This window comes from Streptomyces sp. TSRI0281 (assembly GCF_001905125.1).
In the GTDB taxonomy this organism is placed as follows: Bacteria; Actinomycetota; Actinomycetes; order Streptomycetales; family Streptomycetaceae; genus Streptomyces.
Map to the genome: position 1 here is coordinate 1 of NZ_LWLE01000008.1, position 57,552 is coordinate 57,552.

The 57,552-nt window shown below is 69.7% G+C and carries 46 protein-coding genes and 6 pseudogenes (1 of these 52 only partly in view); 27 read left to right on the top strand and 25 right to left on the bottom strand.

The window, feature by feature from the left end; all coding sequences use genetic code 11:
• Positions 1-311: pseudogene (locus A6A29_RS14810) on the bottom strand (histidine kinase); the annotation flags it as partial.
• Between the two features lie 41 nt (positions 312-352).
• Positions 353-1,036, bottom strand: a complete 684-nt coding sequence (locus A6A29_RS14815) for a response regulator (RefSeq protein ID WP_073720551.1) — start codon at positions 1,034-1,036, stop codon at positions 353-355.
• A gap of 405 nt (positions 1,037-1,441) precedes the next feature.
• On the opposite strand from A6A29_RS14815, the gene A6A29_RS14820 reads away from it, so the two are divergent.
• The 6 genes from A6A29_RS14820 to A6A29_RS14845 all read left to right on the top strand — a co-directional run bounded on the left by A6A29_RS14820 (position 1,442) and on the right by A6A29_RS14845 (position 8,482).
• Positions 1,442-2,764: a sensor histidine kinase gene (locus tag A6A29_RS14820; RefSeq protein WP_079182758.1), complete on the top strand. Its 1,323-nt coding sequence runs from the start codon at positions 1,442-1,444 to the stop codon at positions 2,762-2,764.
• Positions 2,757-3,476, top strand: coding sequence for a response regulator (locus A6A29_RS14825; RefSeq protein WP_073720552.1), 720 nt, complete (start codon positions 2,757-2,759; stop codon positions 3,474-3,476). The genes A6A29_RS14820 and A6A29_RS14825 overlap by 8 nt, the downstream gene beginning before the upstream one ends.
• A gap of 167 nt (positions 3,477-3,643) precedes the next feature.
• Positions 3,644-4,435 (top strand): class I SAM-dependent methyltransferase, encoded by a 792-nt coding sequence (locus tag A6A29_RS14830; RefSeq protein WP_073720682.1) that lies wholly within the window; start codon positions 3,644-3,646, stop codon positions 4,433-4,435.
• Between the two features lie 164 nt (positions 4,436-4,599).
• Entirely contained in the window at positions 4,600-5,565 is a 966-nt protein-coding gene (locus A6A29_RS14835) for an aldo/keto reductase (RefSeq protein WP_073720683.1), read from the top strand.
• Positions 5,566-5,851: 286 nt separating this feature from the next.
• A complete protein-coding gene (locus tag A6A29_RS14840) occupies positions 5,852-7,054 on the top strand; it encodes a hypothetical protein (protein ID WP_241838472.1) in 1,203 nt (400 codons plus the stop codon).
• 153 nt (positions 7,055-7,207) lie between these two features.
• Positions 7,208-8,482 (top strand): alpha/beta hydrolase, encoded by a 1,275-nt coding sequence (locus A6A29_RS14845; protein ID WP_073720553.1) that lies wholly within the window; start codon positions 7,208-7,210, stop codon positions 8,480-8,482.
• A gap of 97 nt (positions 8,483-8,579) precedes the next feature.
• Here the strand turns inward: A6A29_RS14845 and A6A29_RS14850 are convergent, their stop codons facing one another.
• Complete coding sequence (locus tag A6A29_RS14850; protein WP_073720554.1) at positions 8,580-9,008, bottom strand: pyridoxamine 5'-phosphate oxidase family protein; 429 nt, start codon at positions 9,006-9,008, stop codon at positions 8,580-8,582.
• 88 nt (positions 9,009-9,096) lie between these two features.
• On the opposite strand from A6A29_RS14850, the pseudogene A6A29_RS14855 reads away from it, so the two are divergent.
• Positions 9,097-9,452: pseudogene (locus tag A6A29_RS14855) on the top strand (nitroreductase/quinone reductase family protein).
• Between the two features lie 81 nt (positions 9,453-9,533).
• Here A6A29_RS14855 and A6A29_RS14860 read toward each other — a convergent pair.
• The 8 genes from A6A29_RS14860 to A6A29_RS14895 all read right to left on the bottom strand — a co-directional run bounded on the left by A6A29_RS14860 (position 9,534) and on the right by A6A29_RS14895 (position 18,842).
• Positions 9,534-10,187: an SGNH/GDSL hydrolase family protein gene (locus tag A6A29_RS14860; RefSeq protein ID WP_073720555.1), complete on the bottom strand. Its 654-nt coding sequence runs from the start codon at positions 10,185-10,187 to the stop codon at positions 9,534-9,536.
• A 41-nt stretch (positions 10,188-10,228) separates the two neighbouring features.
• Positions 10,229-10,975: a sugar phosphate isomerase/epimerase family protein gene (locus tag A6A29_RS14865; protein ID WP_073720556.1), complete on the bottom strand. Its 747-nt coding sequence runs from the start codon at positions 10,973-10,975 to the stop codon at positions 10,229-10,231.
• Between the two features lie 171 nt (positions 10,976-11,146).
• Positions 11,147-12,571 carry a polysaccharide lyase 6 family protein gene (locus A6A29_RS14870; RefSeq protein WP_073720557.1) on the bottom strand — a complete coding sequence of 475 codons (1,425 nt, stop codon included), beginning with the start codon at positions 12,569-12,571 and terminating at the stop codon, positions 11,147-11,149.
• A gap of 128 nt (positions 12,572-12,699) precedes the next feature.
• On the bottom strand, positions 12,700-14,133 hold the full coding sequence (locus tag A6A29_RS14875; RefSeq protein ID WP_073720558.1) for a polysaccharide lyase 6 family protein: 1,434 nt from the start codon (positions 14,131-14,133) through the stop codon (positions 12,700-12,702).
• A gap of 43 nt (positions 14,134-14,176) precedes the next feature.
• A complete protein-coding gene (locus A6A29_RS14880; protein ID WP_073720559.1) occupies positions 14,177-15,523 on the bottom strand; it encodes an alpha-L-fucosidase in 1,347 nt (448 codons plus the stop codon).
• A 156-nt stretch (positions 15,524-15,679) separates the two neighbouring features.
• Positions 15,680-16,546, bottom strand: a complete 867-nt coding sequence (locus tag A6A29_RS14885) for a carbohydrate ABC transporter permease (RefSeq protein ID WP_073720560.1) — start codon at positions 16,544-16,546, stop codon at positions 15,680-15,682.
• Complete coding sequence (locus tag A6A29_RS14890) at positions 16,543-17,517, bottom strand: carbohydrate ABC transporter permease (RefSeq protein ID WP_073720561.1); 975 nt, start codon at positions 17,515-17,517, stop codon at positions 16,543-16,545. The genes A6A29_RS14885 and A6A29_RS14890 overlap by 4 nt, the downstream gene beginning before the upstream one ends.
• Positions 17,514-18,842: a sugar ABC transporter substrate-binding protein gene (locus A6A29_RS14895; RefSeq protein WP_073720562.1), complete on the bottom strand. Its 1,329-nt coding sequence runs from the start codon at positions 18,840-18,842 to the stop codon at positions 17,514-17,516. The genes A6A29_RS14890 and A6A29_RS14895 overlap by 4 nt, the downstream gene beginning before the upstream one ends.
• Positions 18,843-19,328: 486 nt before the next feature.
• Here A6A29_RS14895 and A6A29_RS14900 point away from each other — a divergent pair, with 486 nt between their 5' ends.
• The 3 genes from A6A29_RS14900 (at position 19,329) to A6A29_RS14910 (ending at position 22,768) form a co-directional block, all read left to right on the top strand.
• The gene (locus tag A6A29_RS14900; RefSeq protein WP_073720563.1) at positions 19,329-20,339 is read left to right on the top strand and encodes a hydroxyacid dehydrogenase; all 1,011 of its coding nucleotides are present in this window, start codon (positions 19,329-19,331) and stop codon (positions 20,337-20,339) included.
• Positions 20,340-20,572: 233 nt separating this feature from the next.
• Positions 20,573-21,847, top strand: a complete 1,275-nt coding sequence (locus A6A29_RS14905) for a YhgE/Pip domain-containing protein (protein ID WP_073720564.1) — start codon at positions 20,573-20,575, stop codon at positions 21,845-21,847.
• A 93-nt stretch (positions 21,848-21,940) separates the two neighbouring features.
• Positions 21,941-22,768: a M55 family metallopeptidase gene (locus tag A6A29_RS14910; RefSeq protein ID WP_073720565.1), complete on the top strand. Its 828-nt coding sequence runs from the start codon at positions 21,941-21,943 to the stop codon at positions 22,766-22,768.
• Between the two features lie 122 nt (positions 22,769-22,890).
• On the opposite strand, the gene A6A29_RS14915 is transcribed toward A6A29_RS14910, so the two are convergent.
• The 9 genes from A6A29_RS14915 to A6A29_RS14955 all read right to left on the bottom strand — a co-directional run bounded on the left by A6A29_RS14915 (position 22,891) and on the right by A6A29_RS14955 (position 36,297).
• Positions 22,891-23,793, bottom strand: a complete 903-nt coding sequence (locus tag A6A29_RS14915) for a JmjC domain-containing protein (RefSeq protein WP_073720566.1) — start codon at positions 23,791-23,793, stop codon at positions 22,891-22,893.
• A 34-nt stretch (positions 23,794-23,827) separates the two neighbouring features.
• Positions 23,828-24,697, bottom strand: coding sequence for a JmjC domain-containing protein (locus A6A29_RS14920; RefSeq protein ID WP_073720567.1), 870 nt, complete (start codon positions 24,695-24,697; stop codon positions 23,828-23,830).
• A 92-nt stretch (positions 24,698-24,789) separates the two neighbouring features.
• Complete coding sequence (locus tag A6A29_RS14925) at positions 24,790-24,981, bottom strand: hypothetical protein (protein ID WP_073720568.1); 192 nt, start codon at positions 24,979-24,981, stop codon at positions 24,790-24,792.
• 569 nt (positions 24,982-25,550) lie between these two features.
• Entirely contained in the window at positions 25,551-27,155 is a 1,605-nt protein-coding gene (locus A6A29_RS14930) for a glycoside hydrolase family 13 protein (protein WP_073720569.1), read from the bottom strand.
• Positions 27,156-27,298: 143 nt separating this feature from the next.
• Positions 27,299-28,174 carry a carbohydrate ABC transporter permease gene (locus A6A29_RS14935; RefSeq protein WP_073720570.1) on the bottom strand — a complete coding sequence of 292 codons (876 nt, stop codon included), beginning with the start codon at positions 28,172-28,174 and terminating at the stop codon, positions 27,299-27,301.
• An 18-nt stretch (positions 28,175-28,192) separates the two neighbouring features.
• Positions 28,193-29,152 carry a carbohydrate ABC transporter permease gene (locus A6A29_RS14940; protein WP_073720571.1) on the bottom strand — a complete coding sequence of 320 codons (960 nt, stop codon included), beginning with the start codon at positions 29,150-29,152 and terminating at the stop codon, positions 28,193-28,195.
• 86 nt (positions 29,153-29,238) lie between these two features.
• A complete protein-coding gene (locus A6A29_RS14945; RefSeq protein ID WP_073720572.1) occupies positions 29,239-30,654 on the bottom strand; it encodes an extracellular solute-binding protein in 1,416 nt (471 codons plus the stop codon).
• 268 nt (positions 30,655-30,922) lie between these two features.
• Positions 30,923-31,930 carry a LacI family DNA-binding transcriptional regulator gene (locus A6A29_RS14950; RefSeq protein WP_073720573.1) on the bottom strand — a complete coding sequence of 336 codons (1,008 nt, stop codon included), beginning with the start codon at positions 31,928-31,930 and terminating at the stop codon, positions 30,923-30,925.
• A gap of 77 nt (positions 31,931-32,007) precedes the next feature.
• The gene (locus tag A6A29_RS14955) at positions 32,008-36,297 is read right to left on the bottom strand and encodes a discoidin domain-containing protein (protein WP_073720574.1); all 4,290 of its coding nucleotides are present in this window, start codon (positions 36,295-36,297) and stop codon (positions 32,008-32,010) included.
• Between the two features lie 398 nt (positions 36,298-36,695).
• On the opposite strand from A6A29_RS14955, the gene A6A29_RS14960 reads away from it, so the two are divergent.
• Positions 36,696-37,328, top strand: coding sequence for a Tn3 family transposase (locus A6A29_RS14960; RefSeq protein ID WP_073720575.1), 633 nt, complete (start codon positions 36,696-36,698; stop codon positions 37,326-37,328).
• Between the two features lie 67 nt (positions 37,329-37,395).
• Here the strand turns inward: A6A29_RS14960 and A6A29_RS14965 are convergent, their stop codons facing one another.
• Positions 37,396-38,004: a TetR/AcrR family transcriptional regulator gene (locus tag A6A29_RS14965; RefSeq protein ID WP_073720576.1), complete on the bottom strand. Its 609-nt coding sequence runs from the start codon at positions 38,002-38,004 to the stop codon at positions 37,396-37,398.
• Between the two features lie 94 nt (positions 38,005-38,098).
• Between A6A29_RS14965 and A6A29_RS14970 the strand changes: the two genes are divergently transcribed.
• On the top strand, positions 38,099-39,139 hold the full coding sequence (locus A6A29_RS14970) for an NAD(P)-dependent alcohol dehydrogenase (protein ID WP_073720577.1): 1,041 nt from the start codon (positions 38,099-38,101) through the stop codon (positions 39,137-39,139).
• Between the two features lie 213 nt (positions 39,140-39,352).
• Positions 39,353-40,330: a recombinase family protein gene (locus A6A29_RS14975; protein WP_073720578.1), complete on the top strand. Its 978-nt coding sequence runs from the start codon at positions 39,353-39,355 to the stop codon at positions 40,328-40,330.
• Between the two features lie 46 nt (positions 40,331-40,376).
• On the opposite strand, the pseudogene A6A29_RS14980 reads toward A6A29_RS14975, so the two are convergent.
• A pseudogene (locus A6A29_RS14980) lies at positions 40,377-40,586 on the bottom strand (MFS transporter); the annotation flags it as partial.
• Positions 40,587-40,648: 62 nt separating this feature from the next.
• Between A6A29_RS14980 and A6A29_RS14985 the strand changes: the two are divergent.
• From A6A29_RS14985 to A6A29_RS15010, 6 genes are all read left to right on the top strand, one after another.
• The gene (locus A6A29_RS14985; protein ID WP_073720579.1) at positions 40,649-41,227 is read left to right on the top strand and encodes a sugar O-acetyltransferase; all 579 of its coding nucleotides are present in this window, start codon (positions 40,649-40,651) and stop codon (positions 41,225-41,227) included.
• A gap of 14 nt (positions 41,228-41,241) precedes the next feature.
• Entirely contained in the window at positions 41,242-41,799 is a 558-nt protein-coding gene (locus A6A29_RS14990; protein WP_073720580.1) for a TetR/AcrR family transcriptional regulator, read from the top strand.
• Between the two features lie 423 nt (positions 41,800-42,222).
• The gene (locus A6A29_RS14995) at positions 42,223-42,771 is read left to right on the top strand and encodes an HAD-IA family hydrolase (protein ID WP_107468221.1); all 549 of its coding nucleotides are present in this window, start codon (positions 42,223-42,225) and stop codon (positions 42,769-42,771) included.
• Between the two features lie 264 nt (positions 42,772-43,035).
• Positions 43,036-43,467, top strand: a complete 432-nt coding sequence (locus A6A29_RS15000) for a hypothetical protein (RefSeq protein ID WP_073720686.1) — start codon at positions 43,036-43,038, stop codon at positions 43,465-43,467.
• Positions 43,468-43,669: 202 nt separating this feature from the next.
• Entirely contained in the window at positions 43,670-44,230 is a 561-nt protein-coding gene (locus A6A29_RS15005) for a hypothetical protein (RefSeq protein ID WP_241838474.1), read from the top strand.
• Positions 44,231-44,673: 443 nt separating this feature from the next.
• Positions 44,674-45,714 carry a TSUP family transporter gene (locus tag A6A29_RS15010; protein WP_198953076.1) on the top strand — a complete coding sequence of 347 codons (1,041 nt, stop codon included), beginning with the start codon at positions 44,674-44,676 and terminating at the stop codon, positions 45,712-45,714.
• 100 nt (positions 45,715-45,814) lie between these two features.
• On the opposite strand, the gene A6A29_RS15015 is transcribed toward A6A29_RS15010, so the two are convergent.
• From A6A29_RS15015 to A6A29_RS48020, 3 genes and pseudogenes are all read right to left on the bottom strand, one after another.
• The gene (locus tag A6A29_RS15015) at positions 45,815-46,012 is read right to left on the bottom strand and encodes a hypothetical protein (RefSeq protein ID WP_073720583.1); all 198 of its coding nucleotides are present in this window, start codon (positions 46,010-46,012) and stop codon (positions 45,815-45,817) included.
• 180 nt (positions 46,013-46,192) lie between these two features.
• Positions 46,193-47,142: pseudogene (locus A6A29_RS15020) on the bottom strand (carboxylesterase family protein); the annotation flags it as partial.
• 29 nt (positions 47,143-47,171) lie between these two features.
• Positions 47,172-47,354, bottom strand: a pseudogene (locus A6A29_RS48020) (MBL fold metallo-hydrolase); the annotation flags it as partial.
• A 305-nt stretch (positions 47,355-47,659) separates the two neighbouring features.
• On the opposite strand from A6A29_RS48020, the pseudogene A6A29_RS15030 reads away from it, so the two are divergent.
• The 8 genes and pseudogenes from A6A29_RS15030 to A6A29_RS15065 form a co-directional block, all read left to right on the top strand.
• Positions 47,660-48,566: pseudogene (locus tag A6A29_RS15030) on the top strand (helix-turn-helix domain-containing protein).
• A gap of 295 nt (positions 48,567-48,861) precedes the next feature.
• A complete protein-coding gene (locus A6A29_RS15035; protein ID WP_241838475.1) occupies positions 48,862-50,274 on the top strand; it encodes a serine hydrolase domain-containing protein in 1,413 nt (470 codons plus the stop codon).
• Entirely contained in the window at positions 50,271-51,308 is a 1,038-nt protein-coding gene (locus A6A29_RS15040; protein ID WP_073720585.1) for a dipeptidase, read from the top strand. Before A6A29_RS15035 ends, A6A29_RS15040 begins: the two co-directional genes overlap by 4 nt.
• Before the next feature lie 108 nt (positions 51,309-51,416).
• The gene (locus A6A29_RS15045) at positions 51,417-53,543 is read left to right on the top strand and encodes a dipeptide ABC transporter ATP-binding protein (protein WP_241838476.1); all 2,127 of its coding nucleotides are present in this window, start codon (positions 51,417-51,419) and stop codon (positions 53,541-53,543) included.
• Between the two features lie 67 nt (positions 53,544-53,610).
• Positions 53,611-54,561 carry an ABC transporter permease gene (locus tag A6A29_RS15050; protein WP_073720586.1) on the top strand — a complete coding sequence of 317 codons (951 nt, stop codon included), beginning with the start codon at positions 53,611-53,613 and terminating at the stop codon, positions 54,559-54,561.
• Entirely contained in the window at positions 54,558-55,493 is a 936-nt protein-coding gene (locus A6A29_RS15055) for an ABC transporter permease (RefSeq protein WP_079182762.1), read from the top strand. The genes A6A29_RS15050 and A6A29_RS15055 overlap by 4 nt, the downstream gene beginning before the upstream one ends.
• A 62-nt stretch (positions 55,494-55,555) precedes the next feature.
• Positions 55,556-57,415 carry an ABC transporter substrate-binding protein gene (locus A6A29_RS15060; RefSeq protein ID WP_073720587.1) on the top strand — a complete coding sequence of 620 codons (1,860 nt, stop codon included), beginning with the start codon at positions 55,556-55,558 and terminating at the stop codon, positions 57,413-57,415.
• Positions 57,416-57,443: 28 nt separating this feature from the next.
• On the top strand, positions 57,444-57,552 hold the beginning of the coding sequence (locus A6A29_RS15065) for an erythromycin esterase family protein (RefSeq protein ID WP_073720588.1). It continues 1,181 nt past the right edge of the window; the window shows 109 of its 1,290 coding nt (coding positions 1-109); the start codon lies at positions 57,444-57,446; its stop codon lies off the right edge, out of view.

Sequence of the window (57,552 nt, forward strand, 5' to 3'; positions counted from 1 at the left end):
TTCGCATGACGCGAACCCGGCACATTCGTATGCGCCAGCTCATCCACCAACGCCACCACCGGAGCCCGCTCCAGCACCGCATCGACATCCATCTCGGTGAAAACCGCCGAACGGTACTCGATCTCACTGCGCCGCACCTGCTCCAGACCGTGCAGCATCACCTCCGTACGCGGCCGCCCATGATGCTCCACGAACGCCACCACACAGTCCGTACCCCGCTCCACCCGACGATGCGCCTCCGACAACATCGCGTACGTCTTACCGACACCGGGTGCCGCACCCAGATAGATCCGAAGCTTGCCGCGCGCCATGGTTCTCGGTTCTCTTCCGGTCGGGACAGTGGGGGGAGGCATCACTTCTCGAAGCGGTATCCCATGCCGGGCTCGGTGATGAGATGCCGGGGGTGCGCCGGGTTCGCTTCGAGTTTGCGCCGTAACTGGGCCATGTAGACGCGGAGGTAATTGGTCTGGGTCCGGTAGGACGGGCCCCAGACTTCCTGGAGCAGCTGAACCTGGCTGACGAGCCGGCCGGGGTTGCGGATCAGTACGTCCAGCAGATGCCATTCCGTCGGGGTGAGCCGGATGTCGTGGCCGCCCCGGTGCACCTTCTTCGCGGCGAGGTCGACGGTGAACTCGTCGGTCGTGACGATCACCTCCTCCTCGGCCGTCGTGACGGTCACCGCGCGACGGATCGCGGCCCTCAGCCTGGCAAGAAGTTCGTCGATGGCGAAGGGCTTGGTGACATAGTCGTCGGCCCCCGCGTCCAGCGCCTCGATCTTCTCGTCGGAAGCCTGGCGGGCGGAGACCACGAGGACCGGCACCCGGGTCCAACGGCGAAGGTTCCTCAGTACGTCGAGTCCGTCCATGTCGGGCAGACCGAGGTCCAGCAGGATCGCGTCCGGGTGGTGGGCGGCGGCCAGCCGGAGCGCCGTGGCCCCGTCGGGCGCCGTGTCCACCTCGTACCTGCGCGCCTTCAGGTTGATCTCCAGGGCCCGGACCAGTTGTGGCTCGTCCTCCACCACGAGCACCCGGGTCATCGGCGTGCCGCCTTCCTGTCATCGAGGTGCTGAGCCAGCCCCGGCGCGACGGCCTGCCCTCGCACGTTCCTGAGCGGAGGAGGGGCTGAACGGACTCCCTGAGGAAACCCCCTCACCCGGCGAACCCGCCCCGCGTTGACGCCTCCCTGACGTACACCGGTGCTCCTTTGACGCCTCTCTTACGCCCGCGCCGTCCGACGCCTCTCTTACGCCCGGGCCGTCCGGCCCCGCTCTTACGCCCGGGCCGTCGGCGTACGTCGCCGGAGCCGGTACCGAGGTGCCGTCCGCGTAGGTCGTGAGTATGAGATCGGGCAACGGGACCTACGACTGATGCCCCGGCCACCAGCATCTTTTAGCGTCTTCCTTGTGAAACCCGATCAACTCGACCCCCCTCGGACGGCGGACATGGTGCGCGATACACCCAGCGGTACGAAGCGTGGTGCGCGCGGCAGCCTCGCACCGGCGTTCGCCGCGCTGCGCGACGACCTCTGCCGTCACGCGTTCGCTGTCCGTCCCCTCCCCCCGCTGAGCGAGTCACCCGCTCTGACCCGGGCCCGCGCGCTGCTGCCGTCCGGGCTGGAGAACTCCGCCCGGTGGGCCCCGCACCTTGCGGTCTGCGCGCTCGCCCTGGTGGCCGTACTGGTGTCGTCGCGGTTCGTGAGCCCGGCGGAGGGTATGCCGGGCCTCCTCCTGGTCGGCGGGCCCGTCCTGCTGACCCTGCTGATGCCGGTGACGGCCTGGTTGCTGACGCTGCTCGCGCTCGTCGTGGGTTCGTTCGACCTCGCGGGCCTCGGCGGCTCGGGTTTCCTCCTCATCCACGTCACCTGCCCGCTGGTCCTCGTCGTCGCCACGATGCGGCTGCGTCCCGGGGGTGCCGCCTGGATGTGGCTGATCACCGGTGCCGTCGTTCTCGGGGGCGAGGGGAGTCTGGCCGTCCCCGCCCCCGTATCACTCCTCGTCCTCGCTCTCGCCGCGGTCGTCACCGTGCTGCTGAGCGGCTGGCTGCGCGCGGGACGACGTGCCGCCGAGCAGACCTCGGCCGCCCAGGACGAGCGCGACCGGCGGGCCGGGCTGGAGGAACGCACCGCCATCGCCCGTGAACTCCACGATGTCGTCGCGCACCATATGTCGGTCGTCGCGATTCAGGCGGAGGCCGCGCAGTACCGTGTGAAGAACCCCCCGCCCGAGCTGACGGAAACCTTCGCCACCCTGCGCGAGAACGCCGTCCTCGCACTCGCCGAGATGCGCCGGATCCTGGGCGTCATCAGGGCGGACTCGGAACCCGCGACCGGTACCAGGACCAGGGCGCCCCAGCCCACCCTCGCCCGCCTCGACACGGTGATCGCCGGAGTGCGTACGTCGGGGTCCGCGGTGACCAGGACCGTGACCGGAAAAGTGCGTGTACTGGCCCCGGGCGTCGAACTGTCCGCCTACCGGATCGTGCAGGAAGCACTCAGCAACGTCCTGCGGCACGCGCCCGGCGCATCGGTGGACGTCGAACTCTCCTACGTGACGACCGGCCTGGGCCTGCGGGTGGTCAACGGTCCCGCACGCCGCCCGGCAAGCGCCCCGCCGGGCGCCGGACACGGCCTCGTGGGGATGCGCGAGCGCGTCTCCATGCTCGAAGGACGGCTCACCGCGCAGCCGACCGCCGAGGGCGGTTTCGAGGTCACCGCATTCCTGCCCGACGTGTCGCGCACCGACGAGGAGGACATCAAGAATGCCTGAGCAGCCGCCGGTGAGAGTCCTGATCGCGGACGATCAGGCGATGGTCCGTGAGGGGTTCGCCGTACTCCTGGCGTCCCAGCCCGGGATCGAGATCGCGGGCACCGCGGCGGACGGCCTCGAAGCCCTCGTCAAGGTGGCCGAGCTGCGCCCGGACGTCGTGCTCATGGACGTACGGATGCCGGAGATGGACGGTCTGGAGGCCACCGCGCAGATCGTCGCGAGCACCCCGGACACGAAGGTGCTCATCCTCACCACGTATGACCTGGACGAGTACGTGTATCAGGCGCTGTGCGCCGGGGCGAGCGGCTTCCTGCTCAAGGACGCCTCGGCACGGCAGCTGGCGGAAGGTGTGCGGATCGTCGCCGCGGGCGAATCCCTGCTGGCCCCGTCCGCCACCCGCCGGCTGATCACCGAGTTCACACGGCTCGCCGGGACCGGGGCCGTGGCCGGGAACGACAGCGGTCCCCACCGCGGGCCGCGGCCACCGGCGAGAACCAGCCTTCCCGAGCTGACCGAACGGGAGACGGGCGTGCTGGCCCTGATCGCGCAGGGCCTGTCCAACACCGAGATCGGCAGCCATCTCTTCGTCACCGAGTCCACCGTCAAGACGCATGTCAGCAAGGTGCTCGTGAAGCTCGGGCTCCGTGACCGTACCCAGGCCGCCATCTACGCCTACGAGAACGGAGTGGTGGTCATCGGCGGCACGGACTGATCCCGGCCCGCCCCCGACCCGCACACCGCCCGCTCCCGTCCCCGGCTTCTCCTCCCTCTCCTTCCCTCCGCACTCCACCACTCCCCCGTTTCCCCCTTCCCCGGAGCCCCAGGGCGCCGTCTCCCTACCCCGCCATGCCCATTTCGCCCGACGCCGAAAGTCGCATCATGCCGAAGAAGACCCCCGCATCCCTGTCCGTGAACCGTTCCGCCCTGACCCACCGGATCGGCTACGCACTGCGCAACCCCGCCCGCATCGCTCCCTATGTGCGCCGCTCCGTGCGCGACACCTGGCTGAGCGCCAAGCACCCGGACCACGTCGACTACTACCGCGCGGTGATGGCGTCGGACACCAGCCGCAACCCAGAGGCGGCCGTCGGCAGCCAGACCCATGAGCGCTGGCTCGCGCTCGGCGCGATGCAGTTCGACTACCTGGCGGAGCACCATCTGAAGCCCGGCCACCGGATGCTCGACATCGGCTGTGGCAACCTGCGGGCCGGCTGGCGCTTCATCGACTACCTCGATGCCGGGAACTACTACGGGATCGACATCTCGCCGGACATCCTCATCTCCGCCAAGCGCACCGTCAGCACGTACCACTTGCAGGACAAGCTCCCGCATCTCACGATCACCCATGACCTGACCCTCGACTTCCTTCCTCAGGGCCATTTCGACGTGGTTCACGCGCACAGCGTGTTCTCGCACTCGCCGATCGAGGTCATCGGGGAGTGCCTGGCCCACGTCGGCCGCATCCTCGCGCCCGGGGGCTTCTTCGACTTCACCTTCGACCGCACCGACGGCGTCGAACACGCGGTGCTGCGGGAGGACTTCTACTACCGCACCGAGACCCTGATCGCCCTCGCCGCCGAACACGGACTCGTCGCCCGGTTCATGGAGGACTGGGAGGAGCGGCCGCACGGCCAGTCGAAGATCCGCGTCCACGCCCCCGAGAACGGCTGACGGCTCCACCACCCGTACGGGCACGGGCGGGAGCAGGGGCTGTCATCAGGACAACGGCCCCGAAACCCGCCTGACCGAGCGGCCCGGGTCACCTATCGTCAACGTGATTCCTGGCGCGGGCCCCGGCCCGCGCCAGGGCAAGGACCATGACGTGGAGGATGATTGTGCGCTACCGCGAGCTGGGACGCAGCGGTTTGTCCGTATCCGAGATCGGCTACGGCGCGTGGGGCATCGGTGAGTCCGGCTGGGTGGGTGCCACGGAGGACGAATCCGTACGCGCCCTGCACCGCGCCATCGACCTCGGGGTGAACTTCATCGACACCGCCCGTGGCTACGGCGAGAGCGAGCGGATCGTCGGACGGGTCGTCCGTGAGCGGGCCGGTGACGGGGTACGCGTCGCGACGAAGGTGCCGCCGAAGAACGCCGTATGGCCCGCACCGGACGGCCTGGACCCAGCGGCCGCCTTCCCCGGCGAGCACATCCGCGAGAGCCTGGAGACCAGCCTGCGCGCCGCCGGCCTGGATCACTTCGATGTCCTTCAGTTCCATGTCTGGAACGACGAGTGGGTCGGCCGCGGGGACTGGCTGGAGACGATCACCGAACTGAAACAGGAAGGAAAGATCGGACTGTTCGGCGTCTCCATCAACGACCACAGGCCCGACAGCGCACTCGCACTCGTACGCAGCGGCTCCGTGGACAGCCTGCAGATCATCTACAACATCTTCGACCAGTCCCCCGCCGACGAGCTGCTGCCGCTCTGCGCGGAACACGGCGTCGGTGTCATCGTGCGCGTGGCACTGGACGAGGGCGGTCTCACCGGCCGGATCACCGCCGGTACGACGTTCCCCGAGGGCGACTGGCGCAACCGCTACTTCCGCGGTGACCGCCCGGCACAGATCGAACAGCGGGTGTCCGCGATCGTCGCCGACCTCGGTATCGCCCCCGACGAGATCGCGGAGAACGCGCTGCGGTTCGTCCTGAGTTCGCCGGCGGTCTCCACCGTCATCCCCGGAATGCGCACCCCGCGCAACGTCGAGCGCAACACGGCGGTGAGCGACGGACGCCCGCTCACCGCCGACCAGCTCGCCGTGCTGGCCAAGCACCGGTGGGAGCGCAACTTCTACAGCTGATCCGCCGGGGCGCCCGACGGCACCGCCGTCGGGCCATCGGCCCCCGCCCGTGTTCGGCGAGACCCCCTCCGTACCTGCGGAGGGGGTCTCTCTGTCGGGGCGCCGACGTGAGAGCCGCGGCCCGCGGTTTCCAGGTCGTTGAGTACCGTGTACCCCGAACACGTCACCGGGATCATCGTTCCACCGTACGGAAAATTCGCCTCGATGCCGCGCTCTCCCTTGCTCTCCTGAGATCAGGTACGGCTCTTTCCTGAGATCAGGAAAGAGCCTTACGCGTCATTTTCCCATGAACCACTCTTACCGGGGGTTGGCAATCCAAGCGCAGTCGATCGGCACATCAAGACCCCGCCGGCCCTCCGTAGAAGTCAAGAGCAATCGCCTCGACAGCGCCCTTGCGGCCGTATCCCTCTATGCGGCGATCAAAATCATCGGCCTCATCGGCTTGTTCACCTGGTCCGCCTTCCATCAGAAGAGCGCCCATGAGCTGTTGGGCCGGCGCTGGGACTCGCTCTGGTACACGCGCGTCGCCGAAAGCGGCTACTCGTTCACGGTCCAGGCCCCCGACGGGCGGAATCTCTCCAGCATGGCCTTCTTCCCGCTCCTTCCCTGGCTGGAGGAGGCGGGAGCCCGCATCGGCCCCTGGAACGCGTCCGACACCGGGCTGGCCATCAGCACGGTGTCCTCGCTGGCCGCCGCCCTGGGACTTTTCCACCTGGGACGCCACGTCCACAGTTCACGCGCCGGAGTCATCCTGGCCTGTCTGTGGGGCGCCCTGCCGGTCGGCATCGTTCAGTCCATGGCCTACAGCGAATCACTTTTCGTCGCACTGGCGGTCTGGGCGCTGCTCGCCCTGTTGCGCGATCAGTGGATGACGGCAAGCGTTCTCTCGCTCCTCGCCGGGCTGACGAGACCTGTCGGGATCGCGATCAGTGCGGCCATCGTCGTCACCGCGGCAGTCGTGCTCGCGACCAAGAGGTCCGAGCTCAGCAGAAAGAAGCAGATCAGCGTCATCGCGAGCTGTATCGTCTCCCCGCTCGGCGCGGCCGGCTACATTTTGTGGGTCGGACAGCAGAGACAGAAATTCCTCGGCTATCTGGACGTGCAGGCGGAGTGGGGAAACGGATTCGACGGCGGAATCGCCTTCGCGAAATTCCTGGCCGCCTCCCTGGGGAATTCCGGAATACTCTCCGCGGGAATCCTTCTGGCACTCGTCCTTCTCTGTGTGTGGCCGCACCGCATCGCCTGGAAGCAACAGCAGCCGATCGCGCTTGTGGTCTACTCCGCCATCATCACGATCATGGCGGTCGGAGCATCGGGATATTTCGGATCGAAACCCCGTCTGCTGATCCCCGCCTTTCCCCTGCTGCTGGTGCCGGCGATCAGGATGGCCCGTGCGCGCCCCGCCCGGACCGTGGTGGTGCTCTCGGCGATGACCGTCGTGAGTTCGGTGTACGGAGCGTTCTGGCTGAACGGCTCCGGCCCTCCGTGACATAGCGCGCCCACGGGCCCCTCCGCCAGTGACAGATATCAGCGAAAGCCATGAGAGATCCCAACGGATCGCGGGCCCGACGGCACTTAGCGTTCGAGGGAGCGGGCACCCCCGGTGACCGCACACCGCTCGTACGAACGCCAAGGAGACATCATGTCGAGCCCGGCCCCGACTCCGCACCGGCTCAGCAGGAGGCACGTGGTGAGCACGGGCGCGGCCCTCGCCGCCGGTCTCACCGCCGGCCTCGCCGTGACCGCGGCGCCCGCCGCCGCGGCGTCCGGAGGCGCACCGGGTGCCGTGCGGCCCACCCGCACCGAACCGCCCGTGCGGCTCGTCCTGCCCCGCCCGACCGGCCGCCACCCCATCGGCACCGTGGCCCTGCACCTCAGCGACCGCAGCCGCCGCGATCCGTGGGTGACCACCCAGCCGGTGCGGGAACTGATGGTCCAGTTCTGGTACCCCGCCCGCGAAGACGCCGTCCCGAGCCGGCCGGGCCACCCCAGGGCTCCGTGGATGACCGCGGAGGCCGCCAAGGTCTTCCAGAAGACGGGGCTCCTGCCCGACGGCTACGTCACGCTGCCGGTCACCCACGGCCGTACCGGCGCCCCGGCCGACACCCGTGCGGGCCGGCGCCCGGTGATCCTCTACTCGCACGGACACGGTCAGCACCGCGCGTCCAGCATGACCCTGGTCGAGGACCTCGTCAGTCATGGATACGTCGTCGTGACGATCGACCACACCTACGACGCCGGGCAGGTCGAGTTCCCCGGCGGCCGGGTCGCGTCCTACGCGATGCCGCCCCTCGGCGAGGAGGACGACGACCCGGTCATCCTGAAAGCGGTCGACGTACGGGTCGCCGACACCCGGTTCGTCGTGGAGGAGCTGTCCCGGATCGTACGGTTCCGGCGCTCCGGCGCCGGACCGCTCCCGCGCGGTCTCGCCGACCTTCTCGACCTGTCCGCGCTCGCGATGTTCGGCCACTCGCTCGGCGGCGCGACCGCGGCCTCGGCGATCGCGTCGGGGGTGCCGCTCCGCGCGGGCGTGGACCTCGACGGCTCCCTCTTCGGCCCCGTGGTGAAATCGGGGCTGCGCAGGCCGTTCCTCCTGATGAGCGAGGACGCGGACACCGACCCGAGCTGGGTGGAGGTATGGCCCCATCTGCGGGGCTGGCGTCGCCGGCTCCGGATGACCGGGACGCGGCACTTCTCGTACACGGACTACGAGAGCTTCCTGCCCCAGGCCGCCGCGCGCCTCGGGGCGACCGACGAGCAGGTCGCCGAGTTCATCGGCCCGCTCGACAGCACACGGTCGATCGACATCCAGCGGCGCTTCCTGCGCGCCTTCTTCGACCTCCATCTGCGCGACCGGCCGGCCCGCATCCTCGAAGGTCCGTCCGCCCGCTATCCGGAGGTGCGCTTCATCGGCTGACGGGGGACGGCCGCCGCGTGCTCACCCGGGCGAAGCCGCCGAGGTGAGCGCGCGGCGGCCTTCGCGGTGCGCCGGCCGGCCCGCCCCGGGCGCGGAGTCAGACCTGGCCGAGATCCGAACTGACCCAACGCTGGGGCCGCATCCGGATCACCACCTGCTCGCCGTGGTTCTCCGAGGCGAAATCGACATAGCCGGCGACCTTGTCCGCCGCGAGGTAGCGCGCCGAGACCTCTTCCAGGTCACCGCGCGTCGCGGGACGGGTCTCGACGACGGGGCCCTCGACGGACACGTAGCGGATCGTCGGCTCCACCCGGTCCACCAGGATCGTGAACCGGCCTGCGGCACCGATGAGTTCGGCCTTGCGCGAGGTGCGACCCGTCAGGATCCTGAGGTCGCCGCCCGGAGTGTACTGGTACCAGATGGGCACGCTGAGCGGCGCCCTGTCCCCGTCCCCGGCCGCCACCGCCAACGCGGCGATGTGAGGCTCGGCAAGGAACTGTTCACGCTCTTCGCGGGTGAGTGCCACGGCAGACTCCATTCGTACGTGGACCGGGCCACCCAGTGTGCCCGCGGCCACCCGCCGCCGCCCCGACCGTCCCGCCCCTGGCGGTGGCGTGTCGTCGGTACGGGGGAATCGGACGCGCCGGCGGTGCCACCGCCCTCCGGGGCAGATGCTGGTGGAGACCCTGGGGCGCACCTCCGGACGGCCCCGGCGTACGCCGGCCGGCGGACCGGGCATGCGTTCTGGTTCGTCTCGGAGTTCGGGGAGAAGTCCCCGTACGTACGCAATATTCAGGCCCACCCGCAGGTCCGGGTCCGGATCAAGGGGCGCCGGCACCACGGCACGGCGCACCTGGTCCCGGACGACGACGCGCGCGCCCGGCTGAGGGAGCTGCCGCGCTTCAACGGTGCGGCGGTCCGCGCCTTCGGTACCGACCTGCTGACCGTACGGGTGGACCTCACCGACTGACGCCGCGCGGCCGTTCGCCGGTGGCTTCGGTTCCGACGCCGACCCACAGGTCACCGCGGACCCACAGGTCCACCGCGCCCCTCACGAGCGCGGGGAGCTGTCCTCGCGGTCTCGGCCGTCCTCGTTCAGCCAGGCATCGGCGATGAGCCGGTGACCGAGAGGGCTGGGATGGACCCCGTCCGGGGCCAGCTCCGCCGCCTCCCTGTCCTTAGCCGCGCGGAGCAGGGCGAGGTCGGCACGTACCACCTGGGCCCCGTTGGCCGTCGCGGCACGCAGGACGGCGTCGGTGCGGGGCGACAGGTCCTCGAACCAGCCTTCCTGGTCCGAGGTGACCGGAAGCAGGAACGGAGTGATGACGACCAGTCGCGCGGACAGTTCCCGCGCGGTGTCGGCGAGGAGGCGCGCGAGGCATGCCTCGAACTCGTCGACCGGGCTGAGGAGTCCCCGGTCGTAGCGCCGCCAGGTGTCATTGATACCGATCTTGACCGTGACCACGGTGGGCCGGTGGCCGATGACGTCGGCGGCCCAGCGGGATGCGAGGTCGTACACGCGATTGCCGTTGAGGCCCTTGTTGATGACGGTGGGGCCGGGTCCGGCGCTCTGCCCGGCGCGCAGTGTCCGCGCGATCTCGTGGACGTAGCCGTCGCCGAGCGATGCGATGTCCGAGCGGTCGCGGCCCGCGTCGGTGATCGAGTCACCGATGAACAGGAGCCTGTCGCCTTGCCCGATGTGCATGTCTGCCGTCCTGGCGTCGGGGGTGGAGGGGGTGGAGCCGCTCATCGGGCCGCCGCGCGCCGCAAGGTGGCGGCCTCGCGGGCCAGCACGGCGGGATCGTCGCCGGGCACGAACTCCAGGAGCGCCTCCAGCCGGGCGGGCCGCCGCTCCAGGAGGTCGAAGACCCCGGACCACAGGGCCTCGCGGTCCGCCAGCGGCAGTCGGCGGTTGCCCGGCCACCACGAGAAGACATGCACCGCGCCGACCCGGTCGCCGAGCTCCGCGAGCCCGGCCAGCGCCTCGTCGTCGGGAGCGTCGAGCGGTGGCTGCCAGTAGGTGCGGAGGTTGTCCGCGTCCACCTCGTCCAGCAGCCGGACGGTTGAGGCGACGGTGTCGGTGAGCGTCTTCGAGTGGAACTCCAGCGCGATCTCCAGGCCGTGGTCCGCGGCGATCCGGGCCGCTTCCCGCAGACAGGCCACGGTCCCGCGCCGCTCCTGCGGCGTGGCGGCCGACGATCCGGCTCCGCCCGCCCAGACCCGCACCCGCGGCGCCCCCAGGAGCACCGCGGCTCGGGCGATCGCCGGGAAATCGGCGGCCTCACCCGGCGTGGCGCGGAAGTACGAACCGTACGAGCAGGAGGTGAGCCCGTACCGGTCGGAAGCGTCACGGGCCGCGCGGACGGCGCCGGGGTCGTCCGGCGGCGCGTGCACGTCAGCACCCCACTCGACCACATCGAGGCCCGCCTGCGCGGCGTGGCGTGCGACGTCGGCGGCGGGCAGCCCCCGGAAGGTGACCGAACACAGTCCCATCCTGGTCACGGCATCCCTTTCTCCCTGCGGTCGCCTCTCGGCGGCTCTTCCGTCGGTCTGCTGCTGGTCTTCCGCGGTGCTTCCCCGGGGCCCTTCGGCGGCTACGGGGAAGCGGCCCGCCCGGGGCGAACGGGCGGACCGTCTCACCGGCGCCCCGTCACCGGTGACGGGTCACGCGGCGTTCGGGCCCACGTCCGCGGTCGTGAGCGGGCGGCGGGCCGGGGGCACCGTGGCGTACTCGTCGGCGCCGATGTCACGGGCGCTGCCGCGTGCGTCGCCGTCGATGTCGTCGGTCACCGCCGGGCTGCCCAGCGTGGCCGCGCCGATCGCCGGGCTGCCCGCCGACAGCCGGGCGATGCCGTCCGCCGCTGTCACCAGCTTCGGGTCCACGCGGGTGTAACCGCCGGAGGGCGCGTTGCCGTTGGACGCGGCGCCCCACAGGATGTTGCTCTGCCAGGTGAAGGCGGTGGTCGTCCCCATCGCGACGAGGCTGCCCGCGCTGCCCACGAGCAGGTTGTCGGCGATGACGACGTTGCGGGGCTCGAACGCCCGTGTCTCGCCGGACAGGGTGCTGGAGTTGTTGAGCAGCGTGTTGTGCACGATCACCGCACGGTCGCAGGCGTCGTTGCCCCGCCGCTCCTCGGTCGTCTCACCCGAGTTGTGGTCGCGGGTGGTGCCGCTGCCCACCACCAGAGCCCGGCCCGACAGCCCGCCGAGGTAGTTGTTGAGGATGAGGTGGTCGTTACCGTAGAGGCGCAGGCCGTCCGTGCCACCGAGCAGGTAATTGCCCTCCACCCTGGAACGGTTGCCGTGCCGCAGCACGATTCCGCCGACGCTGTCGCGGATGGTGTTGTACCGGATGATGTTGTCGGAGGACTTCACCGAGATGGTCTCGGGGTCGCCGTCGCACCGCTCGAACAGGTTGTACTCCACCACCGCGTTGGCGCCGGACAGCGCCCGGCCGCTGACGCCGAGACGGATCGGCTCGCCGCCGTTGGCCCCGCCGAAGCTGTGGTCGGAGAAGTGGTTCCGGAAGATGTGCAGACGCTGGGCCATGGCGGTCGAGCCGGGGCCGTCGACCACGATGAAGATGCCCGCGGTGGTCTTGTCGTGGAAGTGATTCCGGTCGATCTTCGCGTCGTCCGCGCGCACGACGACCCAGTAGAGCCCTTCGATGTCCGCGAACCGGAAGTCGTTGCGGGTCAGCCGGATGCGCGAGCAGTTCGCCGGGAGCTCCAGCGAGGTGCTCTGGCGGAAGGCGAAGCCACTGACGGTGACGTTGCTGGAGTTGCTGAAGACGAAACTGCGCTCGCCCTGGAGCACCGCGCCGCCGCGGGTTTCCGAGACGATGGTGATCGGTGCGTCGGTGGTGCCGTTCCTGCCCGACACGCTGATGCCGCCCGACGGGACGGTGTAGGTGCCGTCCGCCAGAACGATCCGGTCGCCCGGTGCGGCGGCGTTGATCGCGGTCTGGAGGGCGGCCAGGGAAGCGACCGGCGGTGCGGCCTCCGCCGCGCCCGCCGACGGCAGGTGGGTGAGCGGCACGGCGGCCAGCGCTGCCACGGCGGTACCTCTGAGGAACGTGCGTCGTTGCATGATGCCTCCATGTAGGGACAAGAAGGTGCCGGGCCGCTCCGTGCAGCCCCCGCGGCTGGACGTGCTGCGACCGGCGGAGGGGGCAGCCGCCGGCGCACCGGTCCGGCTGTCCCCCCGCGGACGTGTGTTCAGCGGGACCGGGGGCCCACATCGGCCGGGGTCAGCGGCTCGCGCCCGACCGGCCTGCGGGTGTACTCGTCCGCGCCCACATCCCGGGCCCGCCCGCGCGGCTGCCCGTCGATGTCATGGGTGACGTAGCGCCGCCGGAGCGTGGCCGCGCCGATCGCCGGGCTGCCCGCGGTCAGCCTGGCGATGCCGTCCCGGCCCGTCCTCAGCTTCGGATCGACGCGGGTGAAGCCGCCGGCCGGGATGTTGCCGTCGGCGGCCGCACCCCACAGGATGTTGCCCGACCAGGTGAAACGTACGGTGTTCGCCATCGTCACCAGCTCGCCCGACTCCGCGACGAGCAGATTGTCGGCGACGGTCACGTCCCGCGGTTCGTGCGGGCGCTGGCTCTCGCCGGAGAGCATTCCGTGGTTGTTCACCAGGGTGTTGTGGGCGATGACGACCCGGTCGGGCGCGTCGTTGCCGCGGCGCTGGTCGGCCGGCTCTCCGGGCAGGTGGTCGCGGGCCGAACCGCTGCCGATCACCAGGGCCCGACCGGACAGGCCGGCGAGGTAGTTGTTGACGATCACATGGTCGTCGCCGTAGATCCGCAGGCCGTCCGTGCCACCGATGAGGTGGTTGCCCTCCACCCTGCTGCGGTTGCCGTGCCGCAGGACGATCCCGCCGAGGCTGTCGCGGACGGTGTTGTACCGGATGGTGTTGTCCGAGCTCTTGACGGAGATCGCCTCGGGGTCGCCGTTGGCGCGCTCGAACAGGTTGTACTCCACGACCGCGTGGGCACTGGACAGCGCCCGTGGGCTGACACCGAGGCGGATCGGCTCACCGCCGTTGGACCCGGCGAAGCTGTGATCGGAGAAGTAGTTCCTGAACACATGGACGCGCTGGGCCATCTCCTCCGTACCCGCGCCCTCCACACAGAGGTAGACGCCGAGTGTGGTCTTGCCGTGGAAGTGGTTGTGGTCGACCTCGCTGTCGTCGGCGCGCACCATCACCCAGTGCAGGCCCTCGATGTCGGCAAGCTGGAAGTCGTTGCGGGTCAGCCTGATGTGCGAGCAGTTCTCGGGGATCTCCAGGGTGCTGCTCTGACGGAAGGAGAAGCCGCTGAGGGTGAGGTGGCTGGAGGCGTCGAGGACGAAGCTCTGTACGCCGCCGAGGACGACCCCGCCGAGGGACTGGGCGGCGATGGTGATGGGTGCGCGCGCGGTGCCCCGCTTGTTCCGGATGGTGAGGGGCCGGTCCGGGGGAACGGTGTAGCTGCCGTCGGCCAGGACGATCCGGTCACCCGGTCGGGCCCGGTCGATCGCGGCCTGGAGTTCGTCCAGCGAGCCGACGACGGCCGGGGCGGCCGTGGCGCTGCCGGTCAGGAGAGAGCCGGTGGGGACGGCGACCAGCGCCGCCCCTGCCGCTGTGCCCATGAGGAACGTGCGGCGTTGCATGATGCCTCCGAGAGTGTGGTGGGGGATCGGGGCCGGTACCGGGTCAGCCGTCGGCCGGCTCGTCCAGGAACAGCTCGATGACGGGCACGGGGGTGTCGGGGCGCTGAACGGGGATCTGGAGAGTGAGCGTTCCGGCGGGCTGTCCGCCCATCTCGGTGTTGACCGCGGGCCGGTCCGGGGCGATGTGGACCTGGGTGATCTCGGACGCGTCGTTCAGCAACTGGGCGTAGCGCACCCGGCCGGCGAGTCCCGGCAGGTGCAGATGGCGCAACGGCCAGGCGAACAGGTGGACGTAGAGCCGATTGCCGCGCCGCGTGTACCGGCACTCGGAGGGTGCGGTGTACGGGGAGGGGCCGCAGCCGCGCACCGAGCGCTCGTGCAGGTCCATCCACCGGCCGATCTCCCCGAGTACGGCGACGGCGTGCGGGTCGAGGTCGCCGCGGCCGGTGGGGCCGACGTTGAGCAGCAGGTTGCCGTCCTTGGACACCCCGTCGACCAGCATGCGGATCAGCAGGTCGGCGCTCTTGTGGTCGAGGTTGTCGCGGTCGTAGCCCCAGCTTCCGTTGAGCGTCTGGCACGCCTCCCACAGCACGGGCCGCCCGTCGTCGGTCATGGGACCGGAGGGCTGGTACTGCTCGGGGGTGACGAAATCGCCGGGAATGCCTGTCCTGTCGTTGACGAGGACGTGCGGCTGGAGTTCGCGGATCGTCTCCATGAGCTTCGGGGAGTCCCAGTCGTCCGGGCCCTTGCCGCCCCACCAGGTGCGGCCCGCGTACGAGAAGTCGAAGAACAGGTAGTCGATGCGTCCGAAGGACGTCAGCAGCTCTCGGACCTGGCCGTGCAGGTAGCGCCGGTAGTCGCGGATGTCGCGGTCGGCCGTCGCGGCCTTGAACTCCTCGTCGTCGCGCTGCGGATGGGTGCCGTCCACAGGGAAGGAGGGGTGGTGCCAGTCGATCAGGGAGTAGTAGAGACCGACCTTGAGCCCCTCGGCACGGCACGCCTCGACGAACGGTCCGACGAGGTCGCGGCCGTGCGGGGTGTTGGTGACCTTGTACTCGGTGAGGGCGCTGTCCCACAGGCAGAAGCCGTCGTGGTGCTTGGTGGTGAGGACGACGTACCGCATGCCCGCGGCTCTCGCCGCCTTGGCCCACTGGACCGGGTCGTAGCGGTCGGGGTCGAAGTGGTCGAAGTACACCTGGTACTGCTCGTCGGTCAGCTTCTCCCGGTTCTTCACCCACTCGTGCCGTGCGGCGAGGGAGTACAGGCCCCAGTGGACGAACATGCCGAACCGGTCGTGGGTGAACCAGGCCGTCTCCGGGCCCGGTGCGGGCGCCGGGGTCGCGGCGGGCACGGGCGACTCCGCCGCGGGGGTGTCAGCGCTCGGGGTCATGGGAGTATCGCTCCTTGTCGTCGGCATCGGGTGGCGTGCGGGGCGCAGTCGGCGCTCCGGCGGACGCGACCGGAGGGGCTGGTGGTGCGGGGTGTTACGAAACACAGGGGGTCCGGCCGGCGGGCCCGCGGCCCGAGGTCAGAAGACGGTGCCGGGTCAGCCCTTCAGGGCGCCGGAGGTCAGACCGTGGACGAAGGACCGCTGGAAGAACAGGAAGACGACCACGGAGGGGAGCAGGGCCAGCAGGGACGCGGCCATCACCACTCCGGGGGTGACGGCGGGGTCGATCCGCAGGGTGCGCAGGGCCAGCGGGAGCGTGTAGGAGGAGGAGTCCGTGGAGACGAGGAGCGGCAGCAGGTACTGGTCCCAGATCATGGTGAAGCCGAAGACTCCGATGACGCCGAGCGCGGGCTTGCACATCGGCATGATGATCTGGGCGAAGATACGCAGGTCTCCGGCGCCGTCGATCCGGGCGGCCTCTTCGAGTTCCCGGGGTACGTCCTTCATGAACTCCGTCATCACCAGGATGGAGAAACCCCAGGCGCCCAGCGGGACGATCATTCCGGCGAGGGTGCCGATGAGGTTGAAGTGGACCACCGGCAGGTCGGCGAGGATCAGGGACAGCGGGAGGGCCAGGATCTCCTCGGGCAGCATCAGCGTCGCCAGGATGGCGACGAGCGCCAGCGTCATCCCGGGGAAGACCTTCCTGGCCAGCGCGTAACCGGCCAGGACGGAGACCGCCACCTGGAGCAGCAGTCCGAAGCCGACCACGAAGAACGAGTTCAGCAGGTACCCGAGCACCCCCTGGTCGAAGGCGATCCTGAAGTTGTCCAGCGTGGCGCCCGAGGGGATGACGCTCAGTTCCGTCGGGTCCTTGACGTGGCTGAACGCACTGACCAGCAGGGCCAGCAGGGGCCCGGCGAAGACGATCAGGACCAGCAGGTAGGTGACGGCTTTGAGGATCCGCCCGCCCGCGCTCCTGCTCTCGGTCAGCCCCAGCGCGGTCTCGGTCGGCGCACTCATTTGCTCTCCCTGCGTCGCAACAGATGGACGACGATGGTCAGGATCAGCGTCGCGATGAACAGCAGGACGGCTCCCGCCGCGCCGACGCCGAGTCGGTTCTGCTCCAGCCCGAGCTTGTAGATCAGGGTCATCACGACCTCGGTGGAGCCGTCGGGCCCGCCGTTGGTGAGCAGGAACACCTCGGTGAACACCCGCAGTCCGCGGATCGCGGCGAGGATGAACAGGATCGAGAACACCGACCGCAGTCCGGGCACCGTCACATGCCACACCCGTTGCGTCCTGGAGGCGCCGTCGACCTTCGCGGCCTCGTACAGACCGCGGTCCACACTGGTCAGCCCGGCGAGGATGATCATCATGTCGTAGGGGGCGCCCCGCCAGATGCCGGTGAGCATGATCGAGGCCATCGAGGTGTCGGGGTCGTTGATGAATCCCGAGGGGCCGAGCCCCACCATGCCGAGGATGCCGTTGAGCATGCCGTCCTCGGTCGGGTGGTACATGATCCGCCACAGTTCGGCGACGACCGCGATCGGCACCACCACCGGCAGGAACGCCGCGGAGCGCACGAATCCCAGCCGGCGGCCCTGTCCTTCCATCAGCAGGGCGAGCGCGAGGCCCAGCGCCATCGAACCGGCTGTCTGCCCGGCGGCGAGGACGACGGTGTGCCACGCGGCTTCGCGGAAGCCCTCGGAGTGGAGCACCGTGGAGTAGTTCTCGGTGCCGACCCACTTGTTTCCGAGGTAGGGCTGGACCTCCTGGAAGGACATGGTCAGCGCGTTGGCCATGGGGATGAACTTGAAGTACAGGAAGAGGAGCAGCGCGGGGGCCAGGAACAGCCACGGCGTCCACCATCGGCCCGCCCGGCGGTTGCTGCCGCGGCGGTCCGAGGTGGCCCCGCCGTCCTTGCGGCCCGTTTTCCGGGCGGCGGGGCCGGCCGCCGGGAGGGCGGCCGGATCCGCCTGGTCAAGGCTCATGACGCGGCGATTCCCTGCTCCTTGAGGATGTCGGCGAGCTGCTTGTCGAGCTCCCCCAGCTTCGTCTTGATGTCCAGGTCGCAGTCGGCCATCAGCGCGTTGACGGTCTCCGCGGTCGTCTGCCGCACCGGGGTCCAGTTGGGGATGGACGGGGCGTACCGGCCGGAGTTCTCGTACACGTCGGCGTACGTCTTCCAGCGGGGGTCGGGGCGGACCTCGGAGACGTCCACCGTCTTGTTGACGGGCAGTTGCACGGTGAAGCCGGTGTCGCCCTGCATCCCGATCTTCTGCCCCTCGGCGGAGAGGGCGAAGTCGGCGAAGGAGTCCTGGCCCGCCATGTTCTCGGAGCCCGCCATCAGATAGACGGAGGCGCCCTCGGCGAGGACGGTCGCGTCCTTGGGCCCCTTGGGCATCGGCACGACCTCGTACTTGTCCTTGCCGAGTGTCTCGTCGAAGCGGGGCAGCAGGTAGGGCCCGACGACGAACATGCCGGTCCGGCCCGCCTCGAACGTCTCATTCGTGGGCGGGGTTTCCATGGTCACGGCACCGGGCTGGATGACCTTGTCCTTGCAGCCGAGATCGCGGAACCACTGCGTGGCCGCCACCGATTCCTTGGTGCTCATCGTGGGCTTGTACGTGCCCTTTCCGGCTTCGGTGATGAAGTCGCCGCCCGCGGCCCAGAGGAAGTTGGAGAAGTACCAGGAGGCGTATCCGCGCTTGGTGGAGAGCGGGGCGGCAAGGCCGGAGGTGTTGTTCTTGCCGTCACCGTCCGGGTCCTCGGTGGTGAAGGCGGAGGCCATCGCGGAGAAGTCGTCCCAGCTCCGCGGGACCTCCAGCTTCAGCTTCTCCCGCCAGTCCTTGCGGATGAGCAACGCGGACGCCTGTGCCGAGTACGGCAGGCCGAACTGCTTGCCGTCCACGCTCTTGCCGGAGTCCAGCCCCTGGCCGATGATCTGTTCGGCGCTCTTGATCTTGCCGAGGTCGATCTCGCGGAGCAGGCCCTGGCTGTGCATGGCACCGAGCTGCGTCACATCGTTCATGACGATGTCGGGCAGGTTCTTCTGCGCGGCCCGCTGCTGCAGTTTGGTCTCGAAGTCGTCGAAGATCGCCGTGACCTTGACCTTGAAGCCCGTCGCCTTCTCGAACGCGGCAGCGAGCTTGAGCGTGCCCTTCTCCCCCGGTCCGCCCGGTGTCGTCCTGGTCCATAGTTCGAGCGGTGCCTTGGAGTCCTGTTTGGCGGACACTCCCGCAGGCCCTGATGTACAGCTGGTGAGGACCAGCGCCGAGGCGAGGAACCCCGCACCGACCCAGTGCGATCTCTGCATGACAACTCCTGTTTCGCCGCATCACAGCTGGCCTGGAAAGCGCTTGCTGGGGACGCTAACGGGGTCGGAATCTGCGGTCAATAGTCCGATGAATACAAAAATCTCGCGACGGCCCGTCGAACACGCGGCTGACACACCCCTGCATGTCACCCCTGCGACGCAACGCCTCCACAAGAGGAATGCCCGCCCCCAGATATCGCCCGACGGACCGGCAGACCAGCCACTCAGGACGCCGACCACCCGCCTCCGCACCCTCACGTACGGACACGAGAGCAGCCGGGGCGTGACGAGCACAAGGCAACGGGGAACCGTCTAGGGGCTTTTCCAGTCATCCGATGTATCGTGCTGCAGGCACGCGGACCACAATGTCGAACAAGCCACGCCAATCCACGACATCCGGTCGGACATTTCCCCACACGCCCAACCAGGGCCGAGCGTCGCGTCGCTGACGAGCCGTCAACTGAGGTGCTGAGGAGCGCAATCCGCATGAACGATCCGGCAGCCAGGCCGACAGCACTGTTGGTCATGGAGGAAGAACGCAGGGCAGACGTCTACCCCCGCGAGGTTCTGGCCGGTATCGACCGGCTCGTGGACCGGCAGGGACCGCCCCTCACGCGGCGGCGACTCGACGAGGATCCCGATGTGCTGCGAGGGATCGACGTGCTGCTCACGGGCTGGGGCGCGCCCGTCCTCGACGCCGCCCTCCTGTCGCACGCCCCTCGGCTGCGGGCCGTCCTCGTCGCGGCGGGCTCGGTGCGGCACCTGACCACGCCCGCGTTCTGGGCACGCGACATCCCGATCGTCTCCGCGGCCGCGGCCAACGCCATACCGGTGGCGGAGTTCACCCTGGCCCAGGTCCTTCTCGGACTGAAGCAGGTACACCGCATCACCCGCGACGTGGCGAGCAGCCGTCGCTTCCCGCACAATCCCCAGGTCCCGGGCGCCTACCGCTCACGCGTGGGCCTGGTGGGGCTCGGGCACATCGGCCGCCTCGTCGCCGCCCACCTCGGCCGCTTCGACATCGAGGTCCTCGCCACGGACCCCGTCGCCTCCGCCGGCACGGCCCTGCGGGCGGGCGTCCGGCTCGTCGGCATCGAGGAACTCTTCGCCACCTGCCATGTCGTCAGTCTCCACGCACCCCTCCTGCCCGAGACCCACGGCATGATCGGGACCCGGCTGCTGAACTCCCTGGTGCCGGGCGCCACACTGATCAACACCGCGCGTGGCGCGCTCCTCGACGAGAGCGCCGCAGCCGACGTCCTGCGCGCGAGGCCCGACCTCACCGCCGTACTGGATGTGACCCACCCGGAGCCTCCGGCCGACGACTCGCCGCTCTTCACCCTTCCCAACGTCGTCCTGACCCCCCACCTCGGCGGCGCCCTCGGGGCCGAACGCCACCGCCTCGGAGAGCTCGTGCTCGACGAACTCCGCCGCTTCACCCGGAACGAGCCCCTCCAGTACGCCATCGACCCCGCCCACGCCGCGTCGCTGGCCTGAGACGGCGCCTCCGGCCGACGCCGCGGACGACGCCGCGGCGCGGCCGGACGACAGGTCATGGCGAGACAACAGGTCATGGCGACGCGCCCGCCGCACAGATATTGCTGGCAATGCGCAATTTGTGAACTCCGTCCGCCGACGATGGGCAGGCGCGGAACGGGACGGGAGCACCACCCTTCACGGGCTTCCGGACCGCCGCCCCACCATGCCCGAACCAGCATCCACGGAGAACCATGGCCTCTGCGATCCCCCCGGACGCCCCGGCCCCACAGGCAGGTGCCGGCGCCCTCGTCCGGCACGCCAAGCTGTGGCTCGTACCGACCGTCCTCAGCGCACTGGTCGCGCTGGTCCTGTCGCTCCTCTACATGGGCGGCATCCTCAACCCGAGCGACTCCTTGCGCAGGCTGCCCATCGCCCTCGTCGACGAGGACCGGAGCCGCCCGCTGCCGGGACAGCGGCAGAACCTGGGGAAGCAGCTCGCCGCCTCGGTCAGCTCGGCCGGCCCCTCGGACACCGTGCGGTGGCGACGGCTCGGCCTCGCGGCGGCCGAGGACGAGCTGGCCTCCGGCAAGGTCTTCGGCGCATTGATCATTCCGGACGGCTTCACCACGTCCGTCGGTGCCCTGACCACCAGCCGGGCGACAGTCCGGCCGACGCTCACCGTGCTGACCAACCCCGGCCTCGGGAGCCTCGGCTCCTCACTCGCGGCCCAGATCAACCAGACGGCGGCCCACCGGGCTTCACTGGAGCTCGGCAAGCAGCTCACGGCCTCCGCCGCCGTCCCCACCACGCGCCTGCTTCTGACCGACCCCGTGACCGTCACCACCCGCGTCGGCCATCCGATCGGCCGGCACAGCGGCCTCGGGCTGACCGCCTTCTACTACACCCTGCTGCTCGTCCTGAGCGGCTTCATCGGAGGGAACCTCGTCAACAGCGGCGTCGACACCGCGCTCGGATACGCCGACAGCGAGATCGGCCCCTGGCACACCCGCCGGCCGACCGTCCCCATCAGCCGCACCCAGACACTGCTGCTGAAAATGCTGATGACAGCGGGCATCTCCGTGCTGACCACCACGCTCGTCATGGTGGCGACGGTCTCGATCCTGGGCATGGACGCCACACACCTGCCGATGCTGTGGCTCTTCTCCTACTGCGCGACCGTGGCCGTCGGCCTGGGAGTCCAGGCCATCAACGCCGCCTTCGGCGGGATCGGACAGCTCGTCTCGATGTTCGTCTTCATCGCGCTGGCCCTCCCCTCCTCCGGTGCCACCGTCCCGCTGGAGGCCACCCCCGGCTTCTACCGCTTCCTGGCCACCTTCGAGCCGATGCGCCAACTCAGCTCCGGGGTACGGTCCCTCCTCTACTTCGACGCCCGCGCCGACGCGGGTCTGACCCGCGGCTGGACCATGATCGCCGTGGGCTTCGTCCTCGCCCTGGCGTTCGGATTCGCCATGACCCACTACTACGACCGCAGGGGCCTGCGCCGTCTCACCCCGCAACCCGCGTGAGGTTCCGGCCCCGGACGCGCTCGCCCCCAGGTCCACGGGGTCGCTGCCGGGGCAGGCCGAGGGGTGGGTCACGGCCGCATAGACTCCCCGGTCATGAACGTACTGATCTCTGTGGACATGGAAGGCATCTCGGGGATCGTGCATCCCACCGAGACCAACCCGGATCGCTACGACTACGAGCGCGGCCGGGCGTTGATGACGGCCGAGGCGAACGCCGTGATCGCCGGTGTGCTGGAGGCCGAACCCTCCGCCACGGTTCTGGTGGCCGACGCACACGGGCCGTTCCGCAACCTGCTGCCGGAGGAGCTCGACCGCCGGGCCCACCTGGTCCGCGGCAAGCCGCGCCCGCTGGGCATGCTCGGCGGCCTCGACGAACACACCGACGCCGTCATGCTGGTCGGCTACCATGCCCGCGCCGGTGGTGGGCCGGCCGTGCTGGCACACACCATGAATGACGGCATCCTCGACGTACGCGTGGCCGGGCGGCCCATGGGGGAGATCGGTCTCAACGCCGCCATGGCCGGGCACATGGGCGCGCCGGTCGTGCTGCTCAGCGGCGACGACGCCGCCTGCGCCGAATTCGGTGACCTGGTCCCCGCCGCGGTCACCGTCGCGGTCAAGCAGGCTCTCGGTCAGGCCGCCGCTGTCGCTCTGCACCCCGAAGAGGCCCGGGAGCGCCTGCGCCGGGCGGCGGCCGAAGCCCTCGCCCGGCGAGCAGGGGTCTCGCCGCTCGCCCTTGCCGGACCGCTCGATGTCGAGGTGGACCTCTACAGCCCGCACACGGTCGATCTGGCGACACTCGTACCGGGCGTCTCCCGTGCCGAGGGCGGCCGGACGATCACCTTCACCGCCGCTCACTTCGCCGACGCCTACCGGCTGATCCTGCTGATCGCCCAGCTCGCGGGCATCAAACCCGCCTGAGGGCCGTCCCGTCCGTCTCCGTGACGGCCGGCCGCCCGGTGCGGGCCGAGCCCCTCGTGCGCTCGGCCCCCACCGGGCCGGGCGCGGACGAGCCCGTGCCCGGCCTCGCGCTCATGGCCGGGTCAGCCCAGAAGTGCGCTCAAGGAACCGTTGGCGGTGCGCTGTTCGCCGCGCATCGCGCCACGGGCCAGACGCACCAGTTCGTCCGGCGTGAGGTCGGTGAGCGTGCGGTGGAAATGCGCGATGAGGTCGCTCGCGGCCCCGGACAGTGCCGCGTCGTCGTTGGGGCGGGCGGGCAGTCCGTCGCCGTCCAGCAGGAGTGCTTCGAGAACGGCGTACAGATGGGCGGAACCGGCCTCGCGGACCGTGAGCGAGAGGTGGGCCGAGGCACTTTCCCCGGCCGTCTCGGCCATATGCGCGAACCCTCGTGGTACGTAGAGGACTTCGCCCTGCCGCAGAACCACGTCCAGCAACGGCTCGCCCGGCTCGCCGTCCACGCGCTCGGGCTGCCAGTTCCCGTCGGGCGGTCCCGGATACACCCGCCACCGCTTCGAGCCGTGGATCTGCACGGCCAGCACGTCGGCGTCGTCGCGGTGCACAGGACGGCCCTGCGTTCCCGGCGGGGTGAGGAAGAAGAATGCCTCCACCTGGCGTCGGAAGCGCTCCGCGAGCCCGTCGGCCAGCTCCCGTACGCCCGCGTGCCACTGGTCGACGTACCGCAGTAGGAGCGTCGCGCCCTCCTCGCCGACCAGTCGTCGTACGGCCCCCGCGTCCAGGTAGCGGTCGTCGATCCCGCCCAGGATGACGCGAGGGGAACAGTAGCGCTCCTGCGGTACGGGGCCGTCCCTGTGCACGAGCGTCGCGTAAGGGGCGGTGAGGAGTCCCGCGTCCAGGATCCGGTCCAGCTCGGCGACCGTGAGTACGTCCGGCGGAGGGGTACGGGGGCGCAGCACGGCGGGGGTGCGGCGCCACAGTGTGTGGTGAAATGCCTGCTCGTCGTTCACATATCGTGCGAGCCAGTCCATCGTTGCCTCTTCGTGTTCCATGCCGTCGGCCTGATCAGACGGTCTGGCGGTTGCTGTACGCACGCGGCCGTGCCCGGCCGATGACATCCTCCGGAGTGACCGCGTCGAGCCGCGCGCGCAGATGGTCCAGGAGTCCGGCGGCGGAGTGCAGCAGGGCGTCGTCGTCCAGTGGACGGCCCGGCAGCGAAAGGCCGTCCACGAGCTGTGCCAGCAGAGCGCCGCGCAGATGTTCCGCACCGGCTTCCCTGACGACCACCGTCAGATGGGCCGACGACTCGTCGCCCACGGCCGCGGCGGTGTGGGCGAATCCCCTCGGCACATACAGCACTTCGCCCGCCCGGAGGACCGTGTCCAGCAGGGGCTCTCCCGGATCCTCCTCACGGACCGGCGCCCAGTCGCCGTCGCCCGGCCCCGCGTACACCTGCCAGTGCTTGGCACCGCTGAGCTGGATGGCCAGCAGGTCCCCGTCGTCCCGGTGCACCGGACCCCGGCGGCCGGGAAGGCTCAGGAAGTAGAACGCCTCGACGAGCCGGCCGAGCCGCGCGGCGATGCCGTCGGTGAGCTCACGCACCGGGGGATGCCATTGGTCGACGTAACGGAACTGCAGCGTCGCCCGCTCCTCACGGATGAGCCGGCGCACCGCCGCCGCATCGACGTAACCCTCGGCGGGATGCCCGGTGATCACCCGCGCCGGGCAGAAACGCTCGTCGGCGATGCCGCCCTGTGCGGTGTAGAGGCCGACGTACGGAACGCGCAGCAGCCCGCCGTCCAGGAGGGCATCCACGTCCGTGCGGGTCAGCACCTCCAACGGCGGGTTCCCCGGCCGCAGGAGCACCGGCCTCTTGCGCCAGTACGAGCCCAGGAGCTGTTCCACGTCCGGTACACACCGCTCCAGCCAGTCCATCGGTCGGTCCTTCCTCGAAGGGACCCGCCGATGCGGACATCGGCGGGTCCCGGTCATGCGTGCGTGCACTCGCGTGCGCGTCGGTCAGCCGATCAGATGACGTCGGGGTAGCAGTCCCCGCAGCCGGCCTCGATCTTCTGGTCCGACGCCGGAGGTGCGGCGGCGTGCCCGACGGACGGCGCGAAGAGCGCACCTCCGGCAACGGCGAGCGCCGCCACGCTCAGCGCCGCGCGCTTGGAGATCTCCGTACGCTTCGACGGCTCCGCGACCTGGAAAGACGACATGACCACTCCTCTCCCCGACTGCGGTGTGCGCCGCGGCCGGGTGTTCGATCGGCCCCGGTTCCGAGGCCGGGACTGATCTTGCTTCGGGCCACGCGCGCAGGAGAAGCGGCACTGACGTGTTCCATACGCCGCTTACGGATCCCTGACGCGCCCTCACCCGCGCGGAAACCCTTGGCGGGACCTGCGCGGAAACCCTTGGCGGGTGAATCTCGGCGTGATCGGATCGGGCCCGGCTCCGGGACATCCGCGAGCTCCTTGAGCGGCGGAGCGGCGGCAGATGGTGCTGGGCGAGGACGACCCGCCACCCGGTCGCGGGGCACCCCGCCGGTCGGCACCGGGGCTCCGCGCCCGGCCACCGCGAACGGCGAGAGCGGGGGCTGCTCGGCGGCCGTCGCCGGACCCGCGCCGCTCACGGAGACCGCGGCCCGCCGCGCCCAGGGCGACGGTGCAGACGAAGTGAGGCGAGCAGGGCGGTCAGGGGCCGTGCACGGGGTGCGGCTCGGGTCGCGCTCATGACGCATAACCTCCTGGGAGTGGAGATCGGCTGTCCGGCGGTCCGGCCTCGGGGGTCAGGAGAGCAGCCACACCGCCGTGTCCTGCGGGAGACGGCCGCTCTCGTCCAGGGGGCCGCTGGTGATCAGGACAGCTGTGTGGGCCGGGAGCGCTGCGGGCTCTTCGCCGAGGTTGACGACACAGGTCAGGCCGGGGCCGCGGCGGAAGGCCATGACTCCCCGCTCCGACGGGAGCCAGGTCAGCGGCTCACCCCGGAAGGCGGGGACGCCGCGCCGCAGCCGCAGCGCCTCGCGGTACAGCGTCAGCATCGAGGCGGGGTCGGCGCTCTGGCGGTCGACGGCGTAGGCCGACCAGCCTTCCGGCTGCGGCAGCCACGGCTCGCCCGGTGTACCGAAGCCGCAGGCGGCAGCGTCGGCGACCCAGGGAAGGGGCACCCGGCAGCCGTCGCGCCCCGGGTCGGTGCCGCCGGAGCGGAAGTGCATCGGGTCCTGGATGCGGTCCAGGGGTACGTCGGCCTCGGGCAGGCCCAGTTCCTCACCCTGGTACACATAGACCGAGCCGGGCAGTGCGAGGGTCAGCAGGGCCGCGGCGCGGGCCCGGCGGGTGCCGAGCGCCGGGTCCGAGGGTGTTCCGAAGGTCTTCTCCGCGAAGTCGAACCCCGTGTCCTCGCGGCCGTACCGCGTCACGGTCCGGGTCACGTCGTGATTGCACAGCACCCATGTCGCGGGGGCGCCGACCGGGGCGTGCTCGGCCAGCGTGTCGTCGATGGTCCGTCGCAGACGGTCGGGCCGCCACGGGCAGGCGAGGAAGTTGAAGTTGAAGGCGGTGTGCAGTTCGTCGGGGCGGAGGTAGCGGGCGAAGCGGTCGGAGTCCGGCAGCCAGACCTCGCCGACGAACACTGCGCGGTACTCGTCGGCGATGGCGCGCCAGGACCGGTAGATGTCGTGGAGCTCGTCCTGGTCGATGTAGGGGTGGGGGTCGACGCCCTCCACGAAGTCGGCGAGCGCCGGGTCCTTGGCGAGCAGCGCGGCGGAGTCGATCCGTACGCCGGCGACGCCCCGCTCGAACCAGAAGCGCAGCACCTCTTCGTGCTCGCGGCGGACGGCGGGGTGGGCCCAGTTGAGGTCGGGCTGTTCGGGTGTGAAGAGGTGGAGGTACCACTCGCCGTCCGGCACCCTGGTCCAGGTGCGTCCCGAGAACTGGGAGGGCCAGTTGTTGGGCGGGAGTTCGCCCTTTTCGCCCCGGCCGGGGCGGAAGTGGAAGAGCTCGCGCTCGGGGCTGCCGGGCCCGGCCTCCAGAGCCGCCCGGAACCAGGCGTGCTGGTCGGACACATGGTTGGGAACGATGTCGACGATCACCCGGATGCCGGACTCGCGGGCCTCGCCGATGAGTTTCTCCGCCTCGGCGAGCGTTCCGAAGGCGGGGTCGATCGTGCGGTAGTCGGCGACGTCGTAGCCGCCGTCGACGAGCGGGGAGACGTACCAGGGCGTGAACCAGAGGGCGTCGACGCCCAGTTCGGCGAGGTAGGGAAGTTTCGTCCGGACGCCCGCGAGGTCCCCGGTGCCGTCGCCGTCACCGTCGGCGAAGCTTCGTGGGTACACCTGGTAGATGGCGGCGGAACGCCACCAGTCGTCGGTGTGTTCCGAGTGAGGGGCTGCCACGTGACGGTCCTTTCGGGCAGGGGTTTCTCCGCCACCGGCCCGGACGGCAGGGCGTCGAAGAACGGGCCGGCGGCGGAGGCTTCATGGAGATACGGGAGTGTGGTCGTGCTGGGTGCGGGGGTATTGGGGATGCGCGCGGGCGCTCAGCCCTTGATTCCCCCTGCGGTGAGGCCGCTCATGATGTTGCGCTGGAAGATCAGGAAGATGAGCAGCGTGGGCAGGGACGCGATGGTGAGCGCGGCGATCAGCACGTTCTCGGGTACCCCGGTGGAGAGCGAGTAGATACCGACGTTGAGTGTCTGCATGGCCGGGTCGGGCAGGGTGAGCATCGGCCAGAGGAAGTCCTTCCAGACCCCCACCACGGCGAAGATGGAGACGACGCCGAGGATCGGCCGCGAGATGGGCAGCACGATCGACCACAGCGTGCGCATCGGTGAGGCTCCGTCCATGGAGGCGGCGTCCAGCAGCTCCTTCGGGATGGAGTCGAAGAACCTCTTCAGCAGGAAGATGTTGAAGGCGTTCGTCACGGACGGCAGCCAGATCACCCACGGCGAGTTCAAGAGGTTGCGCTCCACGATCGGCACGTCCAGGACCGTGAGGTACTGCGGGACGACGAGCACGGTCGCCGGGATCATCAGGGTGGCGAGCATCATTCCGAGGATCGCCTTGCCGAACACCGGCCGGAGCCTGGAGAGGGAATAGGCCGCGGCCACATCGAAGATCAGCTGGAAGGCCAGGGCGCCGAAGGCGTAGTACAGCGTGTTGAAGAGGAGCCGGGAGAGGTCCATCACCTCCCAGGCCCGGGAGTAGTTCGCGGGGTTGAGCGACTCGGGGACGAACGTCGGGGGTGTCTGGACGACCTCCTGCGTGGTCTTGAGTCCGCCGGACGCCATCCAGTAGAGCGGTCCGAGAAAGACCAGGGTGAACAGGCCGACGACGAGTACGAACGTCACCCAGTAGACGATCCTGCCCCGGGGCCTTGCCAGTTGGGCCGGCGAGATGAGTGTGCGTGTGGACATCTGTCGTATCCCCCGGTCCTAGTCGTCCTCGGCGCGGCTGAGCTTCACGTACACGGCCGAGACCCCGGCCAGCAGTACGAGCAGGACCAGACCGAGCGCCGCCGCGGCGCCGTAGTTGTTGAAGTTGAAGGCGTATTGGTAGATGAGGTAGACGACCGTGGTGGTCGAGCCCTCGGGGCCCGCGCCGCCGGTGAGCAGGAACGGTTCGACGAAGACCTGCATGGTCGCGATGACCTGCATGAGCAGCAGCAGCGAGAGGATGAGCCGGGTCTGCGGAATGGTGACGTGCCAGATCTTGCGGAGGAGACCGGCCCCGTCCAGCTCGGCGGCCTCGTACAGCTCACCGGGGATTCCCTGGAGTGCGGCGAGGTAGATCAGGGTGGCGCCGCCCATGTTCATCCAGGTCGCCGCGACGACGACGGAGAGCATGGAGGTGTCGGGGTCCTGGAGCCATTGCTGCGCGGGCAGGCCGAAGAGGCCGAGGATCTCGTTGAGCAGGCCGTACCCCGGGTCGTAGAGGTACTTGAAGAGCAGTACGGAGGCGACCGGGGGCAGCATGACCGGCAGGTAGACCAGCAGCCGCAGATACCCCTGCGCGTGCCGGAACTCGTTGAGGACCACGGCGACGACGAACGGGACGGCGAAGCCGAGGACCAGTGCGAGTGCGGTGAACAGGAGGGTGTTGCGCCATGCCTGCCAGAACGCCGGGTCGTTGAGGACGGTGCTCAGATTGGACAGGCCGGCCCAGGTGGTCCGTCCGTCCTCGGTCTTCTGGAAGGCGAGGACGAACTCCCGCACCATCGGGTACCAGGAGAACAGGGAGAAGCAGATCACGGCGCCGATCAGGAAGCCGTGGGCCGTGAGATTGCGGCGCAGGTGCTTGGTGAACGCTCCGCCGGACGGCTGGGGACGGTCCCCGTGGAGCCCGGTGTCGCGGGGCTCCTTCGCGGTCGTCGTGGAGAGAGTGGGGGCCGACATCGTCGCCTCCTCGGTGCGGAAGTGCCGGAGCGCGGTCCGGGCTGGGACGAGACGCGGGGGCCGGGCGGCCCGGCCCCCGATGCCGGCTACTGGTTGGCGAGGACCTGGTTGACCTGTGCCTCGGCGGTGGCGAGCAGCTTGTCGATGTCGGCGTCCTTGTTGGTGAGGATGCCCGACATCACGTTGTCGATGACCTTGTAGACCTCCTGGGCCTTCGGCGGCTCGGCCTTGCCCGCGACGGGGTTGTCCATGAAGGTCTTGAAGTTCGCGACCGGCATGGTGGCGTGCTCGATGCGGGCGGCGTCGTCCTTGGTCTTGGACCCGTTCAGCCAGAAGTTGGGCTGGGGAACGCCCACGGGCAGCTTGTCCGCCTTGGTGCGGGCCCAGGCGAACTGCCCCTTGCCGACGGTGAGGTTCTTGAAGTTCAGCCAGGCGACAGCGGCCTTGATCCGGTCGCCCGGGATCCCCTTCTTGACCATGTAGTTGTTGCCACCGGCCAGGGTGTTCTTCGCGCCGGGTATCGGTCCCATGCCGAAGTTCTCGTACTCCGCGCCGAGTTGCTGGACCATGTACGCGATGTCGTCGGGCGCGGCGAGGAACATGCCCAGTTTGTCGGTGGCGATCTGCTTCTGCAGATCGCCCCACTTGAGCAGCTGGGTCCTGCCCATGCTGTCGTCCTCCCAGCGCATGGCGTGGAGGTTCTCGGCGACCTGCTTGCCGAGGTCGTTGCTGAAGGCGGCCTTCTTGCCGCTCGCGTCGACGACCACACCGCCGACGCTGTACATCTGCGCGGTGAAGTGCCAGCCGCCGGTGTTGCCGGCGCTGTACTCCCCGAACCCGGCGATGCCCCTGCCCAGGCCCGCGATCTTCTTGGCCGCGGTGCGGACCTCTTCCCAGGTGCGCGGCGGGGCGTCGGGGTCCAGGCCCGCCTGCTGGAACAGCTTGCGGTTGACGAGCAGGCCCATCGTGTAGTTGCTGGTGGGCAGGCCGTACAGCTTGCCGTCCTGCTTGAGCGAGTCGAGGACGTTCGGGTCGATGTCCTTGAGCAGCGGCACGCTCTTGTCGTTGACGTAGGCGGTGATGTCCGCCGCGCCGTCGTTGTCGAGGACCTGCGGCAGGTCGGTGAAGTACGTGTAGAACACGTCCGGTTGCGACTTGGCCTTGAGCATCGCGGTGAAGCGCGGCGGCTCCAGACACTGGCCGGGGGTGGAGCGTCCCTCGACGGTGACCTTGGGGTACGTCTTGTTGAACTCGGCGACGTCCTCCTTCCACTCCTTGAGCTCGGCCGCCTTCGCCGCGGGGGGCATGCAGTCGATCGTGAGTGTCACCTTGGTCTTCGGGTCCAGCGGGGCGGCGGGGTCGGAGTTCCCGCCGCCGTCGGATCCACCGCTGCCGTTGTTGCTGCTGCTCGTGCCGCAGGCGGCGAGCGCGGTCAGCGTGAGCGCGGAGACGAGGGCGACCGCACTGGAGCGGCGGGTACGACGGAACCGGGCACTTCTCATGGGTGGACCCCTTCGGGCATGAACGTGGGAGTCGCCCCACCGCCGATGCGTTGTGGGGCGTCGCACACTCAACCACCGCCGACAGGTGGACGCAATATGTCGCGCTGATTTCGTAATTGTTTGACAGATGGCCGTATGAGGCGCGCCGGGAGTGCGGGACCCGTCGAACGTTCCCGGCGATACGGACAGAGAAATGCCCCGGCGCCCGTCCGAGTCGGACAGGGCCCCGGGGCTTCGCGACGTACGGGAGCGGGCCGGCGGCCGGCTTCTACCTCGGCACCTGGGCGGTCGAGCCCCGCACCACCAGTTCGGGCTCGAAGAGCAGTTCACCGGAGTGGGCCTCACCGCCCCGGATCTGGGCGCACAGCAGGTCGACGGCCGCGCGCCCCATCGCCTCGATGGGCTGGCGCACGGTGGTGAGCGGGGGCTCCGTGCAGTTCATGAAGGCCGAGTCGTCGTAGCCCACCACGGAGACGTCGCCCGGCACGGCGAGCCCGCGCCTGCGCGCCGCCCGGACGGCACCGAGGGCCAGCGGGTCGCTGGCGCAGATGATGCCGGTGACACCCCGGTCGAGCAGCCGCGAGGCGGCGGCCTGACCTCCCTCCAGGGAGAACATCGTGCGCTCGACGCACTCGCCGGACAGCCCGCCACCGTTGGCGCGTGCGACCTCCTGCGCGGCCGCCAGCTTGCGCCGCGAGGGGACGTGGTCGGTCGGGCCCAGCACCAGCCCGATGCTCTCGTGGCCCAGCGAGACCAGGTGGCGCCAGGCCTGTTCGACGGCGACGGCGTCGTCGCAGGAGATGCAGGGGAAGTCCAGGCTCTCGATCGCGGCGTTGATGAGGACCACCGGGATCTTGCGCTCGGCGAGCTGCCGGTAGTGCTCGTGCGGGGCGTCCGCCTGGGCGAACAGACCGCCGGCGAAGACGACGCCGGAGACCTGCTGCTGGAGCAGCAGGTCCACGTAGTCGGCCTCGGAGACACCGCCCTTGGTCTGGGTGCACAGGACCGGTGTGAGGCCCTGCTGCGCCAGCGCACCGCCGATCACCTCGGCGAAGGCCGGGAAGATCGGGTTCTGCAGCTCGGGCAGGACCAGGCCCACGAGGCGCGCCCGCTCGCCCCTCAGCTGGGTCGGCCGCTCGTATCCGAGCACGTCCAGCGCGGTGAGCACGGACTGCCGGGTCGCCTGGGACACCCCCGGCTTGCCGTTGAGGACCCGGCTGACCGTGGCCTCGCTGACACCCACCTTCTTCGCTACCTGAGCAAGTCGTCGCGTCATGAACGCAAGACTAACGCAAGCCCCGCAAACGGCTTGCGCTAGTCCCGTGTATCGGTCGCGAGGGTTCCCCGTCCCTTCTACGGGTTGATATTGATCTTGAAGGTGGAGGTGGTGTTCCGGGTGTCGACCGCGTTGCCGGTGAACCGCAGACCGTTGAAGGTCACCTCACCGACCGCCGGTCCCTGCCCGGATTCCGGCAGTTCGTTCGCCCAGAGGCCGAACCCGGACTTGGCGTCGAACGCGTCCCCGCTCTTGCGGGCGCCCGAGATGGAGATGTCGGTGAAGATCGTGTCCTTGATCGGAAACTGGGGCTGACCGCCCACGTAGTTCGTCTGGAACATGACCCCGCTGTAGGTCGGATCGACGATGTCGACATGGTTGACCCTGATGCCCTGGAAGATCTTGGAGGCGGAGAACACCCAGATGCCCGGGAAGGTCTGCGCCCCCCAGAAGTGGCCGCCCGCCCGGACGATGGAGATGTTCTCGAAGGTCGTCGGTTCGGTCCCGAAGCCGTTCATCGGGTAGCCGAAGTCCAGTGAGGAGATGGTGATCCCGGAGTAGACGAGCGTGTCCGCGATGCGGATGTTGCGGAAGGTGTTGTCGTAGCCCCCGTAGACGGCGACACCCGCGGCCCGCCAGGTCAGGATCGACGTCAGGTTCTCGTAGACGTTGTTCTTCATGTCCGCCCCGCCCGCGTCGATCGCGGAGAAGAGCGCGAAGCTGTCGTCACCCGTGGCACGCGCCTCGTTGTTGGACACGAGGTTGTCCGTCGACCCGTTGGTCATGTTGATGCCGTCGGCGAACATGTTCCGGATCCGGGAGTTCTTGATGGTGATCCGGTCGGTGTTGGCGCCCCAGTAGAGGCACACCATGTGCTCGTTCCAGACATTGTCGATCACGATGTCGCTGACGTTGGCGAAGTCGAACACCTTCCCCGGTCCGTCGATCCGCGAGGTGTAGTTGCCGAAGTAGGCGAAGTTCGCGAACGACGACCCCTTCGCGGTGGCGTCCGCCCGGAACCCGATGTCGGTGTTCTCCTGTGTGCCGGGGGCCAGGAACTTCGTGTACCAGGGCCCGGCGCCGGTCACCTTCACCGCCTTGCCGTACACCTGGAACTTGCTCGACGTCCGGTACTCACCGGCGGGCAGGTAGACACCGACGAGCTTTCCGGTGGTGTCCATGCGCACCTTGTCCAGCGCGTTCTGCACATCCTGGTGCGTGAAACCGGCGGGCACGGTGTACGTCGCCGGATCCGGGTTGGCGACCGCCGCGGTCTGTTCCAGGCTGACGAAGTCGATCGCGTACGTGGAGGTGTTCGCGGCATCCTTCTGCAGCCGGATCCTGCTGCCCGCCGGGACCGTCTCGCCGAGCATGATGTGCGCCTCGTCGTAGATGTGGCGCGGTGCGCCCGAACCCGGGGAGTTGCCGGGCCCGGCCTCGGCGCCGTACAGCCAGGCGTACTTGGACGTCAGCGGGAGCGCCTTCTTCATGACACCGTCGACGTAGACATTGATCGTGGAGTCGATGCCCCCACCGCCCGGGGCGTCCGGGATGGAGTAGCGGGCCACCAGGGTGTTCGTCGAGGCTCGGGTGGTGAACTCGACGTACTCACCGGTCGCGTCCAGATTCACGGCCCTGCGGCCGGACGCCTCGCCCGCGATGTCCCCGACCGTCCGGTTGGGGCCCACGGTCCGGGCGCCGCCACCGGCCGTGCCGTCCTCCGCCTCGTACATGTCGTACGGCATGTCGGCACCGCGGCCGACGAAGAGCGGCTGGGTGGAGGTGTTGTTCTGCCGCTTCACCGGCAGCTCATTGGCATCGTCGGCGACGACGACCTTGACGGTGTACGAGCCGTTGGCCGCGGCCCAGGTCCCGAGCCGTACGGCAGCGGCGGTGGCGCCGGGCTCGATGGTGCCGGTGAACGCGCCCGTCAGTGTCTTGACGGTGGCCCCCTTGGAGTCGGTCAGGGTGAGCATCACACCGTGGCCGCCCGGCCCGGAGGCGACGGTGCCCTGGTTCCCGATCGCGATGGAGAAGCTCACGTCATCGCCCGCGGCCGGGCTGGACGGTGAGGTGTTCACGGCAGCCGCGATCAGGTCGGAGCTGGCGACGGGCTTCACCACGAGGGGGTCGGGGCTGGTGAAGGTGTTGTTGGACTCGTTCTGCTCGATGACCTCGTTCGCCTCGTCGACGACCGCGCTCAACGGGTAGGTGCCCGCGTCCCGGGCCCCGATGGAGGCACTGACGGTGGTCTGTGCCCCGGCGGCCAGCGCTCCGACCGGTGCGGTGGCGGCCTTCGTGCCGCCGAGACGGAAGTCCACCTTTCCGGCGGGCGCCGCGAGCGGGCCGCTGTTGCGCACGGTGGCCCTGAGGGTGATGTCGTCCGACTCGACCGGTGCGGCGGGCGACGCCGTCAGCCCGGTGACCTCAAGATCCGGGTTGGGCGCGGGGACCCCGATGACCTGGAACTCCGCGATCTGTCCGGCCGACGAGCCGGTGTTGGCGGTGAACTTCAGCTGTACGTCGGCGACCCGGGCGCTGACGGGGACGGTGACGCCGTTCCCGCTCGCCGGGTCGAACGGGTAGCTCTTGGCGGCGACGAGCCCGGTGAAGGAGGTGGCGCTCTGTTCCCGGCCCAGGACCTCGATCGTCTGGTTGCGGGCCGACCACGCGTTGTCCGGGTTGAGCTTGAGGGCGAGGCCGCTGATGTCGGCGTTCGCGCCCAGCTTGACGGTGAGGGTGTGGGGGTAGCTGCCGCCGGCCCCCTCCCAGTAAGTGGTGACGCTGTTGTCGTTGGCATTCGCCGCGACGAAGGTGTGGACCACGGAGGACGCGCTGATCGGCTTGCCGACCGCGAGGTTGGACCCGGCGCTGCCGGAGCCGTTGCGCGTGACGGAGTTACTGTCGGCGGACCGGTTCCCGGCGGCGTCCTTGGCCCGGACCACGTAGCTGACCGTGGTGGCGGCCGGCTGGGTGTCGGTGTAGGTGGTCACGTTCCCGGCGACGCTGCCGCGGAGCGTGTTGTTGGCGTAGATGTCGTAGCCGGTGACGCCGGTGTTGTCCAAGGACGCGCTCCAGGTCAGCTTGACCTGACCGCTCGCCGGCTCCGTGAAGGCCAGGTTCGCCGGGGCCGTGGGCGCCTGCGTGTCACCGGAGTCCGCGCGCCGGGTGACGGTGTTGCTGTCGCCCGACTGGTTTCCGGCCGCGTCCTTCGCCCGCACGTAGTACGAGACGGTCTGGTCGGCGGGCCGGTTGTCGGTGTACGTGGTGACGCCACCGCCCACGCTCGTCAGGAGCTCGTTGTTGGCGTAGACGTCGTAGCCGGTGACGCCGGTGTCGTCCGAGGACGCGCTCCAGGTCAGCTTGACCTGACCGCTCGCCGGCTCCGTGAAGGCCAGGTTCGCCGGGGCCGCGGGCGCCTGCGTGTCACCCGACTCCGGGCCGTATATCTCCAGCTCCGAGAGCTGGGCGCCCGGCTGGACGCTGTTGGCGGTGACCAGGACGCGGACGTGTCGCGTGGTGGTCGCGTCGAAGGTGAGCGTCGCCGACTGCCCGCCCGCGCTGTCGAAGGTGTACGCCTTGGGCTCGGTCAGATCGGTGAAGTCCGTGCCGTTCGTGCTGCCCTGGAGCTTCAGCGTCTGGCTGCGCGCGCCCCATCCTCCGGGCAGCCGCAGGACGACCCGGTCGACCCGGACGGCGGAGCCGAGGTCGGCCTGGATCCACTGCGGGAAGACGTTGTTGCGGCTCTCCCAGTAGGTGGCCCGGTTTCCGTCGTTGGCGTTGCCGGCCGCGTAGACCTCGGTATGACTGCTCGCGGTCAGGGTGCGTCCGGTCGCCAGGTTGACCGAGGACTCATCCGCGGTGTGCACCTCCAGCTCGGAGAGCTGAGCGGTCCGCCCACTCGTGTTGGCGGTGATGTCGACCCGGACGTAACGGGCTTTGGTGGCGGGGAAGTTCACCGTGACGGCATTGGCCGTTCCGGGACTGAAGGTGTAGGTGGCGGAGTTCTTCAGGGTCGTGAAGCTCGTCCCGTCGGCGCTGCCCTGCACGGAGAGCGTCTGACGGCGGCTCTTCCAGCCGGCCGGAAGCTTCAGGACGACCCCGTCCGTCCGGGTCGTGGCCCCGAGGTCGGTCTGGACCCACTGGGGCAGATCGATTCCCGAACTCTGCCAGTACGTGCTCTGGTTGCCGTCGGTGATGCCTGTCGCGGCGTTCGCGCTCTGTGCGCTGCTCGCCGCGGCCGACCGGCCGACGGCGATGTTCGGGCCGTCGGCCGCCGATGCGGTCAGCGCCGGCCATCCGAGCGTCAGGAGACTGGTCACGATCACGGTACTCATGCCCCGCGACCGCCAGCGTCGCACTCTCATGTAACCCCGTCCTCGGCCTCGCGCCCTGACGGCGACGAGGCGCGGCTCAGTCGATGTCGTGATGCGGATTAGGTTTATGCACAATGCAGGTTTATGCACGATGCACTCGATCTTTTGCGTGGATCGATCAGAGGGTTGCAGAGAACCCATGACTCGTCTACCGATCGCACATCCGGCACTTGGCGTCGAATCGGCCTCACGCAAGCCCACACCCGTTCACACCAGGGGCTTTCGCGACAGCTTTCAGAAAACGTAAGTTGACCGCAAGAACTGCAAGCCATTTGCGCCGGTACCTACGTCGGGCGGACGGGGCAGGGCGGGGCTCGGCGGAGCAACCTGCTCGCTCGGCATCCCGGACGGCGCCATGGCCAGCCAAAGTGGCCCCACCGGCTTCAGCGGTGGCCTTCACGGCCGACGGCGACCGGCTTCAGCGGAGCCCGGCCTGGGACCTGATAGCCCAGCAGTACGACCGGATCGTGAAGTACACCACCGCCCTGCGCCTCGGCACCGCCGAGGCCGAGCAGGTCCTGCGCCGCTTCACCAAGGGCGGCCCCAAGCACCCGACCTACCAGGCGATCGAGGAGCTGGGGCGCGTAGTGCGGACGGCGTTCATCTGCGACTACCTGTCGGATGCCGACATGCGCAAGGAGATCGGCGAGGGCTTGCAGGTGGTGGAGAACTGGAACTCGGCGAACTCCGACCTGTTCTACGGCAAGGACGGCGACCTGACGGGCGCGGACAAGGAGAGCCAGGAGGTCTCCATGCTCGCCCTGCACCTTTTGCAGAGCAGTCTCGTGCATGTCAATACCTTGCTGGTACAACAGGTTTTGGCGGATCCGAAGTGGGCGGACACGCTCACCGAGGCGGACCGGCGGGGGCTGTCGCCGCCGCTGTTCTGGACCCATGTGAACCCGTACGGCCGGTTCGAACTGGATATGAACAGCCGTCTCGACCTGGACCTTGCGGCCACCGGGGCCACGGTGCCCGGCCCGCGCGCTCCGCAGGTGGAGGCAGCGGCAGTTCCGGCATGAGACCTGGGCCGGTCCTGGCCGGAGCCCAGGCAACGTGCGTGAGTGTCACCAAGGGTGTTGGTGGCAGTCATGAGGGGGATACGTCGCCTCTGCCGGCCGCGGTGGCGCTCTGGACGCAGTCGCGGAGCAGGGCGCGGCGCTGGTCATGTACGTCATCGGGTTCTTGGCTGCTGGCCGCGTATACGTTGCTGACCGGTGACCAGGCCATGGACATGGCGATGACCATGGCCATGATGTCGAACGGGTCACCTGCGCGGACCCGCCCGGCGGCCTGGGCTTCGGCGATGGCCGTGAACTTGCGGTCGTCGTAGTGCTGGTGGGTCTCGACGAGGTGCCCGTCAGGACGGCGCTCCAGTCGTGTCCAGGTCGCCAGTCGGATGAGGTCGGGGCGGCGCAGGTATTCGTCGTAGAGACGAACGGCCCAGTCCGCGAGATCGTCGGCGTCGATGGGCACGACGTTGGTGATGCGCTCCAGCGAGCTGAGGAAGATCGCGTCGAAGAGTCGTTCCTTATCGCCGAAGTAGGCGTAGAGCTGTGCCTTGTTGGTGCGCGCTGCCGACACGATGCGTTCGATGCGCGCCCCGGCGATGCCGTGCTGGGCGAACTCTTCGGTGGCGGCGTCCAGGATGCGCTGGTAGGTCGCGGCGCCTCGCGAGGTCTGGGGCTGTTCCGGCATGCCCGCATCTTACCAAACAGAACAGTTGGTTTGCCTTGGGGCGCGGTCACACTTACGCTGCAACAGACAGAACAGTCTGTTTAAGGAGTCACGTATGCGAACGACCACCGGATGGCAGGCGGCCGGTCCGACGGCGCTGCGGCGCACGTCGCTGGAGCGCCGTGACCTGCGCCCGGATGATGTCGCGGTGCAGGTCGACTACTGCGGCGTGTGCCACACCGACCTGCACGCCCTGCACGCCTACGACCAGCACACGAAAACGCCCCTGGTGCCCGGTCACGAATTCACCGGCGTGGTGACCGGGACCGGCCCCGAGGTGACCACCTTCTCGGTCGGCGACCACGTCGCGGTGGGCAACATCGTCGACTCCTGCGGCGTGTGCGCCATGTGCGAAGCCGGACAGGAGAATTTCTGCCATTCCTTCCCGACTCTGACCTACGGCGGCACCGACCGGCAGGACGGGTCGACCACCCTGGGCGGCTACTCCCGCGAGTACGTCGTGCGCGACACCTTCGCCTACCCGCTCCCCTCCGGCCTCGACCCGGCCGCAGCCGCCCCGCTGATGTGCGCCGGCGTCACCGTCTGGGAGCCCCTGCGCTCCCTGGGCGTGGGCCCCGGCAGTCGCGTCGCCGTGGCCGGGCTCGGCGGGCTGGGCCACCTCGCTGTCAAGATGGCCGTGGCACTCGGCGCCACCACGACCGTCATCAGCCGCACCCGGGACAAGCTCGACGACGCCCGCAAGCTCGGCGCTCACGACCTCATCGACTCCACCGACACCCAGCAGATGGCCACGGCACGCGACACCTTCGACGTCGTCATCGACACCATCCCCGCCCCTCACGACCTCGCTCCGTATCTGAAGCTGGTGGCGATGGACGGCACCCTCAGCCTCCTCGGGTACCTGGGCCCCGTCACCGTCGAGGCCATGGACCTGCTCATCGGCCGCAAGAAGCTCAGCTCCGCGGGCAGCGGAGGACGCATGGCGACAGCCGAGATGCTCCAATTCTGCGCTGACAACAGCATCGCCGCCGACATCGAAGTACTCCCGTCGTCACAGGTGGACACGGCACTCGACCGCCTCCGGCGAAACGACGTCCGCTACCGCTTCGTGCTCGACATGTCCGACCTGGACTGAAGAGACGATGGGCCGGGCCATGGCGTGCGGGCCGGACAACGGCGCGCGCATGGCCCGGCACTCCGCCCTCTCACAAACGTTCCTTTGCCCGAGCAATATCAAAAGTTGGCATCCGGAGACCGTCAAATCCCGGATCGGGTCGCAGAAGCCGTTCTCACTCAAAAGCGGCAGGAGGGCAGTTCTGCGACTTGAGTTCTGCGAAAATCCGGGCTCATGACGGACCCTCAAGAGTCTTCCCCGCCCGCCGGGTCGGAAGCCGATCTCGTCGAACGCCATCCGTGCCCGAAGTGCATGGCGGCTCCCGGCTCACCGTGCCGCTCGCGCTCCGGCGCGGTCGCCTCCGCCTATCACACCGGGCGCTTCACGAAGGTGCCGAAGCTCGCGAAGGGGCTGCGGGTGCAGACGCCGGCCGACCGCGGGCCGGGACAGCCGTGGCGGCCCGGGGCTCCGGTGCCCGCGGCCATCGACCCCGACCTCCCGAGCGCGGACATCCGCATCGGCTACGCCCGCTGCTCGACCCTCGGACAGGAACTCGACTCGCAGCTGGACGCGCTCGCCAAGCACGGCATCGAGCGAGAGAAGATCTTCAGCGAGAAGATCAGCACCCGCATCAAGGTCCGCCCCGCCTTCGAGGAGGCGCTGAAGACCGCCCGGGAGATCAAGGCGCACGCGCCGCACTGCCGGGTCCTGTTCACGGTGTACGAGATGAAGAGGCTCGGGCGCGATGGCGCAGAGCTCACCGCCCTCGCCGACCATCTGACCGAGCACGGCCTGGTGCTGGAGATGCTCGCCGGACCGCTGCCCGGCATCTACGACCCCACCGGGCCGGGCAAGCTCCTGTTCGGCTTCTTCGCCGCGATGGCGGAGACGGAGCGGGAGACCATCCGCGAGTCGACGCTGGAAGGGCTCGACACCGCGGCCCGCAAGGGCAAGTACGGCGGCCGGCCCCCGGTCATCACCGACGACATGCTGCACACCGTGCTGCGGCGCAAGGCGCTCGGCGAGTCCGTCGAGCGGATCCAGCCCGATCTGATCATCCCCACCGGCAAGCGCAAGGGGCAGAGCCCCAGCGTCGCCGGCATCTACCGGGCGATCGCCGAGCACGAGAAGGCCCAGGCGTACCCCGAGGCCGTCGAGGCGGCGCACGACGACTTCGCCGCTCTTCGGCAACGCGACCGCAGCCCCGTGTAGTTACTCAGTGTTACTCGCCACTTGGCGGCAGCTATACGAGAACTGGGCCGTAACGGCGTACGAGCTGGCCGGAGGCCGTGACGCCGGCCATCGAACCGATGGAGAGACCGAACAGCACCAGCCCCATCGATCCGGTGGACACATCGAGGCCGTCCCGCACCGCCGGGGTGCGGGCCACCCAGGACGCCATGCCGGTACCGGCGGCCAGCATGAAGAGAAACAGGGCGGTACGCCGGCGGCGCGTAGCGGCATCCATGACAGCGGGGCCTCAGCAGACGAATCGAAGAAGGGGAGCGACAGGAGCGTACGATCGTACGCATGAAGGACCACTTCGCGGGGGACCCCCGTACCCATCACGAGCGGATGCTCGCCGGAGACCTCTACATCTCCGATGACCCGGACATCGCCAAGGCCCAGCAGCGGGCCGTGCGCCTGGCCGCCCAGTACCTTGCGGCGTACGCGGAGGACGCCGATGCCGCGCAGCCCGTCGTCGCCGAACTCCTCGGCGGTGTCGGCGCGGGTGCCCATATCCGGCCGCCGCTCCACGTCGACTACGGCACGTACATCACGGTCGGCGAGGACACGTTCATCAACTACAACCTCACCGCGCTCGACGTGGCACCCATCACCATCGGGCGCGACTGCCAGATCGGGCCGAACGTACAGTTGCTCACCCCCACCCACCCGGTGGAGCCGGAACCGCGCCGGGACAAGCTGGAGGCGGCCGAGCCGATCACGATCGGCGACAATGTCTGGCTCGGCGGCGGAGCGATCGTGCTCGCCGGGGTGACCATCGGGGACAACAGCGTCATCGGCGCCGGAGCCGTCGTGACGAAGGACGTTCCCGCCAACGTGGTTGCCGTGGGCAATCCGGCCCGGGTGATCCGCTCGATCTAGAAAAGGGAAGCACCGTGGCGACTGGAAGGAACGACCCCGAGCGGCGGGAGCGCATCATCACCGCCGCGCTCGACCTCATCGCGGAGGAGGGGGTCGCCGGGACGTCGCACCGCAAGGTCGCCGCCCGCGCCGGGGTGCCGCTCGGATCGATGACGTATCACTTCGGCGGCATGGACGAGCTGCTGCGGGAAGCGTTCACCCGCTTCTCCAGCAGTATCGTCGCCATCTTCGAGGAGCGTCTCGGCGCCGCGAACACCCCCGACGAGGCCCGGGAGGCGGTCGCCGGTCTCGTCCACCATCTGTCCATCGGGAATCAGCGCGAACTCGTCCTCACCCACGAGCTCTACACGCTCGCCGCCCGGAAACCCGCCTACCGCGAGCTGACCCGGGAGTGGATGCGCCGGAGCCGCCGCGCGCTGGAGTGGCACTTCGACCCGGCGACGGCACGGCAGCTCGACGCGCTGATCGAGGGACTCGCCATCCACCGCGCGCTGGAGACCGAACCGCACGACCGCGCACTGACCGTCGAGGCGATCGCCCGCATCACCCAGGGCGCGAGCGGGAATCCCTGACGCGCGCCCCCAAGGCCCCTGGCCGGCACCCCACCTGACCAAGGTGCCGGCCAGGTCATATCCGTAACCGCGCGAACCGGCGGCCCTCGTCCGGCGTGCGTGCGCGTCCAGGTGGCGGAAGGCGCAGACCGCCTCGATGCAGACCGGTCGCCACGGCCGGATGGACGCCGCCGGTACGGGAGAGCGAGGGAAGGGCGGACATCCGCCGTCCCACGCCCCAGGGTGTCCACTGCCCCGGCCCACGGCTCTGCTCTGTCCACCAGCCGTCGCCGCGATTCTCGTGCCGTTCCGCACCCACTTGACCAGTACGAACGGTGCCCTCATCCTCGTCGTGGTCGTCGTGGCGGTCGCCGGCCTCGGGAACCGGGTGGCCGGGGTGCTCGCCGCGTCGCCCGCTACCAACGCCCCGGCTCTCTGGCGAAGATGGCCGCCCGGTGCGACGTGCCCGCGGACGTCTTCGCCGAGGCCTACTGGGCCTGCCGCCGGCCCTACGACGCCGGGCAGTGGTCCGCGTCCGCGTACTGGACGGCCGTACTGCGGTGGCTCTCCCGCACCGCCGACGCCGACATCATCGAGAAGCTGCGGCTCACCGACATCGACAGCTGGTCACGCGTCGACGGCCGCATGGTCGCCTACGCGCGGTCCCTGCGTGACGTCGCCGAGGTCGCCCTGCTCTCCAACCTTCCCTCCGACCACGCGGACGCCTTCCGCGCCGCGCAGCCCTGGCTGCGCGACCTGGACCACGTCGCGTTCTCCGGAAAGATCAGCGCGGCGAAGCCGGACCCGGCAGCGTACTGCCACTGCGTCGTCGCCATGCGGGCCGCCCCCGCCGACTTCTTCTTCGTCGACGACCACGAGGAGAACGTCCGCGCAGCGCAAGCCATCGGCATGAACGGCCATGTCTTCACCGGACTCGACGAGCTGGCGAGAACCGTCGACACCTGGCTGTCGACCAGCAGTCGTACTTCGTGATCCCGCGCCGTTGCCCCTCAGAGCCCGGCAGCCACCGGCGGCCCGTTCGGAACGATGCGGAGCGGCGGAGGTTACGGGGCAGGGCGAGAGGGGTTTGTGTAGCGATATCCCACAATCATGCACAAATGAGCATGGACTCTCAGCTTCGAGTCAGTGACACTTTGTCAGCGGGACGCTCCGTCCGGGGCCGGACAGGGCTTACCGCACGTCATGTACCGCGGCGGGATGCACTTCCTCCTGCCGTCTCGACATCTGGGGGACTCCATGCGCACATCGATGTCCGGCTGTCTGGCCGCCCTGACCCTGGCCGCCGGGGCTGTACTCGCCCCGGGCACGGCGACCGCCCATGCCACCGCGGCCGCCTATCCGACCAGCACCTTCACCATCGAGTTCGGCGCCACATGGACCAAGGGAACCGTCACTTGGTACAACCGGTCGGTCGGAGTCGTCGGGAAGCACCGGTCCGCGGTGGCGGACAGTGATCTGACCTGCCGGACGACGTATGTCTACACCCTGCAGGGCAACCGCGGTGTGCTCAGTGGCGCAACCGCCGATGTGACCGCCTGCGGCACCATCAAGTCCTACAACTTCACCGTTCCCGCGGACAAGGCCGGTGGCGCCGCGTACGTCAGGGTCTGTCTCGATGACGGGAACCTCAAGGACCTCGCGTGCAAGCTCATCGCCAGGCCCGTGTGAGCCGGTGAGCCGAGGCCGGCCGAGCGCCCGGGGGTGAGCTTTTCCGGTGCGCGGATACCGGGCGCGCAGGGACGTGCTTGACGCCGAGCGGCATGCGCACGGTCCGGGCGGGTCCAGGGGTGGGCGCGCATCACGTCCGCCCACCGCTGGGCCGGACGTCCTCACCACCGGGCAGCGCCCGGCAGTTGATAGCGTGATCGTCGTGACAGAGCTGGGAGAACTGGTCCTGACCCCCGGCGAGCGCGCCCGGGGAGTCCAAGTCGACCGTGTGATATTCACCATGGACTGGAGCGGTGAGGAAGTCCCGGGCGAACTGGCGGCGTTCGTGGCCGCGCGGGTACGGGCCTTCGGGGTGGAGCCGACAGACGTCGACACCGACGTCGTCTACCGCGCGGCCGAGGCCGACCCGACTCTGCGCCCCGGTGATTTCCCCATCCGCCAGCTCGATCACCTGTCCGGTGTGCTGGCCCCTCTCGGCTGCACGCTCGTGGTACCAAACAGCGGCAACGACACCTACGAGGTACTGGTCGCGCTGACCGGTGAGCGCGAGCCGACCGGGTTGACGCACCAGGACATCCCGGTGCGGGCCTGGGGCTCGGAACCCGAAGAGACCCTGATCAGCCTGGACTGCCCGAACTGCTCCGAGATGCAGGTCTGGCAACTGCCGGCGACACAGACCCTGGCCGACGAGCGCTGCGAGTGCGGAGTCACGTTGTTCGACGCCGCCGGCCACCCCCTGCCCAACGTCACCCTTCACGACTGAGCCGCTCAGTGCCCCGGGCCTCGGCTCATCCACCGATGTCCTGCCCATCGAACGCGGCTCCCACCGCCCACCCGGACCCTCTGTCGGCCGGCTGCTGCCGACGCATCGGCGAGGCCGCCTGACCTGCGCGGTAGTGAAGTCGCCGACGTGCAGACCTCCATGGCTTATGAGCACGTCCGGTCCCGCTGCATCGAGCCGGCCGGTCCCGATCGCGCCCGCTTCTCACGCAGAGCCCGCTGACTGGCCGGCTCTGCTCCGGGCCCCGTGGGGAGAAGTCCGGCCGGCCCGTACGGCTCCCCGGACGATCCGACCGCGGACCGGGCGGTGGTCACCCTTGTCGCATCGTGCGCATCCGCGGTGTCCGGGGAACTCGGCCCGCCCGCCGGACGACTGGTTCGACAGAGGGGCGTCCCCCGGGACGCCGCGCGACGGAGGGAAGAGCCGTGTCGGGAAAATCCAGGCTTCCTCGGGTGCTGGTGGTCAACGCCGCGCTCGCCGGAACGGTGTGGCTGATCTGGGCCATGGTGTGGGGGGCGCGCTATTTCGATGTCCTCGCCCAGGACTGGCGGGTGGCGGTGACGATGGTGTTCGGGTCGCTGGTGGGCGGCGGAACGAGCGAGGGCGGCGGGGCGATCGCGTTCCCCGTCCTGACCAAGGGTCTGGCCGTCCCGCCGGACCAGGCGCGGATCTTCACCTTCGCCATCCAGTCCATCGGTATGGCTGCCGCGTCGCTGTCCATCCTTCTGTGCCGGGTACCGGTGGAGCGGCGTGTGGTGCTCTACGGCTCGGCCGCCGGGGCGGTGGGGGTGATGCTGAGCGTGACCCTGCTCGCCCCACTCGTACCGCTGCCCACCGTGCGCGCGCTGTTCACCATGTTGCTGGTGGCGCTCGCCGTGGCACTCGTCGTCCAGCTACGGCAGCGCGGCTACCGGCGCAACGCCGCCATCCCCGTGTGGACGGGGCGCGAATTGCTGCTGGTCGTGTGCGCCGGGTTCGCGGGCGGAATCGTCAGCGGAGTCGTCGGCGTGGGAGAGAACTGCGTGATGTTCCTGCTGCTGGTACTGCTGTTCCGGGTATCGGAGAAAGTCGCCACCCCGACGACGGTGGTGATGATGACCGTGGTGTCGATCACGGCGTTCCTCACCCACGTATTCGTCACCGGGGACTTCACGGGGCCGGTGGTCGGCTACTGGGTGGCTGCCGCTCCGGTCGTCGCGGTCGGCGCCCCGCTGGGAGCGTGGATCTGCACCCACCTGACGCCGCTCACGATTCGGGTGGTCCTCTTCGTCCTGATCGGTGCGGAACTGGCCAGCACCGTACTACTGGTGCCGTTCACTCCCGGCATGGTCGTGGCCAGCGCGATCACCCTGGTCCTGATCACCGGTCTGTGCCTCGTGCTCGTCCGGCAGGGCCGCTACGCCACGCTGCCCGCGACACCGAACGAACGCGTCCCGGCCGGTGCCGTCGGCGGGTCGGCTCCGTGACGCCGGGCTGTGTGAACAATCGAGCGCCGCACTGCCGGACGCCGGGACCCGGCCGGTCTGCCGGGAGCCGTATGCGGTGCTGCCGTGCCGGGACTCCGGCTCATCCGGCACCGGCCTCGCCGGTCGTCGCCCCGGCCGGGAGACCGGACCAGTTCTGGCGCACCACAGGTACCGATTCACAGCCGCGGAGCCGGGCGTCCCTGCGTGCCTGACCGGGCGACTTCCCGCTGCCCACCACCCGGCCTTCCGCGACCGCCAGCCAGTCGCCCCCGGACAGCTCCGCCCCCAGCGTGTCCACGCCGGTCGGTTCCAGGGCCAGGAGCAGCGCCGGGTCGGGGTCCGTGGGGGTGTCGGCGGCCCCCGCTCACGGTGTTCCCGCACGCCACTCGGCGGTGGTCCGCTCGCCGGACCTGAACCGTGACCAGAGCACGTGCTGCAACACGATCAGCGGTCCCCGTGCCGTCAGGAGCGGGAAGGCGCCCGTCAGCACGCCCAGGCCGAACAGCAGACTGACGCTCGCCGAGACCGCGCCGGCGGCGAGAGCGTCGGCGGGCTGGACCGGCAGGACCAGGCTGAACGGGCTGAGCCAGGCCAGCGGGTCCGTGGCGGTGCTGGTGCGGAGGTCGAGGCCGGCCAGTGCGGGCAGGATCGTCAGGAAACGCTCGTCCGGGATCGGGGCGAACGCCTCGGCGGTCGGCTCGACACCGAGTGCGGCGGCCGCCGTGGTGGTGACCCGTTGTGCTTGTTCCGGGGTGAACGCGCCGGTGCCGTTGCCGCTCTGGACGACCGCTCGCCGGAACAGGCCGCCTGCCTCCGGTGTCGCGAGCAGCGCGCCGACGAGCGTGGCGCCCGCGGCTGGCCGAACAGCGTGACGTTCCGGGGGTCACCGCCGAACGTGGCGACGGTGTCGCGTACCCAGCCGAGCGCGGCGAGCACGTCCAGCAGTCCGCGGTTGGCCGGAGCACCCGCCAGATCGAGGAACCCGGGGATGCCGAGGCGGTAGTTCACCGTCACGAGCACGACGCCGTCGCGGGCGAACGCGCTGCCGTCGTAGAGCGCGGCACGGTTCGAGCCGGTGACGAACCCGCCGCCGTGCACGAAGACCATGACGGGACGCCGGCCGCCGTCTGCGGCCGGCGTGTGGACATCGACGCTCAGGTACTCCTCGCCGGGCACCCAGCCCGGCCCGGAGTAGGGGACCATGTCGAGCCGGCCGAAGTCGCGGGCCGGCTGGGGAGCCATGGGCGTGGGCCGCGTACCGTCGCGGACGCCGGACCAGCCCGGATGCGGTGCGGGTGGGGCGAAACGGCCGGCGCCGGTGGGGGCCGCCGCGTAGGGGAGGGCGCGTTAGCGCTCGCCACATCCGTCTCCGAGGCCGCGCACGGCGCCCGCCGGAGTTTCGACGACCGGATCTGCTTGTCGGGGCACGGGAGACACTTCCTTTCCGGAGGGGGACATCAGGAGAGGCGGGGGAAGCCCGCCCACTCCTTGATCGCGAACTTCGAACCGCTGCGCGCGACCTCGGCGGCGCCCTGGCCGCCGAAGTGCGCCGGGAAGACGAGCGCGCTGTTCTCGGCGGCGCGGCCGAGCAGCTTGTGCCGGGTGGCGCGGGACTCCGCCGGGTCCTCGCAGAAGCAGGAACGCGGGTTCCAGAAGTCGGGTGCCAGCCAGTCGCGGTGCTCGTCCCACGAGCCGTGGGGGCTGTCCGGGAAGAACTGGGCCGGAGACATCTCCGACGAGCCGAAGAACTCCTTGATCCGGCTGACGGTGACATCGCCGAGGGTGATCTGCTCGGGGTTCTGATCCATGTGGTCCGCCCTCGGTCCGGAGTACGTCGCTGAAGGGGACCGAGCCTGGCGACGCGGGCGGGCACGCACCACTCCCGGGTTGTCCTCCCCCTCACAGGGTGTGGCTGGGGCGGGGCCGCACGCCGAATACTGGGGGGATGAACGGACCCGGGCCTCTCGGCGCCTTCCTCCAAGCCCGACGGGCGCGGCTGCGCCCCGAGGACGTCGGCCTGCGTGACCTCGGACCCCGCAGGCGGGTGGCCGGGCTCCGGCGGGAGGAACTGGCCCAGCTGGCGGGCGTCAGCGTCTCGTACTACGCACGGCTGGAACAGGGCCAGTCCCGCGGGGCCTCCGCCGAGGTGCTCGACGCGATCGCCCGCGCTCTCCTGCTCGACGGCCACGAGCGCGAGCACCTCGACCGGCTCGCCGGCGCCGCCCGCCACGCGCCCCGGCTGCGCCGCCCGCGGCCCGAGAGGCTCGCCGGCGAAACACGCGACCTCCTCCGCGCGGTCGACGGCGTCCCGGCGGTAGTGCTCGGCCGCCGTACGGACGTGCTGGCCTGGAACACCCTCGGGCATGCCCTGCTGGCCGGTCACCTGGACCTCCTCGCGCCCGGACGACCCGGCGCGACGCCCGAACATGAGCCGGATGCTGTTCCTGGACCCGCACTGCCAGGAGCTGTACGCGGACTGGAAGCGCAAGGCGCACGCCGTGGTCGGCAATCTGCGCGTCGCCGTCGGCAGGCACCCGGAGGACCCGCTGCTCGCGGAGCTGATCGGTGAACTGACGATGAAAAGCCCGCAGTTCGTCGCCCTGTGGGGGGACCACCGTGTGGTGCCGTGCGATGCCGCGACCTATGAGCTGCACCATCCCGTCGTCGGCACGGTGACGGTGACACAGCAGACACTGTCGATCGCCCGTTCACCGGAGCAGGCGCTCGTCGTGTGCACAACCCCCGCCGGCTCCCCGTCCGAGGAGGCTCTCGCGCTCCTCCGGCAGGCGAGCGGCAGCAGGGCGCCGCACGCGGACAGCCGCACGGGAAGCGGCATGGGCCGATCCCCGTAGATGCCGGCCGGCCGGTCCGGCTCGACCACGGTGATCCCGGGCGGCAGGGAAGCACCCCGAAGCTGTCGTGGCCTTCGCTGCCGGCGTTGAGCGGGCCGACGTGCACGGCCAGCGGAGCGACTTCGCCATGGAGCGAGTACAGGTAGTTGCGGGTGGCAGCCATGGCCGATCCGGGACCGCCCATGCCCGGTTTCGGCCAGTCGCACCAATGCCCGGTCCGCATGTGGTGGAAGTGGACGAAGAGGGCGGTTTCCGCACGTTCTAAGCTCCTGCGCAGTCGAGCAGGGAGGATGCCGTGCACAAGCTGGACGGGTCGGATCAGCTGAACAAGTTGGAAGAGATCGGCGCCTGGCTGCGCCGTCGGTTGCCGGATCTGGTCGTCGAGAGCCAGGTGCCGGGGGCAGCCGTGGCGGTCCAGGCCGGTGACGCATGGGTCGAATCCGCGGCGGGTGTGCTGAGCACGGCCACCGGGGTCGACGCCACGGTGGACTCACTCTTCCAGATCGGGTCGATCACCAAGGTGATGACCGCGACGCTGATCATGCAGCTGGCCGACGAGGGACGACTGGATCTGGACGCTCCCGTACGGGCCGTCCTGCCGGAGTTCCGGATCGCCGACGAGGAAGCGGCGCGCGGGATCACCACGCGGCAGCTGCTGAGTCATGTCGCGGGTTTCGAGGGAGACATCTTCACCGACACCGGCAAGGGCGACGACTGCCTGGAAAAGTATCTGGGCGTCCTGCGGGACGTGCCGCAGCTCTTCCGGCCGGGCGCGATGTTCTCGTACAACAACGCCGGGTACTGCGTGCTCGGGCGGATCGTCGAGGTGCTGCGCGAGGAGCCGTTCGACGTCTGCGCCCGGCGGCACCTGTTCACTCCGCTGGGCATGAGTCGCACCGCGAGTGACCCCTACGAGGCGATCGTCCACCGCACAGCGGTGGGTCACGTCGAGAAGGTGCCGGGGGCGCCGCTCGAACCGACGCCCGTGTGGGCCCTGGCACGCTCGAACGCACCGGCCGGATCGATGCTGGCGATGCCCGCGCGCGATCTGCTGGCCTTCGCCCGGATGCACCTCGCCGGAGGCCGGGGCCCCGACGGAGTGAGCGTGCTCGGCCCGGAGACCGTCCGGGCGATGCGACGGCCGCAGGTCACGCTGCCCGACATCGGCCAGGGCGCCGCCTGGGGGCTCGGCTGGGAGCTCTTCGACCTGTCGGGCGCCGCGGTCATCGGACACGACGGGAACACCATCGGTCAGTCGGCGTTCCTGCGCCTGGTGCCGGAACGGGATGTCGCGGTGGCGGTCCTCACCAACGGCGGCCTGTCACGGCGCGTCTGTACGGAGATCGCGGACCGGGTCCTCGGTGAACTCGCCGGGGTCGGCCTGCCTGCCCCGCCGGTGCCGGACCCGGGCGCTCCCGTCGCGGAGACGTCCCGGTACGTCGGTACGTACACGTCCAGCACCGCCGAGACCACGGTGAGCCGGGACACCGACGGGCGACTGTGGCTGGAGCGCACTCCCCGGGGAGCCATCGCCGAACTGGACGAGCCGCCGTACCGCACGGAGCTGGTCGGCCGGCGCGGTGACACCTTGATCCCGGTCGAGCCGGAGCGCGGGGCCCACGCGCCGCTCGCCTTCCTCGGTGACGACGGGCAGGGACATGCGCTGTATCTGCATACCGGCCGGGCCGAGCGGCGGGCACAGCGATGAACGAGCTGCACCGACGCGCGATCGTGGCGGACCTGCACAACGACCTGCTGTGCGCGGTGGTCGCCCGGCCCGTGGACCACTGGGCGGAGTTCTTCCGGGAGCGCTGGCTGCCGCAATTGCGGGCCGGCGGGGTGAACCTCCAGGCGCTGCCGGTGTTCGTCGAGGATCAGTACCGGCCGGAGGGCGCGCTCCGCCGCACGCTGCGCATGATCGAGGCGGCGCACCGCCTCGCGGCCGGCAACGCCGATGCCGTCACGCTGTGCACGGACGGCGCCCAGGTCGACCGGACGCTGGCCGAGGGCCGGATCGCCCTGGTGCTGGCGCTGGAGAGCGCACCCGGCGTGGGCGAGGACGTGGAGCTGCTGGAGACCCTGTTCCGGCTGGGCGTCAGGATCGCGTCCCTGGCCCACTTCGGTCGCACCTCCCTGGCCGACGGCAGCGGCGAGGACGCGACGGGCGGCCGGCTGACCCGAGCCGGGGTCGCGGCGCTGGCCGAGATGGAGCGCCTCGGCATGCTCTACGACATCAGCCATCTCGGCGCGTCCGGGGTCGAGCACGTCCTGGAGCTGTCCTCGCGGCCGGTGATCGCCACGCACTCCGGCGCTCGGGCACTCTTCGACCACCACCGCAACCTTGACGACGAGCAGATCCGGGGCGTCGCCGCGGGCGGCGGAGTGGTGTGCGTGAACTTCTTCGCTCCGTACCTGCACGAGAGCGACTACTCGATCGGCCGGCTGATCGACCACATCGAGCACCTGGCCGGGGTGGCCGGCGTCGAGCACGTCGGGCTGGGACCCGACTTCATCAAGGAAGTGCTCGCCGACACCACTCCCCCGTGCTGCGAGCGGGCCTTCGTCGAGGGAGTGCCGGCCGACGCGTATCTGCCCGGGCTGGAGGGCCCGGCCGGGCTGCCGCTGGTCACCGACGCGCTGCAACAGCGGGGGTGGCCGGAGCGCGACATCGTCGCGGTCCTGGGGGAGAACGTACGGCGCCTGCTGCGGAACGAACTAAGCCGGCCCGCGTCCGCCGGCTGAGCGCCGTGCACGGCAGGAGATTCCCTTCGTGCGATCGGAACGACGCACACCTGAATATTCAGTGAACCCGACGAACGACGACTGAAGTACGTGTCTCAAAATCGTCGGATGGTCGAGGAGATGGAGAGCCATATCGTGCGCGCGAGCGATGGTTTTGAGAACGCACGTGAGCCCGCGGACGGCAGCCGGGTGCTGACGATCCGCGATCTGTCGGTCGAGATCCGCCGGGGCGACCGGATCGTCCACCCGGTCTCGGGCGTCGGTCTGGCGCTCGATCGCGGGGAGACCCTGGGGATCGTCGGGGAGACCGGATCCGGCAAGTCCATGACCGGCCTGGCCGTGATGGGCATGCTGCCGGCCGGTGGCCGGGTGACCGGCGGCTCGATCGACTTCGGCGGTACGGAGCTCGTCGGACTCCCCGCGGAGCGGTACCGGGCCCTGCGCGGCAACGACATCGCGATGGTGTTCCAGGATTCGATGACGGCCCTGAACCCCACCCGCCGCATCGGCGACCAGGTCGCCGAACCGGTGCGGCTGCACCGGGGTGCGTCGAAGCAGGCCGCGCGCGCACGCGCCGCGGAGCTGCTCGACCTGGTCGGGATACCGAGGCCCGTCGAGCGGTTGGACGACTATCCGCACCAGCTCTCGGGCGGCATGCGGCAACGGGTGATGATCGCGATGGCCCTGGCGTGCGAGCCGCGGGTCGTCATCGCGGACGAGCCGACCACCGCGCTGGACGTCTCCATCCAGGCGGAGATCCTCGATCTCCTGGACGACCTCAGGTCCCGGCTGGGGATGTCCATGATCCTGATCACCCACGACATGGGAGTGATCGCCCGGCATGCCGACCGGGTGGGCGTGATGTACGCCGGGCGCGTGGCCGAGACCGGGCCGACACCAGCTCTTTTCAGCCATACCCGGCACCGCTACACCCATGCACTGCTCTCCTCGATCCCCTCGCTCACCCAGGACCGGCGCGAGCGGCTCTTCAGCATTCCCGGCACACCACCTGATCTGTCCGCCTCCCCCGCGGGCTGTCCTTTCGCGCCGCGCTGCGCCGCCGCCACGGACCGCTGCCACGAGGAGCGGCCGCCGCTCTCGGTGGAGGAGGACGGGCACACCCACGCGTGTTGGCACCCGGTCGCCACGCCACCGGTCCGTACCGGCTCGGCAACGGCCGTCGCACGGCCCGTCGTCCCCGCCGACGCCCCTGCGACGGGCGAGACGGCGCCGCGGCTGCGGGTCGTCGATCTCCGGCTGGAGTACCCGGTGGGCCGACGGGGGCTCCTCGGGCGGCGCCGCACCGTCAAGGCGGTCTCCGGAGTGAGCTTCGACGTGGCGCCCGGTGAGACGTTCGGCCTGGTCGGGGAGTCGGGGTGCGGCAAGTCCTCGCTGGGCCGCATGCTCGTGGCCCTGAATCGGCCCACGTCGGGCGAGGTGATCTTCGACGGTGCGTCGGTGACCGGTATGAGTGCCCGCGAACTCGCGCCGCGCCGGTCCCAGCTGCAGATGATGTTCCAGGACTCCAACTCCTCTCTCGACCCCCGCATGCGCATCGGCGCGATCCTGCGCGAGCCCCTCGCGATCCAGGGCATCGGCACGCGCGCCGCCCGGACCGCACGGGCCCGCGAGCTCCTCGGGGACGTGGGGCTGCCAGCGGGCGTCCTGGAGCGCTATCCCCACGAACTCTCCGGGGGACAGCGCCAACGGGTGGGCCTGGCCCGCGCGCTGGCCCTGGACCCCAAGGTGCTGGTAGCCGACGAGCCGGTCAGCGCACTGGACGTCTCCATCCGTTCCCAGGTCCTCAATCTCATGCACCGCGTCCAGCGTGAACGCGAACTGAGCAGCGTCGTGATCTCCCACGATCTCGCGGTCGTGCGGTACCTGGCCGACCGCGTCGGAGTCATGTACCTGGGCAAGTTGATGGAGACCGGCACCACCGAGGAGGTGTACGGGTCCACCGCGCACCCGTACACCGCGGGGCTGCTCGCGGCGGTTCCCGAGGCGGACCCCGCCGCACCGCGCCCCCGGTCGGGCACGCGCGTGCGCGGCGAACTGCCCAGTCCCATCGATCCGCCCAGCGGCTGCCGGTTCCGCACCCGATGTCCACTGGCGACCGAGGAGTGCGCGGCGACGGAGCCCGCCCTCACGACCCTCGCCGGCACGCACAAGGCCGCCTGTCACCACCCGCTGCGCTCGCCGGCCGCACAGCCCGAGGAGCTCTCCGCACGATGAACCGTCACTCATCCCTCCCCCGCACCTCACGGACCCCACGGATCTCCCGGAGAGGAGATGGACACGCATGAGCTGGTACGTGGTCCGACGGCTGGCGATCTCCTTCGTCGTCGTGCTGGGCATCTCCGCGATGGTGTTCTTCCTGCTGCACGTGGTCTCGGACGACCCGGGCCGGGTGGTCCTGGGACAGCGCGCGTCCCCCCGGGCCGTGGCCGATTTCAACCGGGAGCACGGATTCGACCGGCCGCTCGTCGTGCAGTACTTCAGCTATCTGGGCCAGCTCGCCCACGGTGACCTGGGCAGGTCCTACAAGCTCAACGAGAACGTGGGGGCGGTACTGCGGCAGAACGCCGGCCGCAGCGCGATGCTGTCGCTCGCCGGCCTGGTCCTCGCGCTGCTGATCGCCGTCCCGCTCGGCATCCTCCAGGCGGTCCGCCGCAACAGTCTCGTCGACCGCGCCACGACGGCGGCTTCCTACGTGCTCTACGCGACTCCGTCGTTCCTGCTGGGCCTGATCCTGATCGCCGTGTTCAGCCAGTCCCTGTCGTTCTTCCCCGCCGAGGCGTCCCAGTCGCACTCCACGTGGGTGGTCCTGACCGATCCCCGCGCCATGGCCCTGCCCGTCATCACGCTCGCCATCACCAGCGTCGCGATCTTCTCCCAGTACCAGCGCTCGTCGGCTCTCGACCAGCTCGGCCAGGACTACATCCGGGTCGCGCGGGCCAAGGGGCTCCCGGAGCGGAGCGTCCTGACGCGCCATCTGCTGCGCAACGCCTGTCTGCCGCTGATCACGCTGGTCGGCACGCTCGTCCCCAGCCTCCTGGCAGGCAACCTGATCGTCGAGTCGCTCTTCAACTACCCCGGCCTCGGCCTGCTGTTCCTCAACAGCCTGCAGCACGAGGACTACCCGGTGCTCCTCGCCTACACCCTGATCGGCGGCGTCCTCACCGTGGCCGGCAACTTCGTCGCCGACATCGCGGTCGCCGCCGTCGACAGCCGAATCGAGTTGAACAAATGACCTCACGACACACGGACACGGCGGAGGCCCCGGAGGCGGGCGCCACCAAGCCGTCAGCAGTCGGCCCTGCCGAACCGGCCGACGTGCGCGAGCGGTTCACTCTCCAACCGGCGTTGCAGGCACTGCGGCGCCATCCACTGGGCCTCGCGGGCGGGCTGCTCCTGATACTCGTCGTCGCGTTCTGCTTCGTCGGCCCCCTGGTCTACCGGACCAACCAGACCGACGTGGATCTGGTGAACGCGGCTCTGCCGCCCAGCACCGAGCATCCGCTCGGGACGGACCTCAACGGGTTCGACGTGCTCGGCCGGCTCATGGCGGGCGGCAGGGTCTCCTTGCAGATCGGGCTGCTCGCCGCGCTGTTCGCCACCACGATCGGTACGGTCTACGGCGCCGTCGCCGGACTCGCCGGCGGGATCGTCGACGGGTTCCTGATGCGGGTGGTCGACACCCTGCTGTCGATCCCCTTCCTCTTCTTCGTCCTGATCCTCTCGGTGCGCTTCCACGCGAACGCCGTGTCGCTGAGTCTGGTCATCGGCGGGTTCTCCTGGCTGGTCTCCGCCCGGCTCGTCCGCGGTGAGGTCCTGACCCTGCGGGTACGGGAGTTCGTGCTGGCGGCCCGCGTGATGGGGGCCTCCCGCCCGCGGCTCATCCTCACCCACCTGATCCCGAACGCGCTCAGCGTGATCATCGTCGTCATCACCTTCCAGGTGGCCGACGCGATCCTCGTCGTCGCCGCACTGGGCTTCCTGGGCTTCGGACTGACGTACCCGACCGCGGACTGGGGCAGCCAGCTCGCCAACGGCGCGACGTTCATCTCCGCCGACTACTGGTGGCTGGTGTATCCCGTCGGCATCTGCGTCATCGTCACGGTGCTCGGGCTCAATCTGCTGGCCGACGCGCTCCGCGACGCGGTCGGTCACCGGGCCGGCTGAGACCGCTCACCGCGGCTGTCGCCCCTTTCCCCTCTTCCACCACACCTCGCAGGGAGCCATCCATGACACATGTGCCCGGCAAGGCGCGAGGACGCCGCTTCGCGGTGCTCGCCGCCGTGCTCGCCGTACTGGCCACGGCGTGCACCGGCGGCGACCTGGCCAAGGATCTGCAGGGCGGTTACCAGACCCTGCCGAAGGAGTCCGGGAAGCCCGAGGACGGCGGCACGGTCACGGTCGCGCTGACTCCAGGGCTGAGCCCCAACTACATCTATCCGTATCCGCCGGCGTCCGCCAACGGCACCGTCATCGCCCGGGGGCTCCTGTGGCGCTCCCTCTACCGCCCCAGTGGTGAGGGCGACCGGATCGCGGACGCCGCACTGAGTCTGGCCGAGCCGCCCCGCTACAGCACCGACCGCAAGACCGCGAGCATCAGGCTGAAGCGGTACTCATGGTCCAACGGCAGGCCGGTCACCGCCGACGACGTCGTCTTCTCCCTCGCCCTGCTGAAGGCCTCGCTCAAGGAGAGCCCGGCCAACTGGAGCTTCTACACCCCGGGGCAGTTCCCCGACGGCATCACCGCGAAGGCCACAGCGCCGGACGAGCTCACCCTCAGGTCCACGACCGCGTACAACCCGTCCTATCTGATGTCGATGCTGACCCTGCTGTACGTGATGCCCTCCAAGGAGTGGAACATCGCCCGCACCGCGGGGCCGCACCTGGACTACACACGGCCGAAGAACGCCAAGGCCATCTACGCCTACCTCACCGGGCAGTCGGAGTCCCAGGCCACCTTCGCCGACAACCCGCTCTGGCAGGTGGTCAACGGCCCGTACCGTCTCAAGAGCTTCGACCCCACGACCGGTTCGTTCTCCCTGGTCCCCAACACGTCCTACAGCGGGCCCGGCGACTCCCGGCTCGACCGGGTCGACTTCAAGTCGTTCACCTCGGCCCCGGCGGTCCTCAACCAGTTCAAGGCCGGCAACCTGACCGTCGGAACGCTGGACTCCAGCTTCATCATGCAGATCGGCGCGCTGAAGAAGAAGGGTTACCACGTCTACGGAGCCCCGGCGCCCGCCCGGTTCGACCCACTGGTCCTGAACTTCGAGAACACCACCCACCACTTCGACAAGGTGATCGCCCAGCCGTACGTCCGCCAGGCCCTGCAGCACCTGATCGACCAGCAGGGCTACATCAGGAGCCGGGGCGTGTACAACGGTGCCGCCTCCCCCAACTACTCCACCGCGGGCGACGGCTCCCCGTACCCGCCCGCGTTCGGTGACAAGGCGCCCTACCCCTACGACCCGGCCGCCGCCAGGAAGCTGCTCACCGACCACGGCTGGAAGGTCGAGCCGGGCGGCACCACCACCTGCCGACGCCCGGGCACCGGGGCCGACGAGTGCGGGGCGGGCATCCCGCGCGGGCAGACGGTCGACTTCTCCCTCGCCTCCGCGAACACCCCGGCGTACGTCGGCGCCCGGGGTACCGCCTTCGCGTCGGAGGCCAAGAAGCTGGGCATCAAGGTCACGCTCGTGAGCAAGTCGCTCAACTACCTGTACACCAACTACGGCAACTCCTTCGCGCCCGCCAACAGGAACAAGTGGGCGGCGCAGGACTACGGACCGCTGTACCTGGCGGCCGGATACCCGAGCAGCAACACCGTGTTCAACACGGGAGGCAGCTTCAATCTCGGCGGGTACCGCGACGCCGAGGCGGACAGGCTGATCGACGCGTCGACGTTCGGAGCGGATTCCCGGGCACTGTCGGCCGAGGTGACCCACCTCGGCAAGGACCTGCCGGTGCTCTACTTCCCGACTCCGCACACCCTTGTCGTGTGGAAGAACACCCTCTCCGGGCCGCCGTCGTCGTTCAGCTCACTGCTCAGCTACCTGTACACGCCGGAACTCTGGTACTTCCACCACTGAATTCCGCGCGGGAAGGAGGTGAACCGTCATGGACACGTTCCACGACACATCTGCGGACATGGCCGCGCTGCGTCGACTGATCGGCACAGCACGGGTGGTGGCGCTCGGCGAGGGCGCGCACAACATCACGGAGTTCT

Excerpts from the sequence above, each read along its gene's own strand:
- A6A29_RS14895 (WP_073720562.1), bottom strand. The coding sequence starts at position 18,842 with ATGCAGAGATCGCACTGGGTCGGTGCGGGGTTCCTCGCCTCGGCGCTG.
- A6A29_RS15050 (WP_073720586.1), top strand. The coding sequence starts at position 53,611 with ATGAGCTGGTACGTGGTCCGACGGCTGGCGATCTCCTTCGTCGTCGTG.
- A6A29_RS14915 (WP_073720566.1), bottom strand. The coding sequence starts at position 23,793 with ATGGACTGGCTCGCACGATATGTGAACGACGAGCAGGCATTTCACCAC.
- A6A29_RS14865 (WP_073720556.1), bottom strand. The coding sequence starts at position 10,975 with ATGGGACTGTGTTCGGTCACCTTCCGGGGGCTGCCCGCCGCCGACGTC.
- A6A29_RS15055 (WP_079182762.1), top strand. The coding sequence starts at position 54,558 with ATGACCTCACGACACACGGACACGGCGGAGGCCCCGGAGGCGGGCGCC.
- A6A29_RS14955 (WP_073720574.1), bottom strand. The coding sequence starts at position 36,297 with ATGAGAGTGCGACGCTGGCGGTCGCGGGGCATGAGTACCGTGATCGTG.
- A6A29_RS14830 (WP_073720682.1), top strand. The coding sequence starts at position 3,644 with ATGCCGAAGAAGACCCCCGCATCCCTGTCCGTGAACCGTTCCGCCCTG.
- A6A29_RS14910 (WP_073720565.1), top strand. The coding sequence starts at position 21,941 with ATGAACGTACTGATCTCTGTGGACATGGAAGGCATCTCGGGGATCGTG.
- A6A29_RS15000 (WP_073720686.1), top strand. The coding sequence starts at position 43,036 with ATGCGCACATCGATGTCCGGCTGTCTGGCCGCCCTGACCCTGGCCGCC.
- A6A29_RS14820 (WP_079182758.1), top strand. The coding sequence starts at position 1,442 with ATGGTGCGCGATACACCCAGCGGTACGAAGCGTGGTGCGCGCGGCAGC.
- A6A29_RS14815 (WP_073720551.1), bottom strand. The coding sequence starts at position 1,036 with ATGACCCGGGTGCTCGTGGTGGAGGACGAGCCACAACTGGTCCGGGCC.
- A6A29_RS14905 (WP_073720564.1), top strand. The coding sequence starts at position 20,573 with ATGGCCTCTGCGATCCCCCCGGACGCCCCGGCCCCACAGGCAGGTGCC.
- A6A29_RS14925 (WP_073720568.1), bottom strand. The coding sequence starts at position 24,981 with ATGTCGTCTTTCCAGGTCGCGGAGCCGTCGAAGCGTACGGAGATCTCC.
- A6A29_RS14900 (WP_073720563.1), top strand. The coding sequence starts at position 19,329 with ATGAACGATCCGGCAGCCAGGCCGACAGCACTGTTGGTCATGGAGGAA.
- A6A29_RS14870 (WP_073720557.1), bottom strand. The coding sequence starts at position 12,571 with ATGCAACGACGCACGTTCCTCAGAGGTACCGCCGTGGCAGCGCTGGCC.
- A6A29_RS14880 (WP_073720559.1), bottom strand. The coding sequence starts at position 15,523 with ATGACCCCGAGCGCTGACACCCCCGCGGCGGAGTCGCCCGTGCCCGCC.
- A6A29_RS14875 (WP_073720558.1), bottom strand. The coding sequence starts at position 14,133 with ATGCAACGCCGCACGTTCCTCATGGGCACAGCGGCAGGGGCGGCGCTG.
- A6A29_RS14840 (WP_241838472.1), top strand. The coding sequence starts at position 5,852 with ATGAACCACTCTTACCGGGGGTTGGCAATCCAAGCGCAGTCGATCGGC.
- A6A29_RS14935 (WP_073720570.1), bottom strand. The coding sequence starts at position 28,174 with ATGTCCACACGCACACTCATCTCGCCGGCCCAACTGGCAAGGCCCCGG.
- A6A29_RS14920 (WP_073720567.1), bottom strand. The coding sequence starts at position 24,697 with ATGGACTGGCTGGAGCGGTGTGTACCGGACGTGGAACAGCTCCTGGGC.
- A6A29_RS14860 (WP_073720555.1), bottom strand. The coding sequence starts at position 10,187 with ATGCACATCGGGCAAGGCGACAGGCTCCTGTTCATCGGTGACTCGATC.
- A6A29_RS14985 (WP_073720579.1), top strand. The coding sequence starts at position 40,649 with ATGAAGGACCACTTCGCGGGGGACCCCCGTACCCATCACGAGCGGATG.
- A6A29_RS14950 (WP_073720573.1), bottom strand. The coding sequence starts at position 31,930 with ATGACGCGACGACTTGCTCAGGTAGCGAAGAAGGTGGGTGTCAGCGAG.
- A6A29_RS14885 (WP_073720560.1), bottom strand. The coding sequence starts at position 16,546 with ATGAGTGCGCCGACCGAGACCGCGCTGGGGCTGACCGAGAGCAGGAGC.
- A6A29_RS14970 (WP_073720577.1), top strand. The coding sequence starts at position 38,099 with ATGCGAACGACCACCGGATGGCAGGCGGCCGGTCCGACGGCGCTGCGG.
- A6A29_RS15060 (WP_073720587.1), top strand. The coding sequence starts at position 55,556 with ATGACACATGTGCCCGGCAAGGCGCGAGGACGCCGCTTCGCGGTGCTC.
- A6A29_RS14845 (WP_073720553.1), top strand. The coding sequence starts at position 7,208 with ATGTCGAGCCCGGCCCCGACTCCGCACCGGCTCAGCAGGAGGCACGTG.
- A6A29_RS14995 (WP_107468221.1), top strand. The coding sequence starts at position 42,223 with ATGGCCGCCCGGTGCGACGTGCCCGCGGACGTCTTCGCCGAGGCCTAC.
- A6A29_RS15040 (WP_073720585.1), top strand. The coding sequence starts at position 50,271 with ATGAACGAGCTGCACCGACGCGCGATCGTGGCGGACCTGCACAACGAC.
- A6A29_RS14965 (WP_073720576.1), bottom strand. The coding sequence starts at position 38,004 with ATGCCGGAACAGCCCCAGACCTCGCGAGGCGCCGCGACCTACCAGCGC.
- A6A29_RS14975 (WP_073720578.1), top strand. The coding sequence starts at position 39,353 with ATGACGGACCCTCAAGAGTCTTCCCCGCCCGCCGGGTCGGAAGCCGAT.
- A6A29_RS15045 (WP_241838476.1), top strand. The coding sequence starts at position 51,417 with ATGGTCGAGGAGATGGAGAGCCATATCGTGCGCGCGAGCGATGGTTTT.
- A6A29_RS14940 (WP_073720571.1), bottom strand. The coding sequence starts at position 29,152 with ATGTCGGCCCCCACTCTCTCCACGACGACCGCGAAGGAGCCCCGCGAC.
- A6A29_RS14945 (WP_073720572.1), bottom strand. The coding sequence starts at position 30,654 with ATGAGAAGTGCCCGGTTCCGTCGTACCCGCCGCTCCAGTGCGGTCGCC.
- A6A29_RS14890 (WP_073720561.1), bottom strand. The coding sequence starts at position 17,517 with ATGAGCCTTGACCAGGCGGATCCGGCCGCCCTCCCGGCGGCCGGCCCC.
- A6A29_RS14825 (WP_073720552.1), top strand. The coding sequence starts at position 2,757 with ATGCCTGAGCAGCCGCCGGTGAGAGTCCTGATCGCGGACGATCAGGCG.